Origin of the sequence: uncultured Alteromonas sp. (assembly GCF_963976965.1) — a bacterium.
Taxonomy (GTDB): Bacteria; Pseudomonadota; Gammaproteobacteria; order Enterobacterales; family Alteromonadaceae; genus Alteromonas; species Alteromonas naphthalenivorans.
On sequence record NZ_CAXBMP010000031.1, the window covers coordinates 1 to 47,133 of the forward strand.

Below are 47,133 nucleotides of genomic sequence, written 5' to 3' on the forward strand. Positions count from 1 at the left end.
TGACACTCTTAATGAGTGCCCACACAGATTGTCTTGTTATAAATTGTTAAAGAACTATCGTGCAAAAATCATAATGCGAAGCATTCTGTTTTTGCGCAAGGAGGACTAACACTACATATAGTTGCTTAGACTTCCTCACCTCACCCGAACGGCCATTGCCTTTTCGATGAGCGCTTCTCTTCGAAGCGGATGCGCATTCTACGCGTTTCGTTTTCAGTGTCAACGTTTTTCGTAAATTTCTTTTCGAACCGTTGTTAACTCCAAAGAGTTAATGAAAACTGCTTTTCCAGTGTTGTTACCAACTCCTTGAAGCGAGGCGCGCATTCTACGCGTTTCGGTTTTCATGTCAACACTTTCAGAAAATTAATTTCAAAAGCATTTCGTTGTAAACCTCGCCAGCACTGCCTTTCAAGCTGTAGTGACTTGCTTGGCCAGTGTAAGTTATTTTACTTTCCTGTCGAAGCGGATGCGCATTCTAGAGATTTCTGAGGCAAGGTCAACCTCTTTTTAATAATTCATAAAAAAAGCGACCTAGAAGGTCGCTTTTTAGTCGTTTGGTATATTAATACAACTAACTCATCACTATTAATGACTGAGAGGCGTGTTTTTACACTTTATTAGACGACTCTTCGTCTTGCTGCCCTTCGCTACTATCAACAGTATCGGTCGTACTATTAGCATCAGCATCAAAGTCTGCATCTTCTTCTTGCTCACCTACTACGTCGTTCAACGTAACTTTATCGACGGTTCTAAATGTATTGATTGGGCCAGCAAGCGCGTAAAGAGAAAACACAATAAAGAGTACTAAAGCAGGCTCTGTTGCTACCACCACAAATATAAGTAGCACAATAAGCAGCCCTACGAAAGGAACCTTCCCATGCCAATTCAATTCTTTGAAAGAATTGTATTTGAAGTTACTCACCATTAGTAGGCCAGCGAAACCAGTAACTAATGCCACTACAATTCCGTAGTCTGTACCTACAGCATCATATTCAACGCCTACCCAGACTAAGCCAGCAACTACTGCTGCTGCAGCTGGGCTAGCCAAGCCTTGGAAGAAGCGTTTATCGGCAATACCAACCTGCGTATTAAATCGTGCTAAACGTAAAGCGGCACCTGCCACATAAACAAAGGCTGCTAACCAACCGAATTTACCGAGCTCAGTTAAGCCCCAGTTGTATGCGACTAACGCTGGCGCCATACCAAATGAAACCATATCGGCCATTGAGTCATATTCAGCACCGAAATCGCTTTGCGTATTCGTCATACGCGCAACCCGGCCATCTAATCCATCAAAAACCATAGCAACAAATATAGCTACAGCTGCTGCTTCAAATCTTCCTGTCATCGAAGACACTACTGCAAAAAAGCCTGAAAATAGACCTGCAGTGGTTAGTAGATTGGGAAGAAGATAAATCCCTTTTCGCTTTTGTTCAGACATAAGTCCTCATATATACATAAATAACTAATTCAATTATTTCATAGTTCATTGCTGGCGCATAGATAACATTCTTAGTCAGTCTTTAACCGCAACTGATATGTAGGTATTTAACCATATACGTAACGTCGCTCCCCGTTTAGTTATCATATACGCATCATGTTGAAGTTCACGATGTCTACTCTGCCTGTAAAAAGTAGAGCTAAATATCGTACGAACTACACCTTTATATATTTAAAGAAGGTCTAGTTATAATGCGTTTACTTAATGTATCAATACTTACCGCGGGCTTTATTGGTTTAACCCTATTGCCACTTTCCGCTGCTGAAGCAGGTTCTAACAAATGGCATAATTCCGACTACTCAGGGTGCAGCTCAAATAATAGCTCATCTAACAACGATTTATGCGAATCTGCTTTAGGCGAGAATATCTATGACCTCGTTGATGATGGCGTACAATCAGGAACAGATCCTCTCAATAGCACCATTTCGGTTAACGGGGTAAACATTTCTGTCTCCGCTTGGTCCGACACCTACGGTAAAAACGATGACCTTGTTGTAGATGCGAAGTTAGAAAAAATCTCTGACTACTATGGGTACGGTGTAACAAATGATGATTGGGAAACTTACTATAACCCTGATCACGCTATAGACAATGTAAATAAAGTAAACGGTAACGTCACAGACTTCGATTTCGTTTTGTTGTCATTCGACCAGGCCGTTTCAGTAACAGGCGCAAGCTTTTCCTGGCTATACAGCAACAGCGACTCACAAGTATCTGTGGCCGCACTTGATTCCATTTCAGGTTTAACCTCAGGCAGTCAAACCTGGAGCGATATTGTTGCAGATGCACTGACAACTGCCTCTTATGATATAGAAAATTGTGACTATGTAGAACATAGGGCAGATTTCGATATTTCAGACACTTCCCAGTATTGGTTAATCGGTGCTTATAATACAGTTTTTGAAAATATCGGAGGTTATATTGGAAATGATGCCTTTAAGCTTTCATCAGTTGGATTTTCTGTAGCAAATGATAGTCCACCGGCCCCCTCAGCTGAAGTGAGTGAGCCAACCACGTTAGGCTTATTGCTCGCAGGTGTTTTTCTTGTTGCTTGGCGTAGAAAACAGCTTTGAATGGCGCTTACGTAAGAAGTGCTACTTTAGTTTAAAACTGACAGGTATTACCTGTCAGTTTTTTTTACTACCATTAAAACAACATCATAAAATTACAACAAAATCAACAATATAATAAATGGCACACTAAATGCTTACTAATTATCATTATGGTGAATATTAGTGGTAATGAAACATATGAAAGGCTTAACAAGTTTTGCGTTTAGCGTAGCTGTATTATTGACCGGAAACGTTCTGGCTGATGATAGTCTCAGTGAAGCAACCTATTCTCTTTTTGAAAATGGAATTACTCAAACTTTAACTCCATCTGCCTCACATGGTTCTTTGATTAACATTGACGGAACAGATGTTTATGTCGGTATTACAGCATGGTCGGACACAGGGAACTTAAGCAGTTCTTCGTCTAAAGATACAAAATTAGACCAAGGCGACATCAAAGGCTGGAGCTCTTACGGCAACGTCGGTTATGGCATCTTGAATGGCGATTATTCGTGGGGTGGAGATAGTCATTCGGCTGATAATTACAATGATGACGGTAAAGATGATTTCGATATGTTTTTACTGAGTTTTAGTGAAGACGTGACTCTTCAGGGATCATCATTTTCTTGGGTAAATGGAAATAATGGAACCAAAGAGGTGACTGTTGCGGGGTTAAGTGACATTAATTCGTTTAGCGATAGCGTAGAGTCAACATGGGCTAGTGTTTCAAGTTCTATTGTTGCGGGTACACTCGGTCACTTTGGTATAGGCAGTAGAGACAGTTCAACAAATTTGTATGAATCTAAATTTACGACGTTAACGAATTCTGCAAAATACTGGTTAGTCGGTGCATATAATACTGTTTTTGATGATAGTTCAAGCACTTATCACGGAGTAGGCTTTAAGCTTTCTTCACTTGACCTAGCGATTCAAAAATCTACAACGCCTCCACCGGCTCCAACACCGGTTAGCGAGCCAGGTGCACTTGCGCTGATGAGTATAGGACTTGGCCTTTTAGCTTACCGCCGTAAGCGTCGCGTTTAATTGTTTTAATACGCAGGGAAAACACGTATCTTTATAAGGTGGCTTAGGCCACCTTTTTTTATGCTATTTTTAAGCTTGTAGCTGGGTAATATTTTAAGGTAATTATGGATTTGGTTAATAATAAAAAAGGTTTTTTCAAGCGAGCACTTGTCACGGCTATCGCGACCTCAATTTTTGCTTTCAATAGTTTCGCAACAACTTCTGAAGATTATGAAAAAGCACTCTCAGCTTTTAACGAGACAGCTTACGATGAAGCCTATATACACCTAAAAAACAGCTTACAAAAAGATCCCGAAAACCTTGCTGCAAAAATGTTGATGGGTGAAATTTTACTTATTAACGGTTATTTAAACGCAGCTGAATTGGAATTTGTAGAGGCGCTAGAAATGGGCGCCGATATAAATTTATTGGCTGAGTTGCTGGGCAACACTTGGCTGTTCATGAACAAGTATCAAAGCATCGTCGATTTCACCGATGTGGACAAGTTATCTGGTGACGCTGAGCGGGAGTGGTTACTGATAAGAGCTACCGCGTGCGTTCGATTAGAAGATAGTGAATGTGCGCTTAAAGATTACAATACGATTGTGGCCTCTTCACCTAATTTTGTGCCAGCGATAAACGGGCTAGCCTCTATTGCTTTGCAAAACGAAGAGTTAGTTGAAGCCAACCAACTTATACAGAACGCGATTTCCATCGAGCCAGAAAACGCTATTTCATGGAGATTAAAAGGACAATTAGCTTACCGTCAAGGCGATAAAGATGCCGCTACTGCCAATTTACAAAAAGCGCTCACGTTTAACCGAAACGACCCTATTGCGCTTCGTAATTTAGTTGATCTTTATTTAGAAGCGAAAGACTACGATACGGCAAAATTGTTTGTTGATGAGATTATTGAAGATACACCAAACGATCCTTTAGCTATCCTGTTGAACAGCTGGTTGCAAAGTAGAGATAACAAAGAGGCCATTGATAATAAAAAGCTAAAAGAGCTAAATGACTTTATGGCGCAACTGGATCCAGAGTTAATTACCTCTCAACCTATGTTGCTTTATATCAGTGGTTTAACTAATTTTTTCAATAACAACATGGAAACTGCGGCTAAAGATTTTTCCGCTTATCTGCAAAAAGAGCCCGAAGATTTGCAAGCAGTACTAATGCTCAGTCAAGTTTATATGGCTACCCAGCAAGACAAACAAGCACTGCTACTTCTAGAACGCTATCAAGAACCTTTAATGGAAAACCCCGACTCTGCACTTATGTTGGGTGATCTTTTCATTCGTCAAAAAAAGTCATTTAAAGCTGAACGACTGCTTCGAAATTTGGAAGAAAAATATCCTGATGAAGGAAAACTTCAACTATTCAAAATTAAGTTGATGGCGGCTAGAGGCAAACAAGAGCAAGCCTTGTCTATTCTTCAAGAGAACCTACCAAAATACACACAAAATGCCGGTTTCCTATTTACTTATTCGTTAATGAATTTGCAAGCAGAGCGTTTTGAACCAGCCCTTGAAGGGGCTAACTTGCTAAACAAGCTATTCCCTGATGAAGCCGAGGTTTATAATTTAAAAGCCGGTATTCTTATTAGGCAGGGGCAACTAGAAGCGGCAAAAGAAAATATCGAAAAAGCACTCGAGCAAAACCCCACCCTCTTTCCTGCAAAGTTTAATTTAGCAGCTACAGAAAGTCGGTTGGGTAATGTTGATGAATCAAACGTGCTGGTAGAAGAGTTACTTATCCTATCGCCACAGCACAGTGAAACCCTAATGTTGAAAGCGTTCAACATGACTAAACAGGGCTATGTAGAACCAGCGAAACAGATTTATCTCGATGTACTTACCTTAGACCCATCGAATGTGGGTTCAAGAGAAAGACTGTCATCCTTGTATCAACAGCAAGGTGATACAAAAAATGCGTTGTATCACTTAGATCTATTGTTAAAGGATAACTTCGATAACGCAGAGTACTTACTTCGAAAAGCATCGCTACTCATAAACTCAAAGCAGCTTACTGAAGCAGAAAAAACGCTCAATATTGTTCGAAACTTTATTAACGACAACCCAAGAGATTTAGTAACGTATTCCGATTTGATACGCTCGCTAGGCAACAATGACCTGTCGCTCAACGCGATGGAGCGGGCATACAGTATTTCGCCAGAGAATAGCTCTATTTCTCTACGGTACGCCAGTTTACTGCTCGACTTACAAAACAATACTAAAGCTAAATCACTATTAAATGGCATGCCAAAAGCAAAAGAGCAAACTCCAATTTATTGGTATTTGATTGGCCGTTTAGAAGCTAATTTGAACAAAGACAATGCAGCAGTCGATGCTTACCTCAAGGCTCTGGATGTTAATCCAAGCTTTTCTCAAGCTTTCGTAGCCATTTATAATTACGCATTGAACGAAGAGTTTGTAGATACCTTTCTATCTAAATCTAGAGAATTAATAGCAGAAAATGACGCTAATTTATTAGCGAAAAACTTACTAGCGCAATATTTGTTTTTCATTCGAAATTTTGAAGAATCTACCGCACTATACAAAGAGTTAGTCGAGAACCCAAATACACTTAATCCAGCTGAGGCTTACAACCGTTTGGCTATTATGGCCGTTGAGGACTCATTAGAAACAGCCCATGCACACGCTAATACAGCCTTCGAACTACAGCCTAATTCAGCCAAAATACTTGATACCTTTGGTCATATAAAAGCATTGCGAGGCGAATATGAAACCAGCCTCAAACTATTACGCGACGCCTTTGCACGTGATGCCAATGATCCTAACATTCGCTATCACTTGGGTTACACATTGGCTAAATTAGGCAGAATTGAAGAAGCAAAAGAAGAATTAACCTTTGCGGTAAATGTGAAACGACCTTTCTTTAAACGTCCTGAAGCACAAAGCCTGCTTGATAGTCTCTAGCTACCTTCATTAACCTTTTCTCACGTTTAAAAAAGCCACACTATCTATCAAGATGTGTGGCTTTGTTTTATCTACACAGTCACTACTGCGGCATAGCTAATCAATCACTGGTTTGAAATCACTAGCTTTTCGTTATCCACACCTATTCTGATAACAGAATCTGGCACCAAATCACCAGAAAGTAACTTTTGTGCTAGCGGGTTTTCTATATGAACTTGAATTGCCCGTTTGAGTGGCCGAGCACCATATACTGGGTCGAACCCGGCATCAGCAAGTTTATCCATAGCTGCACCCGATAAATTAAGCTTATAACCTTTTTCTACTAACCTGGCACGTAGTGCTGCCAGTTGAATTTTGGCAATAGATTTAATTTCGTCTTTGCCAAGAGGATGGAATACCACAATGTCATCAACTCGGTTGATGAACTCAGGGCGGAAATGTTGCCCTACCACCGACATGACTGACGCTTTCATTTCTTCGTACTGACTTTCTTCATGCTGATTTTGAATGATGTCAGAACCTAAGTTAGACGTCATGATCACCACAGTATTTTTAAAATCTACGGTGCGGCCTTGTCCATCGGTCAAACGGCCATCGTCTAACACTTGTAGCAAGATATTAAAAACATCAGGATGCGCTTTCTCTACTTCGTCGAGCAAAATAACAGAGTAAGGTTTTCTGCGTACCGCTTCGGTCAAATAGCCGCCTTCTTCGTATCCAACATAACCAGGGGGAGCCCCAACTAATCGAGCAACCGAGTGACGCTCCATAAATTCCGACATATCAATACGCACCATGGCGTCTTCGGTGTCGAACATGAAACCGGCTAGTGCTTTACATAGTTCAGTTTTACCAACCCCTGTTGGGCCTAAAAATAAGAATGAGCCGATAGGACGGTTAGGATCCGCAAGACCAGCTCGAGAACGTCTGATGGCATTAGACACAGCCTCAACCGCTTCCCCCTGCCCTACTACACGTTTGTGTAATACATCTTCCATCTTAAGTAATTTATCACGCTCGCCTTCTAGCATTTTAGCGACAGGTATACCTGTCCATCGGGACAATACATCGGCAATTTCAACTTCGGTGACCTTATTTTTCACCAACTTAGTTTCTCGGGTTTCATTCTCAGATGCCCGCTCAAGTTTTGCTTCTAACTCGGGAATTCTGCCGTACTGAAGCTCAGACATACGATTTAAATCTGATGCTCTGCGCGCAATCTCTAAATCGAGCTTCGCTTGTTCAAGTGCCGACTTAATAGTTTGGGTACCTTGCATGGCTTCTTTCTCATCAAGCCATACTTTTTCAAAGTCATTGTATTTAGTTTCAGCCTGCTCACGTTCAAGCTCAATCATTTCTAAACGTTTATGGCTGGCATCATCAGTTTCTTTCGCAAGCGCTTGCTCTTCCAGCTTCAGTTGAATAATACGGCGCTCTAACCTGTCCATATCCTCAGGCTTTGAATCAATTTGAATGCGAATACTCGATGCTGCTTCATCAATTAAATCAATCGCTTTATCGGGGAGTTGTCTGTCGCTAATATAGCGATGAGACAAGCTGGCCGCCGCTACAATGGCAGGGTCGGTAATATCTACTGAATGGTGAAGTTCATACCGTTCTTTCAACCCCCGCAAGATAGCAATGGTGTCTTCTACGCTAGGTTCATCTACCACTACCTTTTGGAATCGGCGTTCAAGAGCGGCGTCTTTTTCGATATATTGGCGGTATTCATCAAGGGTTGTGGCGCCGACACAGTGCAATTCACCGCGGGCTAGCGCGGGTTTTAACATATTCCCCGCATCCATAGCACCATCGCCTTTTCCGGCGCCAACCATGGTATGCAGTTCGTCGACGAATAAAATAACGCGGCCTTCTTCTTTAGCTAATTCATTGAGAACCGCTTTAAGGCGCTCTTCAAATTCTCCACGGTATTTTGCGCCTGCCACCAGTGCGCCCATATCTAGAGAAAGTACACGCTTATTCTTGAGCCCTTCTGGTACTTCACCGTTAATAATACGCTGTGCTAAACCTTCAACAATCGCAGTTTTACCGACTCCAGGCTCACCAATCAACACGGGGTTATTCTTGGTTCTGCGTTGCAAAACTTGCACTGCACGACGAATTTCGTCATCGCGACCAATAACGGGGTCGAGTTTGCCTTGTTCTGCGCGCTCGGTTAAATCGGTGGTAAATTTTTCCAGTGCTTGACGCACGTCTTCAGCATTAGGATCGTTTACGGTTTGCCCGCCACGCATAGAATCAATGGCATTTTCAACGTTATCTTTGGTAATGTTAAGCTGCTTTAGAATTTCGCCTAACCGGCCGTTGTCTTGAATAGCGGCAAGTACGAAAATTTCAGAGGTAATATATTCATCTTTACGCTGCTGAGCGATTTTGTCGCACAGGTTAAGCAATATGCCACTTTGTTTACTTAGCTGTACATCACCGCCAATGCCATCAACACTAGCAATGCGGTCAACCGCTTCACTTAACGCCGAGCGAAGTGCATTCACATTTACATTTGCTTGGTCAAGTACGGGTCGTACCGAACCACCTTGCTGATTTAGCAAAGCCGTCATTAAATGTACAGGTTCGATGTATTGATGGTCGCGCCCAAGCGCTAAAGATTGAGCATCCGAAATGGCAAGTTGGAACTTATTGGTGAATCTGTCTAATCGCATAGCTAAACCCTAATAATGTCAAAATACCCTATACATTAGTTATGGGAGCTTATTGAATGAGATTCAAGAGAAACGATTAAAGTTTCGTAAACCTTTGATTTAGCGCAAACCTATTACACTTACCATTCTACCGGTAGATGTCTTGCCTTGATGCGTGGCCCTGCGGTGGGAGTAAAACTGTTTTTCATTGCAGTAGGTGCAAAGCTGACTATTAATGACGGTACCCACATTGAGCGATGCTAGCTGCTGGGTCGCAATGGCGGGTAAATCCAATTTAAACTTAGTGGGTATATCACCTTGGCATAATGCTGACGGATAATCTGCGAAGCGTTGTGCTAACGACGCATCTACTTCATAGCATTGCTGACAAATAGCGGGCCCGATCCAAGCCATTAACTCTGAAGCTTGGCTTGAAAAGTGGTTTACTGTGCGTCTAATAATTTCAGACTCAAGCCCTTTCCATCCGGCATGCACGGCGGCTACTTCCTTACCCGCATTATCACAAATAAGGATAGGTACGCAGTCAGCTGTCATTACCGCACAAAAATGCGTAGTACTTGTGGTATACGCTGCATCGCCTTCTGTCTCGCTAGAAGGCAACGTAACAACATGGTTACCATGAACTTGGTTTAACCACGTAATAGCATTGGCATAGGGCAAACCGGCACGATTTAATGCCACGGCTTTTTTGTCATCACCCACATGGTCACCAATATTGCACTGGGCATACTCCCCACGACTGGCACCTGGGTTATCGAGGTCACAGCCACTACCATCGCGGGTAGTGGTGTAAGCAACCACGTTATTAGGGCTATTCCATTGGGGCGTTATCATACCGAGTTCCGAGATGCAGTAACCATTATTCGTGATTCAGACATACCAGTTACACTGACTAAATCATATCCTCAGGATTTTCTTTAGAGTCTAAGCGTACCGCCGCTAATAAGTCTTGCATATCTTGCGGCAGTGGCGCTTGCCATGTCATCCACTCTTCCGTTTCTGGATGATATAAAGAAAGTTGCGCTGCGTGTAAAGCCTGACGCTGGAAACCCCGTAACGTGTTAACAAAGTCATCAGATGCACCTTTCGGTAAGCGAGGTCTGCCACTGTAGGTAGGGTCGCCTAGTAACGGATGCTTAATGTGGGCCATATGCACACGAATTTGGTGGGTCCTGCCTGTTTCCAGCTTTAAACGCAAATGCGTATAAGCACGAAACTTCTCGATAACACGAAAGTGAGTTACTGCAGGTTTACCATTTTCACGCACGGCCATATGTGTACGCTTAGTTGCATGGCGGCCAATAGGCTCATCCACTACACCACCCGCTACCATAGTACCCATTGCAACGGCTTCATACTCTCGGCTCATCACCCGCGTTTGAAGCTGGTCTACTAGGTGGGTTTGTGCTGGTAAGGTTTTCGCTACTACCATCAAGCCAGTTGTGTCTTTATCTAAACGGTGCACTATACCGGCACGAGGCACTTTATCGATGTCAGGAACATGATTAAGCAATGCGTTAAGCACGGTGCCACTTGGATTGCCCGCACCAGGATGAACCACTAAGTCAGCAGATTTGTTAATGACTAAAATATGTTCATCTTCATAAACAATATCCAATGCAATATCTTGCGCTTGGCTCGTGACCTGTATTTCTATTTCAGCACTAACAGTCACCACTTCATCCATTTGCATTTTATGGCGTGGTACTGTGATAACCTGTCCATCAACGGACACATTTCCGCCTTTGATCCAAGTTTTTAGCTTAGAACGTGAATATTCAGGGAACAAATCAGCTAAAACCTGATCTAACCGAAGACCAAAGTGCTCAGCCCCTGTGGTTGCTTCTAATTGTAATGTGTTGTCCGACTCTGTCATAACACCGATTATTAAGTGTAAAAAGGGTATTATAACAAGCTTTCAATCGGTACACTGCGTTGTTTACGAATTTGTATGGTTTTTATCATCGCGAGTACGTTAGAATAAGTGAACATGAGCTTAGACAGCGAAGTAATCAATACTGTTTAGCAGGAAAAAAGAACTATTATGAAATCAATTCGATTACTAGCACCTGTGTTATTAGGTGCAATGGTATCTGTCGCAGGCTGTAGTAGCTCCTCCGACGAAGAAGAAAAAGCCGTAATGGCTAATATGGGTGCGCAACAGCTGTATAACAGAGCCAAGCAAAGCATGGAAGTGGGTAACTTCAGTGCTGCAGCCCAGACATTAGGCGCATTAGACTCTCGCTATCCATTTGGTCCGCTTTCGCACCAAGTACAATTGGACCTTATCTACAGTTACTACAAATCCGGTAAAAGTGATGAGACGTTGGCCACTATCGATAGGTTTATTCGTCTTAATCCAAACCACTCAGATGTTGATTATGCCTACTATATGCGCGGCCTAACCAACATGGAGTCTGACAGTAACCTGTTTCAAGATTTAATGAACATTGATAGGACTGACCGAGATCCTTCGAAATCTCGTCAGGCTTTTGAAGATTTCAGACGCTTAATGCAGCAATACCCTGACAGTAAATATGCTGCAGACGCTCGCAAGCGCATGCTTCATATTAAAGACAGGCTTGCACGATACGAAATTGCTATTGCCCGCTTCTATATGCGCAGACACGCTTATGTTGCAGCAGCTAACCGTGGTAGATATGTTATCGAGCACTTCCCTGAAAGTACGCAAATTCAGCAAGCGCTTGAAATCATGGTGTCTAGTTACGAGCAATTAGGCTTGGATGATTTGCGTGGAAACGCAATGAAGACATTAAAGCTAAACTTCCCTGAAAGTGATTTTATTAGCTAATGACGCGAATAACTATATCAAAAAAGCGCAGTTCATAATGAACTGCGCTTTTTTTTGATTTTAAACTTTTACAAAGGAAATATTTGGATGCTGCTATTGCGAAAGGTTAGCGAAAGAAAAGATGACTAAACGGATTAAGAAGGCGCGCTATACCTGAAGTAAAATGCAAAGGCTGATCGACAATAGTAAAAACCAAGCAACCTTGGGTGTTATCTGACCGAGGTGTGTGAGTGTTTTGGCCATCCATAAAGATAAAATCGCCGGAGTCGTAGTTGTTAAGCCCGTCACTGAATTCGCCGTTAATGACTAACGTATATTCGGTGCCTCGGTGAGTATGTTCAGGAACACTTCCACCTTTACCCATGTAAATAAAGTTAGCTACACCTTGGCTACCTAAATCTACTGGTGCTTGCCACAGCTTACCTACCAAGCTAGACCAACCACCTGTCTTCTCTTTATACCGCTGAAGTGTTCGTGGCAAGACAAAGTTTCTACCATCAAGCTCAATAGAATCATTAGCAGCCATGCTGACTTCTGTGTTTGTGTTCTGCTTTCTGGGCGATTGTTTCTGTTGTGAACCGGTATCGGCTTCAACAGATGACGGCGATTGGGTAATTTGCGCAATCATCGCGCTATAATCGGCTTTAAGATCAACTTGCTTAAAACCATTATCTTCTAGTAATGAACCAGCAAGGCGCTCGGTTTCTTGCTCCACAAACCGCTGACATGTGCTACACATATCACAATGTGCGGAAACCATCAGCGAAACGGCCGGCGATAAATCCCCGTCCACAAATGAAACAAGTTGTTGAGCACTTGGGTGGAACCTAATCATTACTCTGCAACATACCTTTTAGTCTTTGAAGTGCCAAACGGGTTCTTGATTTAACCGTACCCAAAGGAATATCTAATTCATCAGCGACTTCTTGCTGTGATTTACCATCAATATAGATTGCTTCGATCACTGCTTTTTGTTTTACAGGAAGCGATTCAAACAAATAACCGATTTGTTCTAATGTAACTTGTTCATCAAGAGGTGCTTCGTTTAAGTCTGCAGTTTGTTCACACAATACTGGCCATAAATCATCAGAACACACATCTTCTTTTCGGTTTTGAAGCTTACGAAGCATATCAAAACGAATGTTTCGAGCAATAGTGAAAATCCACGTAGATGGCGAACCTTTTTCCGCATTAAACAAATGCGCTTTTTGCCACACGTTCGACATAGTGTCTTGAACTAGCTCCATGGCAAGGGCTTCGTTACCCATCTGCTTTAAAGCGTATGAACGAAGTCTTGGAGCAAAGTAATTAAAAACTCGCGCAAAAGATGCTTTACAACGCTTTTGGGCAACTTCTACTAGGTAATCTGACATCTCAACCGCGCATTCTTTCGGTTTAATCGTACTCTTACTTTGTTCTAAAGGAATTCCAACTAACATAAGGTTTCGTCCGTTTATCCGATTCGATTAATATATTTTACAAACAAACGATGAAAGAAGTTCGAAAAAATCGCCAAATCCACATTACAATTGTTTAATGGAATTTAAGAAGTTTTCTCTTAATTCGTTTTATCGAATTAAAGCACAAAGATAGTTAAGTAAGTTCTTGTCGCCACCCTCTTTAAGAAACTGCTGCTTTTGTCCACCATCAACAGGTAACAATTCAAGCCACCGTCTTAACACCCATATAGGGTCGTCAAACTGGGTTTCTTCGTAGAGTGATGCTATCTCCGTATACTTCGCAAAAATTTCTTTCAAACGCTCATTTATAGGCGCTAATTGCTGAGGTGATATTTCGCAGTTCCAAGGCGATACAGAACGACAATGGCCTGTACGTAACCCATCTGATTCAACTGCTACATCAGTTACCTCAACTAACTCTAATCCAGCAACCTTTATGCCAAGCAAGCCGTCATCGAGTAAATCGAAGTCGACAACCTTAGCGTAGGTACCAATCGGATAAATATGTTCATTACGGGATTTATCACCAGATGCGTTTAGCATACACATCACAAACCCTTTATTTTCAGCGCATGCCTGCTTAACCATGCGCGTGTACCTTGGCTCGAAAATACGTAACGCCATGCGTCCTTCTGGAAGCAAGTGGGCAGATAACGGAAATAGTGGAATCGATGTCTTACTCATAAACTCTTAACTCTTTTGGTCATAAGCAATTACGCCACTGTGAACAAATTGGATCGCTAGGGAAAAAATTTCACACTTTAGTCTAGGGGCAATGATCCTACGCGCCGCTTTATTTGTAGAATGACTATATTAAGAAAACGTTAACTAACTCGGTTACGCTTGGAATAATAGAACGATAATCAAAATAGCGTGTATAGTAGTTACAAACATACTTTAACGAGTATTAGCAATAGTAACAAAGAGTTACATAGCTGTTTTACGTTAGCAAATTAACAAAGTGAAGAAGTGATGACTGTATTAGATAGATTCTCAACCATGTACGCCGATATATGCCAAATCACTCTAGATGACTTAGCCGATATATATGCTTCCAACGTTACATTTGTTGACCCTATCACTACCCACCATGGCCTAGATGATGTTCAGAAGTATTTTGCAAACTTGCTCGAGCAAGCCGAGCGTTGTCAGTTTGACATATCGATGATTGCGCCAGTGAGTAGTAACAGTGTGACTCATATTGTTAACTGGACGATGAACCTCAAACTTAAACAAAGTGACAAGCTGATAACCGTAGATGGGAACACCCAACTAACGGTAAAGGATGACATTATTGTTTATCACAAAGATTATTATGATTTAGGGGAAATGGTATATGAACACATTCCTCTGTTAGGCTTCTTTGTGAAGAAAATTAAAAAGAGGTTAGCGAAATGAAGACATTACTCATTACAGGCGCCACCTCGGGTATTGGCAAAGCATTAGCACTTCATGCAGCAGAAAAAGGCTATCAGGTAATTGCATGCGGAAGAAACCAAGGTGTTCTAGATGAACTGGCCTCGAAACCAAATATTAAGCCGCTCAAATTTGATGTCACTTCTCTTGAAGATGCAAAACAGGCGCTACACAACGTAAAGTGCGATGTTGCTATTTTAAATGCAGGCACCTGCGAATATGTAGATATTGATGAATTCGAGTCAGATATGTTTAGACGCGTTTTCGAGACCAACTTTTTTGGGGTAGTTCACTGTGTAGAGGCGCTAATTCCTTCATTAAAGAGAGGAAATAAGCTAGTCATCGTGGATAGTATGGCTCGCCTTCTCCCGTTTACCCGTTCTCAGGCTTATGGGGCGAGCAAGGCAGCCCTTCACTATTTTACGAAAAGCTTAGAGGTAGATTTACACGACCGCGGTATAAAGGTTCAAGCGGTATCACCAGGCTTTGTCGAAACCCCTCTTACTGACAAAAATGACTTTGATATGCCAATGAAAATTACGGCCACTGAAGCGGCGGAGTCTATGCTCAAAGGTATTGAAACCGACAAGCAAACCGTTTTTTTCCCCCGCATGTTTGGCCTCATACTTCGGTTTATGCATATTTTACCGGTTGGATTACAAAAAAAATTATCACTATCAATGCGAGAAAAGCAGTAGAGCACAATAACAATGACAAAAAATGTAGCGATTATTGGGACAGGCATTTCAGGCCTGACTTGCGGGTATTTGTTAAATGAAACGGCTGATATAACGGTTTATGAGGCCAATGATTACATTGGAGGGCACACCGCCACTAAGAAAATCAATGATGATGGCATTGAACGAAATATCGATACCGGTTTCATTGTATTTAATGATTGGACCTACCCTAGATTTATAAAGCTGATGAAGCAACTTGATGTTGCATACCAACCTACCGAGATGAGCTTTTCTGTTACCAGTAAGAAAGCTAACATCGAGTACAATGGTAATACGATTAACAGCCTATTTGCACAGCGTAGAAATATACTACGCCCGAGGTTTTGGCGCATTGTACGCGACATTCTGAAGTTTAATAAAGCTTGTAAAGCTTTTGTCGCCGAGAAGAGAGACACTTCTTCAATGACACTTCAAGATGTTATTAACGAGCTAAAGTTAAGTGATGACTTTGCGCGCTACTATATTTTGCCCATGTGCGCCGCTATTTGGTCTGCAAGTCTCGCCCAAACTAGGCAGTTCCCGCTGACTTTCTTTCTTCAGTTTTTTAACAACCACGGTTTACTCAATATAAGTGACAGGCCACAGTGGTATACCATTAAAGGTGGCTCTAGCACTTATATCCCTCCGTTAATCGCCAGTTTTCAAGACAAGATAAAGCTATCATGTGGCGTTACTAATGTTAAGAAAGTGGGTGATACGTGGCAGGTTACTGACACATCTGGCGCTCAAGCCATATTTGATCACGTTATTTTTGCTTGTCATAGCGACCAAGCATTGGCCATGCTAGATACCCCCACCGACGCTCAGCAAGCTGTGTTGGGCGCCATTGGCTTTGCTGAAAACGATGTCCTCATGCACAAAGATACAAACCAACTTCCTAAGCGCAAGCTTGCATGGGCAAGTTGGAATTACCGCTTAAAAGACGATGCTGACGAGGAAGAAAGACCGGCTTCGGTGACTTACGATATGAATATTCTCCAGCGATTAGACGCAGCTAATACCTACTGCGTCACCCTTAATAACACGGATGAAATTGATACAAGCGCGGTATTGGGTAGCTATCAATATGCGCATCCTCAATTTAGTGAAGTTATGGTGAACGCACAACAGCGCCGAAGCCAAATATGTGGTGTGGATAATCTGCATTTTTGCGGCGCCTACTGGTATAACGGCTTCCATGAAGATGGTGTGCACAGCGCATTAGATGTATGCGAGCGATTTGGAGTTAACCTTTGATGGATAGCGCTATTTATGAAGGAAAGGTGTATCACGAGCGCTTTTCACCTACCCAACATAAGTTCGACTATCATATTTATTTGTTCTGGATAAAATTAAACGAAGTCGATGCATTGCCAGCAGCCTTGAAACACTTCTCTGTTAATTCAAAAGCGAGAGTGCGCTTCAAACGTGAAGATTACTTAGGTGATAGCAACACGCCATTAGACCAAAGCGTACTAGAAAAAATGAACAGTTTAAGTGAGGATACCTTAAGCGGTGATGTATATATGCTTGGGCAGCTTCGTATGTGGGGAATGTATTTCAGCCCAGTTAATTTTTACTATTTAAAGGGTAAAGACGATGCCTTTACCCATGTATTAGCAGAAGTCAGCAATACCCCTTGGAATGAGCGGCATTACTATTTGGTAGATTTAGCCGTGCAAGCAGATACACCAAAAGCGTTCCACGTATCGCCGTTTAACCCCATGGACATGACGTACAAATGGCGAATAACACAACCTAGCCAACGCCTATCATTAACGATGGACTGTGTTCGAGGCGAAAAAGAGTTCAATGCTGGAATTAATTTAACACGGCTTTCATTAGATAATGCGAATCTAAGTCGGGTTATGAAACGTATACCTAGTATGACCATTAGAACAATGATTGGCATATATTGGCAGGCGTTAAAGTTACTTATAAAGCGTACGCCACTTTATAACCACCCTAAGAAAAGTCAGGAATAATAACAACATGTCTTCCGGTGAATCTGTATTTAGTACCCCTTCAGAAGCGTCTCTTTTAGACAAGGTTTGTAGGCGCACATTTTTAAAGTGTTTAGAGAAACTTCCACATGGTTCACTTACCATTATGGAAAATGGCAGCACAATTGCTTCAATGGGTAACCCCAATGACGATTTACACGCTACGATTAATTTCAAAGACGTAAAGGCGTATCGCCAGTTATTATTGGGCGGTAGCGTGGGTGCAGGTGAAGCCTATATGGATGGCCTGTGGGAAAGCGATAATGTAACGGCAGTTGTACAAATATTTGCGCGTAACCTATCTACCCTTGATGCTTGGGAAAACAAGTTCAAGTGGATTTCCATGCCGATTCTGAAAATTCAGCACTTTGCCCGCCGTAATACTCAAGATCAAGCCAAGAAAAACATTGAAGCCCATTACGATTTGGGTAATAAACTTTACACTCGTTTTCTTGATAACACCATGATGTATTCATCGGCTATTTATCCTGATGTGAATGCCAGTTTAGAAGAAGCGCAAAATCACAAACTTAAAACAATTTGTGACAAGCTTCAGTTAACCGAAAGTGACCATCTTTTAGAAATAGGCACTGGCTGGGGTGGTTTAGCGGTATATGCAGCCAAGCATTGTGGTTGTAAAGTGACCACCACAACTATCTCTGAAGAACAGTATGCGTGGGCAGAGCAGTGGATTGAGCGCGCACAAGTGTCTGATAAAGTCACCTTGTTGAAAAAAGATTATCGCCTGCTAGAAGGTAAGTACGACAAGCTGGTTTCAATTGAAATGATTGAAGCTGTAGGAAAAGATTACTTAGGTAACTTTTTTGAGAAGTGTTCATCGCTGCTTAAAGACGATGGGCTAATGTTGCTACAATCCATCACCATTGATGATAGACGTTACGAAAGTTACGCCAGCAGTGTGGACTTCATTCAAAAATACATTTTCCCTGGTGGATTCCTTCCCTCACAGTATCAGTTAAACGCTCATTTAAAGCGCTATAGCGACATGATGATTAGAGACCTGCATGATATCGGATTAGATTACGCTCAAACCCTTAATCATTGGTACGAAGCCTTTATTAGCGCCAAAGAAGCATTACTCAACGATGGTTATGATGAACGTTTTATGCGTATGTGGATTTACTATTTAAAATACTGTGAAGGCGGTTTTTTAGAAAGAACCATTAGTACGGTGCAATTGGTAATATCTAAGCCACATCACAGGGAGGCACTGCAACGTTAGTTGCCTATAAAAAACAACGTTAGTTGACTATAAAAACCCACGTTAATTGCCTATAAAAGACAACTTCAAACTAAAAGGGCGAATCATTGATTCGCCCTTTTTGATTTTGTATTTTGCTTAGCAACCTATTCATCAACCACTGATATAGGTTGAGAAGTCATTGGTTTACCTTGATTGATATTAATCTCTACCCGTCTGTTCCGTGCTCTATCCGCCGGTGTTGTTGCATCTTCCACCATGGGGTCGGTATCGGCCTTGCCGACTACAGACATTCTGCTTTCATCGAACCCCGGCGCTGTTCGCATGGCTTCAGCTACGGCTACGGCACGCTGAGACGATAAATCCCAATTAGAACGATAGAGTTCATTAGCAATGTGTTGTCCGTCACTATGCCCTGAGATTTCTATTTCCCCTGGAACGTCTGCTAATAACACACCAATTTTGCGTAAAATAGGCTGAAATTGAGGTTGTAAAAATGCAGAACCGGCAGAAAATGAACCGTTCTCTCTAATGCGAATAGTCAACTGCTGACCTAAAGATTCCAATTCTACTGCGCCATCGAGAATTTGCTTTTGTAACTGCTGCGCTACTTTTTTCATTAACTCAGCAGTTTGTGTTTGATCTGAACTTTGCGACTCTGAGGACGACTGATCGGTGGCGGTTTGTTGTGACTGCCCCCCTCGCTGCTCACCCCTTTGCTTCTGCCTACCGCCGGATGAATCTTCGTCACCCGCTTGGAACTCTAGCATCTGCTGAGTCATTTCGATTGTTTGTTGCTGAATAGTGTCGATGGGCGACGGATCTGGACGACCAGGCCTAAACTCCATCGCAATAACACTCGTCCCTTTTGGGATGTCTTTCACTTCAATTTTGTTTTGCACACCAAAGGCAAACTTCATTGAGCCGGCGATTTGCTTGAACTTCAGTACATCCATTTCTGAAAATGAGAGCAAGAGTACAAAGAAGCACATGAGCAACGACATCAAATCAGCAAAGGTCCCCATCCATGCAGGAAGCCCTTCGGGAGGACATTTTGGGCACTCTTCTTCAGCCATTATTCGTCCTCAGCGCCCGTACCGCGTTTACTTGCCGCCAGATAATTTTTCAATATACCTTCGATAACACGCGGGTTTTGCCCATCGGCAATCCCTACAATGCCATCGAGCACTAACATTTGGTTAAGCTTTTCTTCTTGTGCGCGGTTTCCGAGCTTTACCGCCATGGGTAGGCAAATAATGTTGGCAAGAAATGCACCATACAAGGTGGTTAATAGTGCTACCGCCATTGCTGGCCCAATTGATTTAGGATCATCCATGTTAGAAAGCATGGCCACCAGACCAATCAGAGTTCCAATCATTCCCATTGCTGGTGCGATATCACCCATGCCTTTAAAAATGGTGGCACCAAACTCGTGTCGCTCGGTGGTCATAGAGATATCTTTCGCTAAGGTTTCTCTGACCACTTCTATGTCGTGACCATCAACTAACATGTCTACGCCTTTTTGCATAAACGGATTGTCTATTTCAGCTTCTTCTAATGCAAGAAAACCGCCTTTACGCGCTGCATCTGCCATCTCAACAATTTTTTCAATAAGATCTTCAGGCGTATCAATTTTGAACATGAATGCTTTGCCTGCAATTTTACCTGCACCAAAGAACTGCCCTAAAGTGTATTGGGATAAAATAACGAAAAGGGTGCCACCAAATACGATCAAGATAGACGGTACGTTGATGAACATGGCAATACTGCCACCCATAACCATGGCCATTACTACAAAGCCGATGGCGCCCAACATACCTATGACGGTTGCTAAATCCACTCACTCTTCCTCATTTTTTGCAGACGCTGCATACTATTACTCGTATTCTATCGGCATTGTATAGAATTTCTATAACAAGATTATCGCAAATTGCCTTAATTATTGTATACATAATGAGGTTAGTCGAACTTTAGGCGGTAGTTTTTAATACAAAGAGTTGCTTCACAAAACGTTATCATAGATAGCTGCAATAGGGCATATATTGACAAACCATTTGACCCTTTGGCTACCCTCAGTTAATGTGCGCGTAATCCAAAAAACGCCTAAAAATGAGTGCGATTGTGACGAAAGTGACGAAAAAGACAAATTCTCCCTCGTTTGAGGAAACCCTTACCGAATTAGATGCAATCGTTAATGAGATGGAAAACGGTGAGTTGCCATTAAACGTTGCACTAGAAAAATTCGAGCGAGGCATAGCCCTTTCCCGCGAAGGTCAGAAATCGTTAGAGCAAGCCGAGCAAAAAGTTAAAATTTTGCTTAATGAGCAAGGCGAAAGCGCATTACACCCTCTTCCTGAAGACGAGCAACCTTAAGCCTCGTGTCGCAACAAACAGGTATAGTATGAATTTCACTGCATTGCATCAGCAAGTTAAGCAGCAGACCGATACGTCGTTAAATACGCTTATTGATGACCTTCCCCACGACGCGCCGCGGCTTAAAGAAGCAATGCGTCACGCGTTGTTGGTGGGAGGAAAGCGTATGCGACCTTTACTGGTTCAAGTTATCGGCAACACCCTGGATGTGCCTAAAGGCGATCAAATGGCTATTAGTATGGCCATTGAGTGTGTGCATGCTTACTCGCTTGTACATGATGACTTGCCAGCCATGGACGATGACGATTTGCGTCGCGGCCAGCCGACTTGTCATATTGCATTCGATGAAGCCACCGCAATATTAGCCGGTGATGCATTGCAAGCGCTTGCTTTTAGCACGTTGGCAGATGCGCCTTTAAGTGATTTCGCAACCAATAAACGTGGCGAGTTACTTTCTGTGTTAGCCCGCGCCGCTGGCTATCGCGGTATGTGTGGCGGGCAAGCAATCGATTTAACCAGCACGGGTGAAGAAATAAGCCTTGAGCAGCTTAAGCGACTGCACAATTTGAAAACCGGCGCCCTACTTCGTGCATGTGTTGAAATGGTATCTATTGTTTCTCAAGACCTTGATAGCAACAGTAAAGCAGACTTATTAGCTTATGCCGACGATATTGGTCTTGCATTTCAAGTCCAAGATGACATTCTTGACGTAGAAGGTAATAGTGAGCAATTAGGAAAGCCAGCAGGCTCTGACATTGCTTTGGGTAAGAATACCTTTCCTGCCAAACTTGGCATTGAAGGTGCAAAACGAGAACTTGATAAGCTGCATCAGAATGCCCTTCAAGCCTTGGCTCGTTTACCCTACAATACAGACAGTTTAATTGCGTTTAGCGAACTATTGGTAAAACGAGACCATTAGTTCTGCAACCATGTTGAAAAAGATAATAAATAATGAGTTTAGACCTCCAACATTACCCCACGCTTGCTATTGCGCAAACGCCGGATAAGTTAAGACAGTTACCGCAAGAGAAATTGCGTGAGTTGTCAGATGAATTACGAGAATATTTACTAAATAGTGTAAGCCAAACCAGTGGACATTTTGCGTCGGGCTTAGGCACGGTCGAGCTTACTGTGGCCTTACATTATATTTATAACACGCCTATCGACAGATTGATTTGGGATGTGGGTCATCAGGCCTACCCCCATAAAATTCTTACGGGTCGCGCTAAGCAAATGTCGACGATTCGACAAAAAGACGGCTTACACCCCTTCCCTTGGCCTCCTGAGAGCGACTACGACACTTTTGCTGTAGGCCATTCGTCTACGTCTATCAGTGCTGCACTTGGCATGGCGGTTGCCGCCGAGCAAGAAGGCAAAAACCGTAAAGTGGTTGCCGTAATTGGTGATGGTGCGATTACCGCGGGCATGGCATTTGAAGCGATGAACCATGCTGGTGACATCAATAAAGATATGGTTGTGGTGTTAAACGACAACGAAATGTCTATTTCTGAAAACGTAGGTGCGCTTAATAGTCACCTAGCTCGCTTATTAACGGGTAATGTTTTCAACTCTATTCGCGATGGCTCTAAAAAACTATTAAGCAATGTACCGCCTATCAAAGAATTCGCTAGTCGCGCAGAAGAGCACCTTAAAGGTATGGTAGTGCCCGGCACAATCTTTGAAGAGCTTGGCTTTAATTACATAGGCCCTATTGATGGCCATGATGTAGATGCCGTTGTAGATACCTTGCGTAATATGCGCAAATTTAAAGGTCCGCAACTGCTTCACGTGGTCACTAAGAAAGGTAAAGGGTACGCCCTTGCTGAAAAAGACCCGATTAAATTCCACGCGGTGCCTAAATTTAACCCTGCCGATAACGCGTTGCCAAAAGCGAAGCCTTCAGCGCCAACTTTTTCTGCTATTTTTGGCGATTGGTTGTGCGATATAGCAGCGCAAGATCCTAAATTGATGGCGGTAACGCCTGCCATGCGTGAAGGTTCAGGCATGGTCGCGTTTTCGCAGCAATACCCTGATCAGTATTTCGATGTAGCCATTGCAGAACAACATGCGGTTACCTTTGCTGCGGGCTTAGCCAAAGACGGGTGTAACCCAGTAGTTGCGATTTATTCGACCTTTTTACAGCGTGCCTACGATCAGCTTATTCACGATGTGGCGTTGCAAGACTTGCCTGTTTTATTTGCCGTTGACCGAGCCGGTATTGTGGGGGCTGATGGCCCCACCCACCAAGGTGCGTTTGATATTGCCTTTTTACGCTGCATACCAAATATGATTGTGATGGCACCATCTGATGAAAATGAATGCAGACAAATGCTTTATACAGGTCATAAAGCACAAAAACCTGCGGCGGTACGCTACCCTCGCGGTGCTGGAATGGGCATTACCCCTGACACCGCAATGACCGAGTTACCTATTGGTAAATCGAAGGTTAGCCGCGCTATTACCGGCAAGCCATCGAAAAAAGCAGCCATATTGAATTTCGGCACACTCTTACCTAATGCATTGGCAGCTGCCGAAGCTATTGATGCTACGGTTATTGATATGCGCTTTGTTAAGCCGCTCGACGGCCAGGCTATTGAGAAAGCGGCGGCAGAACACGATTTGCTTATTACCTTAGAAGATGGCTGTATAGCCGGCGGAGCAGGCTCTGGTGTGCTTGAGTACTTGCAACAGCAAGGTATTATGAAACCTGTTCGTACATTAGGGCTTCCAGACAGCTTTGTTTTACAAGGTACGCAACAGGAAATGTACAAAGAGCATGGACTAGATATCGAAGGTATTACCTCCACACTTAGAAGCTTACTGAGCTAGCTGTTTGCTTTCACTCTCGCTCAATAGCCTTTAAAAACAAAAAGCCCGCAGTTGCGGGCTTTTTAATATGTACAAATTTTGCGTATTATTGCACGAACTTATCTTCGTCCAATTTAAAACAAGGTGGTAAATGCCGGCCACATCATCATCATAATATGTAAACACGCACACGCCATAGCCCCAGCCACTATATCATCAAGCATAATGCCTGTACCGCCGTGTAAGCGCTTATCGATAGGCCCTATTGGCCAAGGTTTTAAAATATCGAATATGCGAAACAGCACAAATCCTGCTAGCAAAGACGGTGCAGTAATAGGTACAAATAAGAAGGTAATAAACATACCTGCCACTTCGTCCCACACAATAGAACCGTGATCATGCACCTGCATATCATCAGCGGTTTTTCCGCACAGATAAATACCAAAAATTGAGGCGAAAACAGTGAAAGCGATAAATACCATCACAGGCATGTTGGCCGACAATATAAGTAGTGGTATTGCTACCGCAGAACCAAAGGTTCCAGGCATAAACGGGATAAGTCCGCTACCAAACCCAAGCGCTAAAAAGTGCACTGGATTTTTCATGCTAATTCTAGCGCGATATTCTTTTTGCATAAAATGCTCTATTAGCTTCTAGAAAGTATGTTCGTAGCCATTTTCATTGGTTGGTGTAAACGGCTGATTGTCTTTTAGCAAAGACAACTGACCCGCTTGCCCAGTAAGCTGACCAATGCAAGTTGCTTTCACACTACTACCGCCCATCGAGGTTTCAAAGTTACCTCGCTGTTCTTCACCTACGGTAAAGATGAGCTCATAGTCGTCGCCTGCTGACAGTGCATATTCGATCGCTTGGGCATTATCTACGGCACTGGTTAACGCTCTCGATAAAGGAAGCTTATCAACATGTACGTTTGCACCACAGCCTGATGCTTTCAAAATGTGGCCTAAATCAGAGATTAAGCCATCAGACACATCAATACACGATGAAGCAATACGACGAAGTGCCGTACCCATTGCTACTCGAGGCGTAGGGTAATAATGACGATTAATAAGCACATCTCGCGCTTCACCGGCCACGTTAAGTTTATTTTGCAGAATATCCAAGCCAGCACCAGCATCGCCTAAGGTGCCTGTAACATAAACCCAATCACCGGGTTTTGCATTACTGCGGGTCAGTTCGGAACCGGGTGGTATAAACCCTTGCGCCGTAATGGTCATGGCCATCGGGCCCTTAACGGTATCGCCACCAATTAACTGCACAGAATAGTACTGCGTAAGCTCGTACAAACCATCTACGAACTCGCTAAGCCATTCATCATTCACTGTTGGCAACGACAGCGATAAGCTGATCCAAGCAGGTTCAGCGCCCATGGCGGCTAAATCGCTCAAATTCACCGCTACGGTTTTATACGCAACCGATTTTGCTGGCGCATCTTCTAAGAAGTGCACACCTGCAACCAAAGTATCTGTGGTAACGGCTAATTGTTGATTACTAGGAACGTTAGTTACGGCACAATCATCACCGATACCAATAACTACGTCTTTACGAGTGTGGCCGCCATCAGAGAAGTAACGGCCGATAAGATCAAATTCTTTCACGATAGTCTATTAAACCCTTGTGACATCCAATGCCACTGTACAAGGTTAATCGCGTTCGTCTTTACGCAACGAGCGAACCGCTTTATCAAGCGCACCATTAATGAATTTATGACTTTCTTCGGCCCCGAAAGACTTCGCAAGTTCAATCGCTTCATTAATAATTACGCGATAAGGCACATCCTTACGCTCTGTAAGTTCCAGTGTCGCAATGCGTAAAATAGCCTTTTCGATTGCATCTAGTTCTTCAGGCAAACGGCCCAGGTACGGCTTAATAGTCGTATCTAAGTGGCTAGCGCTGTGCGCCACACCGCGAAGCAGTGCCTGAAAATAAGCCATATCAACTTTCTTCATATCGTTACTGGTCGCAAGCGCCAGTTCAATTTGTTGAATATCGTTATGACTCATTTGCCATGAATAGATGCCTTGAAGGGCAAGTTCACGGGCTTTACGACGAGCTGAAACTTTCACTTAATTTTTTACCTTAAAGCTTTTCAACAGCATCGATAACGTTAACCATCTCAAGCGCACCTAAGGCTGCTTCAGCGCCTTTGTTGCCTGCTTTGGTTCCAGAACGTTCGATAGCCTGTTCAATAGAATCTGTAGTGATAACGCCAAAAGATACCGGTACACCGTATTCTAGCGATACTTGCGCTAGGCCTTTGTTACATTCGCCTGCAACAAAGTCAAAATGAGGTGTGCCGCCACGAATTACCGCACCTAGTGCAATAATGGCGTCAAAAGATTTTTTCTCAGCAAGTTTCTTAGCAACAATAGGCAACTCATAAGCACCTGGAACACGAACCACTGTGATATCGTCTTCATTCACTTCGCCGTGACGGTCTAATGTGTCTAATGCGCCTTCCAATAAGCTCTCAACAACAAAGCTATTAAAGCGTGCAACAACAATAGCAATCTTCTTACCGGTCGCTCTGATATTACCTTCAACTACTTGCATGATTTCATTCCTCGAGAAAAACGGCGCGAAGTATACCACAACTACGCCCAAACTAAATCGATTGTTTCTTTTACTCTGCTACTTAGTTCATTAGCCGCAGCCAAGTGATAAGGAGGGGGAGTGCCTGCCGTAAACCCTCCACCGCATGGATGCGGTGGCGGAGCGTACATGGATGTATTCACCGCGTGTTTGCGGCAGGCGCTCCCCCTCCTTTATAAACCGCTCAGTCGTGAACGTACTCAACCACTTCTAGGCCGTAACCTGACAGCGCATGATACTTAATAGGTTTACTTAGCAGGCGCATTTTTTGTACGCCAATAGAGGCTAAAATTTGGCTACCCACACCAATAGTACGTGACGAGCCTTGCCAATCAGCACCCGTTGGACGTTCGCCTCTATCTTCTGCGGCAAAGCGACGAACTTGCTGTTCAATTTGCTCATCTTTACCAAGCAATACCAGAACACCGCCTTCATCAGAAATTTTTTGCATTCCTTCAGATAACGTTAGTGAGCGATGAATACCTCGGGTAGAGCCCAACAAGTCACTGAAAGTGTTATGCAGGTGCACGCGAACCAGTGTTGGGTTTTCAGCGCTAACTTCCCCTTTCTTTAAAGCAAAGTGTAGCTGATTATCAATACTGTCTTTAAAAGTATGAAGCTCGAAATCACCATACTCTGTGGGTAGGTTGCACTGAGCAACCTTTTCGATGGTGGTTTCGTTTAAATTTCTGTACTCGATTAAATCGGCTATGGTGCCAATTTTAAGGTCATGTTTCTCGGCAAATTTCTCAAGCTCTGGACGACGTGCCATTGAGCCATCTTCATTTAGGATTTCAACGATAACACCCGCGGGTTCGAGCCCTGCTAAACGAGGTAAATCCACGCCCGCTTCAGTGTGGCCTGCGCGGTTTAATACCCCACCTTCTTTTGCAATTAGTGGAAAGATATGGCCTGGCTGCACAATGTCAGTCGCCTTTGCTTCTTTCGCGACCGCAGCTTTGATAGTTACTGCGCGATCGGCGGCTGATATACCTGTAGTTACGCCCGTTGCCGCTTCAATCGACACCGTAAAGTTGGTAGAAAACTGCGCTTCGTTCTTATCCACCATTAACGGTAAATTAAGACGACGACAACGCGCCTCTGTCATAGGAAGGCAAACTAAACCTCTGGCGTGCGTTACCATAAAGTTAATGGCTTCTGGCGTGACATGCTCTGCTGCCATAATAAGATCGCCTTCGTTTTCACGATCTTCATCATCCATCAAGATAACCATTTTACCTTGACGAATGTCTTCAATAATTTCTTTCGAGGTGTTAAATGCCATAGTTTTTATACTTCTTGTAGGGTTACTTTCTCAAAAATCCGTTCTCAGCCAAAAACGCCATATCAATGTCTTTTGATATCGGTGACGCTGCTTTATCACCCATCATTAAGCGTTCAAGGTAACGTGCTATTACATCTACTTCTAAATTTACAGCGGTGCCTACTTCGTAATGTCCCATCACCGTTTCTTTCAGCGTATGAGGAATTATCCAAAGCATAAACTCAGCACCGTTGACTTCATTCACTGTAAGGCTCACACCATCAACAGTGATGCTGCCCTTATGAGCAATGTACTTGGCTAAAGATGTAGGTGCTTTTACCCAAAATTCAACATAGTCGGTGTGTTTTATAATTTTACTGATCTCGCCCACGCCATCGACGTGACCTGAAACAATGTGTCCGCCCAGTCTGTCAGTGGGTCGCATTGCCTTTTCAAGGTTCACAGTAGAGCCCGTGCCGTAATGGGCAAACCCGGTAAGTTTTATGGTTTCAGCCGATACATCAGCGCAATAATAATCGCTACCCATATCAGTTACGGTAAGGCATACCCCGTTGGTAGCAATACTATCACCAAGCGCTACATCGGCCATATCCAGTGTAGTTGATGAAACCGTTAACCGTATGTCACTACCTCGGTTATCGAGTTTGGTAATCTTGCCTAAAGCTTGAATAATTCCAGTAAACATAATGTTCCTATAAGGCTATTGAGGCGTGTTAAGGGTGTTAAGAAGGTAACGAAGCTTAATATCGTTACCTATTTGTCGACTTTCAATCAGCGACAATTCAATAGCTTGATTCAATTCGGTAAAGGTGGGTAAAGATACCATACTCACCCCTTTGTCTCCCAATAGCTTAGGTGCTTGATAACAGATGAGTTCATCTACTTCACCAGCTATCAGTAAGGCGCCAGCTAAACCCGGTCCTGCCTCTACCCACACTTCATTAAACTGCATGTCGCCTAACTGCAGCATCAATTTACTGATATCCACTTTACCGTTCATCGCATCAACGGTTAGGTGTTGGCGGTTGTCAGTATCGGCGCTATTTTGGGTAGATACCACGAAGGTGGGATGACCATCGTTCATGCACCTGTAGTCTCTTGAAAGATCATCGGCACTATTCACAATTATCCGCACTGGCTGGCGAATAGCCTCCAATGGGTAATGTGCAAACTTCGCTTCGTCTGGTCTGACTAATAGACTAGGATTATCGGCTTTTACCGTTCCCGATCCTGTTAACACCGCGCAGCTTTGTGCACGGTAATGCTGTACATCTCGTCTAGCTTCTGGCCCAGTTATCCATTGACTATTACCATTTTGAAGCGCAATTTTTCCATCCACACTTATGCCTAATTTCACTCGCACATAAGGTTTGCCAGTTAACATGCGCTTGATAAAGCCTGGGTTCAAAGCGGCAGATTCTGCCGACATAATATCGGATGACACCTCAATGCCCGCATCTTGTAACATGCGAATACCATTACCGCTGACATTGGGGTTAGGATCAGTCATGGCAATAACTACTCGCGAGACTTGTGCTTTTATCAGTGCTTCTGCGCAGGGGGGCGTTCGTCCATAATGACTACATGGCTCTAGTGTCACATAGGCTGTAGCGCCTTTTGCTTTTTTCCCTGCTTCACGAAGGGCATGAATTTCTGCGTGAGGGGTGCCGGCTTGGACATGAAAGCCTTGGCCAATAGAGTCATTGTTATTATTAACAATGACACAACCAACACGGGGATTAGGAGAAGTTGTAAATTGGCCTTTTTGCGCCAATCGAATGGCTTTGGCCATCCAATAATAGTCAATTTCAACGGCCTTACCCGGCAAGTCACTGGAAGAGCTACTATTGTGGTCTTTGCCTACGTCGGTATTTGAGCCGCTATTTATATGAGCATGGGTAGTATTAATTGACACTGCAAATCCCGTGGTTAATCCCCTAGTCTGGCTATTTCCTCACCAAACTCTCGGATATCTTCAAAGGAACGATAAACAGATGCAAACCGCACATAAGCGACCTTATCTAGCTCTTTTAGCGCTTTCATGATTAGGTTGCCTAACAGTTCACTCCCCACTTCTCGTTCGCCGGTTGCCCGAAGCTCTGACTTAAGTGACAAGATACACTGCTCAACTTTTTCTGTACTCACTGGGCGTTTTTCTAGCGCGCGCTGTAAGCCTGCACGAAGCTTATCTTCGTTGAAAGGCTCTCGTGAACCATCACGTTTAATAACACGCGGCATTACGAGTTCGGCACTTTCGAAGGTCGTAAAACGTTCATGACACATTGCGCATTCACGACGCCGGCGCACCTGATGCCCCTCTGCCACTAGGCGAGAGTCAATCACTTTTGTTTCTTGTGCTGAACAAAAGGGGCAAAACATGAGCGATCCTTAACTTACTATTTACTACGCGTTAGCCTGTGTTTGTAGAGACTAACGCGTGGTAACTTTTCTTATCTAGGTTGCTTACGCGTAAACAGGGAACTGTTCACAAAGTGCAACCACTTCACTTTTAACACGGTCAATAACGCTGTCATCACCCATATTATCTAGCACATCACAAATCCATGTAGCGACTTGTTTGGCTTGTTCTTCTTTAAAGCCACGACGAGTAATAGCTGGGCTACCGATACGCAATCCACTTGTAACAAACGGTGAGCGAGGATCGTTAGGAACCGAGTTCTTGTTAACGGTAATGTTAGCCGCACCAAGGGCAGCATCAGCATCTTTACCCGTAATATCTTTATCGATAAGATCTAACAGGAACAAATGGTTTTCAGTACCATTAGATACAATTTTGTATCCGCGTTCTTGCATTACCGCCACCATCGCTTTTGCGTTCGCAACAACCTGTGTTTGGTATTCTTTAAAATCTGGCTGAAGTGCTTCTTTAAACGCTACTGCTTTTGCTGCAATAACATGGCACAAAGGACCACCTTGGTTGCCCGGGAATACTGAGCTTTGAAGCTTTTTATAAATCGCTTCGTCACCACAGGCAGACAAAATTAGTCCACTTCGTGGGCCCGCTAAGGTTTTATGTGTGGTTGTAGTGACTACGTGTGCGTGCGGCAGAGGATTTGGGTAAACACCCGCTGCAATCAAACCTGCTACGTGCGCCATATCAACTAACAAGAAAGCGCCAACACTATCGGCGATTTCACGGAATTTTGCCCAATCAACAACACCTGAGTAAGCTGAGAAACCACCAATAATCATTTTTGGTTTATGTTCTTCTGCTAACGCAGCAACCTGTTCGTAATCGATTTCACCGGTTTCGTGGTTCAAACCATACTGAACGGCATTGTAGGTTTTGCCCGAAAAGTTCACATGAGAACCATGAGTAAGGTGACCACCTTCAGAAAGGCTCATACCAAGCACAGTATCGCCAGCATCAAGCAATGCCATAAATACCGCTGAGTTAGCTTGTGAACCTGAGTGAGGCTGCACGTTAGCGTAATCTGCACCGAAAAGCTCTTTTGCACGGTCGATAGCAAGTTGCTCAACCACATCTACGTGCTCACAACCGCCGTAATAACGCTTGCCAGGATAGCCTTCAGCATACTTGTTAGTAAGTTGAGAGCCCTGTGCTTCCATAACCCGCGGGCTACAGTAGTTTTCAGAGGCGATAAGTTCGATATGCTGTTCCTGACGGACAACCTCTTTAGCCATTGCATCGGCTAGTTCTGGATCAAAGTCAGCGATATTCATTTCGCGAGGTAACATGAGGGCTCCTTAACGGCGTTAATTTATGGCTTGTTCGTGGCTTATTCTAGTCATTTTCAAGGGCTTGTATACCGCTTTATGACCAATTTAATTTAAATGGCGCAGGTTTAACGAATTCCCTGCGCTGTGACGTGATCAGACCTGTTTTTCTAGCGCCTTCACGCGGTCATATAAACTGCCAATTTTTTGCAGTCTTATGGTATTTCGCTTCCATTCTCGGTTAGACGTGGCTGGCTGACCTGAAGAATAAACCCCTGGTTCCGTGATATCTTGAACAATCATGGAGTAGCCGGTTATTTGCACTTTGTCGCAAATAGAAATATGGCCGTTTACGCCAACACCACCGCCGATAACAACGTACTTTCCTATATGGCAACTGCCCGCAATACCGGTTGCACCGCAAATACACGAATGATCGCCAATAATGCAGTTGTGACCTATTTGTACTTGGTTATCAATAATCACATTTTTACCTAGCACAGTATCTTCCATGGCACCGCGGTCGATAGTACTACTTGCACCAATTTGACTGTCGTCGCCAATTTGTACAGACCCCGTTTGCGGAATAGGAAGCCATACGCCTTTATCATTCGCGTAACCAAAGCCTGCAGCACCGATAACCGTTTGGCTATGTACTGCTACACGTTTTCCTAAAACAACATCGTGGTAAATAGTAACGTTAGGGTGAATTACACAACCTTCCCCTATTTGCGTACCTCTACGAATAACCGTATTCGCACCAATAGTTACCCTATCGCCTATCACCACGTTATCTTCAATAATCACATTGTGACCTAACGACACATCACTACCAATATTTGCCGACGACGCAATAACGGCGGTGTCGGCAATACCACTTGCTACTACGGGTGTGGTATCAAATAGCTGGGCAATGCGTGCAAACGCTGCATGAGGATTGTCTACCACAAGCGCTGGGCACGGGGCCGTGTCTTTCAAACTGCTGTGTAGAATAACCGCACCGGCAGAGGTATCGCTTAACTGTGATTTATATTTCGGATTAGTAAGAAATGAGATTTGATGGCTGGCAGCGCCTGCCAGCGTTCCTACCGCAGAGATAACGACACTGCCGTCTCCCTCTACAACACCGCCTACATGGCTGGCAAGTTCCGATAGGCTGTAAGGGCGTTTGTTCATTGCAGTCATACAGTGAATACCTATTTTTTCATTAAAGCGTATGCTAGCGAAGTTTACCTCAATTTGTTAAAGGTGACCGCCGTATTATTCGTACTTTTCGCCTTCTTTTTACTTCAATTGAACAAAATACCATCAAGCATGAGGTTGTATGGCGGTTCACACTGGCACAGACTATCCTGTTACGAGTACAATGATGCTTTATTTTCTGGCAAGGACACAGCATGGCTCAATACGTTTACAGTATGCATCGCGTGGGGAAAATTGTTCCACCGAATCGTCAAATTCTTAAAAATATCTCTCTTAGTTTTTTCCCTGGTGCCAAAATTGGCGTATTGGGTTTAAATGGATCTGGTAAATCTACGCTGCTTCGCATTATGGCCGGACTAGACACCGAAATTGAAGGTGAAGCACGCCCTCAACCAGGTCTTAAAATAGGTTATCTACCTCAGGAGCCTCAACTAGACGAATCAAAAGATGTACGCGGAAACGTGGAAGAAGCGTTAGCCGACGTTAAACACGCGCTAACTCGCTTAGACGAAGTGTATGCTGCTTACGCAGAAGCTGATGCCGATTTCGACGCCCTTGCAAAAGAGCAAGGTGAACTTGAAGCGATTATTCAGTCGAAAGACGGACATAACTTAGAGAATACCTTAAACCGTGCTGCCGAAGCGCTTCGTCTTCCAGCATGGGATGCAGACGTTAGCAAGTTATCAGGTGGTGAGCGCCGCCGTGTTGCCTTATGTCGCTTGTTACTCGAAAAGCCAGAAATGCTTCTTCTCGACGAGCCAACCAACCACTTGGATGCTGAATCGGTTGCTTGGTTAGAACGCTTCCTTCACGATTATGAAGGCACAGTGGTAGCGATTACCCATGATAGATACTTCCTAGATAATGTTGCAGGCTGGATATTAGAACTAGACCGTGGTGAAGGTATTCCATGGGAAGGTAACTATTCCTCTTGGTTGGAACAAAAAGATCAGCGTTTACAGCAAGAAGAACGCAGCGAAAATGCACGCCAAAAGAGTATTAGACAAGAACTCGAATGGGTTCGCTCTAATCCAAAAGGTCGCCACGCAAAAAGCAAAGCGCGTATGGCTCGCTTTGAGGAGATGTCTACGGGCGATTACCAAAAACGTAACGAGACTAACGAACTCTTCATTCCACCTGGTGAGCGTTTAGGTGACAAGGTTATTGAAGTTGAACACCTCAATAAGTCCTACGGTGAACGTGTACTTATTGATGACTTGTCGTTTAAAGTTCCTAAAGGGGCTATTGTAGGTATTGTCGGGCCAAACGGTGCGGGTAAATCTACCCTATTTAGAATGCTTACCGGTGCAGAGCAACCGGATTCAGGCGATATCAGCCTAGGGGATTCTGTAAAGATTTCCAGCGTTGAGCAGTTCCGTGACCACATGAATGAAAACACCACGGTGTTTAAAGAAATTTCGGAAGAACAAGATATCATTCGTATTGGTAACTTCGAAATCAATAGCCGCGCGTATTGCAGCCGCTTTAACTTTAAAGGCAACGATCAGCAAAAATTCATAAAAGACTTATCGGGTGGTGAACGAAATCGTGTGCATTTAGCCAAGCTATTAAAAGCAGGCGGTAACGTACTGTTACTCGATGAACCAACTAATGACTTGGATGTTGAAACCTTACGAGCACTCGAGAATGCGTTATTGGAATTCCCGGGCTGCGCCATGGTTATTTCCCATGACAGATGGTTCCTAGATAGAGTGGCAACCCACATCATGGATTACCGCGACGAAGGTAACATTAATTTCTTTGAGGGTAACTACTCTGATTACGAAACCTGGCTTAAAGCTGAATTCGGTCAAGATGCGGTTGAACCTCACAGACTTAAATACAAGCGCATGACCAAATAGCGTTACAAAACGGGCTTATATAAGCCCGTTTTTTTGTGCCGTAAAGACTTGCTTTACACTCCTACACTTATTGCTAGTTGCCATGTGTACTAACATCACTAATACTGAGTGAATGAAAGATTTTCAAGCTTGAGGAAGTTATGTCAGACAAACGCTTATTTACACGTATTCCATTGGCCGTAAAAGGAACACTTGCCCATCATAATAAGCGCATTGATGTCATTATTATTGATGTCTCTCTTCAAGGCGTAAAATTAAGCGCAAACGAAGATGCACTTAACGAATTACCTTTCGACAGTCATGACCCTTACACGGCCACATTCAGAGCGAATGAAGACAGCCCGGTTATCACCCTGCATATAGAGCAACTGTATCGGCAGAATGATAACCGCAAAGATTCGGTTTCTTTGGGCTGCAAAGTTTCTCAAATGGATGTAGACAGCATAAGCGCACTTAGGCGCTTAATACTGCTTAACAGCCAAGAGGCTGATTTAAATGAAAAGGAATTAAACGCGTTAATTGAAGCGGTTTATTCTAACGCGTCTAACGCGTCGCTAAGTTGAGAGACTGGAATAACTTTCATACCATTTATTGCCTGTTTAGGCGCATTCGCCTTTGGCACAATCGCACGTTTGAAGCCATGTTTAGCGGCTTCAATAATGCGCTCAGTGCCATTGGGAACAGGCCTGATTTCTCCGGCTAGCCCCACTTCTCCAAATACAATGAGATCTTTGGGCAACGAACGATTTCGAAAACTCGATACCATTGCTAACAGTAACGCTAAGTCAGCACTGGTTTCGCTCACTTTCACGCCGCCTACCACATTCACGAAGACGTCTTGGTCGTTCATTTGCACATTACCGTGACGATGCAATACTGCTAGCAACATCGACAATCGGTTTTGGTCAAGCCCCACCGCAATTCGCCTTGGGTTAGACATTTGTGAGTAGTCCACCAAAGCCTGTATTTCTACCAATAGTGGCCGCGTGCCTTCCCAAATGACCATCACGCTCGACCCAGGGGTTTCATTTTCGCCACGGCTTAGAAAAATAGCCGAAGGATTGTTCACCTCTTTTAGGCCTTTTTCTGTCATCGCAAATACGCCTAATTCATTTACAGCGCCGAAACGATTTTTATGGCTACGCAACGTACGGTAGCGCCCATCACTCTCCCCTTCCAGCATCATTGAACTGTCAATACAGTGAACTACTATAAAGAGTAAAAAATGTATGTATGAGTGAGTGATTAAGTGACAGACCTCAATTCTAATGGGTTCTCAGCATAATAAAGATGGAGAAATTCACATACAAATTCTAACATACAAAATTAGAGGTTTAAAAATGGGACAGAGAAATTAGTACTGCACATACAAATTTTTGCAATCGATTAAGTATTCTCATTGTCTATTTGTGACAACTAAATATAGATTGCACGTAGATGTTACTTATTATTAATAGTTCAGTTTAAGTAGCAGGTGTTGTGAATTAACGATTTTCTTGAGATCATGCTTATTCTTATTCGGCAATTTATTTAGCGGCTTGGTCAAGAGATAAAGATCAAATTGAAGCGCAGTTTGCGTGCTTTATTTATCGCTTCTCCCGCCGTGCTCCCTAAGCTTCAATTAGAAATTAGCCTAGCGAAAAAATATAACAAACTGAGAGCCTTTTGATGCCAACTAAAACTTCGTTTATGTGCAGTGAGTGCGGAGATACTTTCGCAAGGTGGTCTGGCCAATGCCCATCTTGCAAGGAATGGAACACACTTGTAGAGTTTAAAGAGAGTAAAATTAAAAAAACAGCCAATGTAAGTAAACGATCTGGTGGTTATGCAGGCTCGACCTCTGCAAGCGCGAAAATTGATGATGTGCAATCACAAAAATACAAACGGATAATAACCGGAATCGGTGAGTTCGATAGAGTAACAGGTGGCGGAGTTACGATTGGCTCAGTAAATTTACTATCTGGCGACCCTGGTGCAGGAAAAACTACGTTGTTAACCAAGGTAACAGGAGAGATATCCAAACAAATGCCTTGTTTATACGTCACTGCAGAGGAAGCGAGCGCAGCCTTTAAAGAGCGCTTAAAAAGTCGCCTTAAAGTAGAGTATAATAATGATAACTTTTCATTGATGTCTGAATTTGATGTGGATGAAATCATCGCTGAAGCACAACGATTGAAAGTAAAATTTTTAGTAATTGATTCAATTCAAGCTTTACAATGTGACTCCTATACAGGCACCGCAGGGAACGTTTCTCAAGTAAAGGGATGCGCCCAGGATTTAAATCGCTTTGCTAAATCGCATGACATTACAATGATTGTCGTCAGTCATGTTACCAAGAATAGCGAGACGGCAGGGCCAGCCCAACTTAAGCACATTGTTGATTCCGTTTTGCACATAGAAACTAACGATGGCAGTGTGCGTACCATTCGCCCTTCCAAAAACCGCTTCGGAGATGTGGATACAATCGCACTGTTCAACATGACAGAGACGGGTATGCAATCAATGGATAACCCATCAAAAATATTTCTATCCAGTTTAATAGAAAACGCGGCTGGGTCTGCCGTATGCTGTGTGCGGGATGGAAATAGAAACTTGCTATTAGAGCTTCAGTCTTTGGTAACAGACAGTGAAAACGAGTTCACTCAACGAGTATGCGTTGGTGTTAACAGTAATCGTTTGAAAATGATTACTGCCATTTTAAAAAAACACGGAAAACAAGGGCTCCGGCACGATATTTATATTAGTTTAGTTGGTGGATTGAAACTAGCCGAGACAGACACCTCGGCAGATGTCGCTTTAGCGGCATCCTTAGTCAGTTCACTTAACGACAAGCCTCTGCCAAAAGATATGTTGTGGCTAGGAGAAATGAGTTTAAGTGGTGAAGTAAGGCCCGTCAATGGGGGAGTTCAAAGGGCGCAAGAGGCAATTAAACATGGTTTTAAACATATCGTAATACCTCAAGCTAATTACCATCCCAAAATGGAAAGTGACGGCGTCAAGATTACTAAAGTAAGATCTATTTTAGATGTGGTTAATTTGGTGCTTAATTTTAGTTAATAGCTGACATTGAGGTTTACGGTAAAAGAACAGGCCGAGCTCTGTCAAAAATGAATTCGTCAGCCACTTGATGATTTAATGTGAACGCAATAAACAGATATAAAATTATTATTAAACTTGCGGTTTAACACAACTTTTGCACTATTGCAGCTCTACGTCAGTTTAAATGTAAAATAGTCCGTCTAACTTGATTACATACCATTCTGTTTTATCAGAAATATCTAGTCATAAGTTTAAATGGGCTGAATGTAGAATCCGCGGATTATAACTTAAGTTTGCCGACTTTAATCATTACAATGATACTTCTATTGAACCGCAGTGGGCCTTGACTGTAATGCGGGAAGGGAAACAACAATTGTGTACAACTCAAACTCTGAGCTTTTGTTTATCAATCTTTCTTACTTACGTGCATTGTTGTTAGATAAAGATAACGTAATTTTACCAATGGTATAAGGCTGAATCATCGCGTTTCGCTTTGCAGCGAATTATAATACGTAGCTAATTCAGGGCTCGCATCTTTACAAAGCGCAACGACTGCATCTAACCATATAAAATATTCGCGAATTCTATTATCATCCCAATGCTGCGGAATGGCTGCTGCGTTAGAGCAAATGTCAGCAAGTTTAACTAATTTGATTGACCTGGGAGCGTTTTTCAATTTTTTAAGTATATGTATTCGACGCTGTTCAAGCGTTAATGATTTATCATCCGTTAGCGCAGCAACAAGTCGGGTAATTCGGCTACCAAATTCTTGTAAGAGGACATTCTTATTAACGTCTGTATCTTCAATCACATCATGAAGAATACCGACAATTAGGATATCTTCATCATAAACATTAGCTAGATTTAGCAGTAGATATTGCACATCAATTAAATGGTTAACGTAAGGACTATTATCGCTTTTTCTTCGCTGGGAACTATGTGCAATCGCAGCAATTTGATGTGCCTTGATTAACCGAGGTGATATAATCTTCCTCGCCGAAATATTCTCTACAATACTTGCGATTTCGTTATCAACATTGATAGCCGTAGTAGAGTATTTATCATATTCAAGTTCGCATTCATCTTGCTCCCCCTCATCATAATATCTGCCAATACAAGCGAACTCTCGCAAGGTTTTACTATTCAGGTTACTTAAATCAAGTGTGCTATGCAGATAACTATTAACCGCTGTTGGTAACTCTCTGATATCAGCATTGCCCTGCACTGAGGGAAAAAAACGGTAAAACGACAATGCTCTATGTGAGTAAAAAACGTTTTCTGCTATTAACGTTTTCATACTTTCATTCATAAACCATCCACCATTGAAGCTGTATTTATGACCAGTATAGGGTTTAAGGTTTAATCTGTATATAGATTGATATACATGAATCTTGGTACACGAAAGCCATATTAATTGACGTAGAATACTACAACTAAATCTCATTCAGCGAAAATTGAACATATTCAAAATTATGGAATTTTCTAAACAAACTTTCTTTAAAAATCTAGAGTAGTTGCTACTCACCTCCATTACTATTCTAACTGAGTTGATTTAGTAAACTGTGGTCTAAGCGCTTGAATACTTTATGTTCTAAAGATTTTTTTTTAAAAAAGTACACCCTCAGTTATAGTGTACGTAAGATATAAGTTCGTTATACGAGCTAGTAATAATTTCAAAAAACGTAGGAGACAACGCAAGTGAAAATAATTGATGATGTAATTTCAAGGATTGAGGAACTAGATCGCTCTAGTTCAGGTGTGTTTTTAGCACATGCGTTGGCATCAGCATGCCACGATCATTATAAAGTCAGTCTGCTCGATGCATCAGTTAAGCTGGATCAGACTAGCATGAGATTAGTTAGTAACTTAATGTTAATGGTACATGAGCCCGATTTTAGTAATGCAGATCAGAGCAACGCAATGGCTTACTTAAGAGAAAATGGATATTTAGATTAAGATGTTTGAAGCAACTTTTTTTATGTTTTTAGTATAGATCAAGTAGGGATCAATATGGGCGACATGGTCGACTCCAGACAAGGAGCAGACGATCAGGTTTCTTAAATCTAACTGCTGCTTTGTGCCAATTGCAGTCATTGGGCACCTTTGATTGTTACTTCGGCTATACGCCCAAAGCGGACTAAACAAATTAATGAATCGAACGGCAAAAATACTGACTGACACGACGGACGGCTTCGAGCGATCACCAGCTATTCCGCAGAGCAGAACTTAGACGTCTATACACTTATTTTGCTATTATTGCGGTATCAATGTGAATGCATGCATGTTGTACAAATGAAAATTTTCGAAGAAAGGTTAGTTGAAACTGTCGTTGACCGTGTCTGTGACGTATGCAAGGTTAGTTTCTAGCACCTGAACTTTGAGTAAACTGGCCAAGAACCGAGTTTGTAGCTTGGCACTGAGAGTATTGCTTCAAACACTTACGGTCAAGTACGATTTGCAGTGAGACGCACTTAGGCAGCGCTCAACTCAATCCATTGATTGGTTAATTGCTAACTGAAGCTCCGCAACTTGATCAGCAAACTCACCGTCCTTCAAGCCATCCAAGCGTTCTTTTGTGTAATCCCAATTGAGAAATTTTTCGACGGCGTCTTTTGACAAAGGGTAATAGACTTTGTCACTCATTGCCCATCCCCTTAAACTGTTCAGTATACGAATAAACCCCTCATCAGTTTTAGTGTATTCTTGAGCCCAGTCGATGGCTTGATCATCTTCAGTTATGTTTAGCCAACCATATAGGTAATTCGAAATGTCAGGCAGACTTGGTATCAGTTCTTTTGTCGCTTGATTGCTAACGCGCTCTTTCAAGATATCGATGGCTTCATCTAAAATCTCTTCTGAAATTTCCCATTGGTCCGGGCTAACTGCATCACTACCGACTTTCCCGTGGAGAAAAAGTTGGCTTCTAAAGAACTTACCAACCAACCAATTTATGGCCGCCCCCTCACTTGCTATCAGTCGGATAGTCTCAGCTTGTTTATCTAAATTCAGGTCGTTCAATCGATTAAGGCAACTCTTGACAACCTTGTTCGCAATTCCATCAAGCGAAAGGGAAAATGCACGATGTTCACCATCTTCTGCCATTGCGCTATCCATCATTCCGGAAAGTGCTTTAACAATCCCAACAAGCTGATCTTCATCCAACACTGATATGCATTCGTCGTCTAGTCGGTTCAGCACATGTTCGAACCACGTTTTCCCTGAGCTACGACGCTTCATCACTTCTTCGGTAAGGCGTATAGTCAACTGGGCGACATTTGTCCGTGCCAACTCCAATAGGTCAGTAAAATCTTCGTCTGGCATAACTGTCTTTGGACCAGTGAGCGCAAAATAAAAACGATAATGCAATGGGCTACCGAGCCTTTTGAGCGTGATAGCTTCGGAAACGGCGGCCGAATTCATCTCGTTAAAAACTCGTTTTTCTGGTTCTTCCACATCAGCCACACCCGGAATGAAACGTCGTAAACTCCAGATCGAACGGACAGATACAGGATCCTTCGAGGGCAAGAGCGTAATTAATTGCTCACCCATTTGTTTTTTTTCATCACTTGAGACCGTTGCATCTCCAGTTACTAATACAGAGCGCACTGACAGATACACCTCAAGCCATTGATATAGTTTGTAATTGGTAGTTTTGATCAAATGTAGGCGACAAAAGTCTGGGAAATATACATCGTCTTTGACCTGTGGGAAGACAAAGCGAATACTGTTCAAAGCAAGTTTGACTTCACGTGGTGTAGATAGCCCCATCCCTTCTCTGTCAACAGCTGTGCTCAAATCGTTTAGTAGCTCACCTTCAGCATCAGCCTCCATGACTTCGGCATAGATGGCTTTTGCTTCATTCCGAAATTGGGTGCGAAGATCAAATGGCTCTGGAAGCGGAATATTGAAGGTGAGTTGCACGATTTTCTGGAGAAAAAGGTCTCCATCTGCAACTTTGAGACCGGTCTTTAGCGCCTGAGCCAATACTTCACGATCGTAACACATCAGGTAAGCAACTCTTGGAAAGTCTGCAACGGAACGAACTAACCGAACGACTTCAACTGCTTGCTCAGGTTCAAGGCGATCCAGATCATCCAGAATGACAACAAACCCAACATTCAACGCTTTGATTTTGTTTACTATTTTTTGCTTTAGTTCTGATGGTGTTGGTCCACTCGGAATAAACTTCTCAGTCGCAATTGCAGCGCCTTCTAGTCCTTTTCCAGCTAACTGAAACCCAGGGATAAAGAGTCCGGCAACATTTGCAACTGATGCTATCCTACGGGCTGTTTTGGGACCGTAGTCTCTTAAAAGTTGGCCGACTTCAGCCACATTTTTTTGCGCTGCACTCCCTTGCTCGCCATCAGCCTCAGCTAATTGTTCTTCTTTGGTCTTCAGTATTGCAGTCATCGGTTCCAGCAGTGACGTGACCATCGATGAGGTATCTCCATTCAACCAAGGCGCGATTGTAATGGTATAGATATCTTTGTCTTGTGCTGCAACAAGTTCAGTACGTAGAAAGTTCAAAAGTGAAGTTTTTCCCGAACCCCAACGGCCTTCCAAGCCGATGACCATGCCATCGCCCTTAGATGCTTCAACGATTGATGGAGCAAGTCGCTTTGCCATGCCAACAAAACCGAATTGATCCTCAGCTTCATTTTCCAGAGCTCGGTCTGAATCCAAAGCTGTCGTCATTCTGTTTTCCAATCCAAAATATAAATTCTTACAATAAGAAGTGAGTGCACTTAGACTAAACGACATCCCTGATCTATTCAATAAATGTAAAACGGCTCTACGAGCAGATAGAACAAGGAAGTTTCTGGCCGATGTCGTTTATATTTTTTACTTTGTTGCAATGCCAACGAAATCGTTCGTCCTTGAATTCTATGCTGGCAAGTGTGGCAAAAATAGTCGTAATTAATGACTGCCTGAATGATCAGTTTGGGCATATAGCTGAAATTACAATTAAAGGTGCTCAATGACGGATTTTGGCACAACCAAGCCCAAGTGATTTCAACTCGACACCCTGTTTATGAGAGAACTTGCCAAAGGATACACAATCATTTGGCAATCTAGCTACGCATCAATACTTTCAGATACCTCAAGCGCATCATCAACTTCTATACCTAAATATCTGACTGTGCTCTCAAGTTTTCGATGCCCAAGCAATAACTGACAAGCTCTTAAGTTCTTCGTCTTTTTATAAATTAGTGATGGCTTTGTTCGCCGCATCGTATGCGTACCATATTGTGTTTTGTCCAATCCAATTGAATCAACCCAATTATCAACAATTCTGCCATATTGCCTGGTAGAAATATGGTCTGAAGGCTTGGCTCTCGATTTGAATAAATAATCGTTTGGACTTAGGTTTTGTGTCGCAATCAATTCTGAAATAGATTTTCTGGTATTTTCAGTTATCTCAAACTGAACGGGTTGCTGTGTTTTCTTCTGAACAACAATTGCCCGAGATTGGATAATATTGCCGTGACAAACATCTCTGACCCGCAACGCGACGAGATCGCAACCACGTAATTTACTGTCTATTGCCAGGTTAAAAAGTGCTAGGTCTCTTGTCTTGTTGGATAGTTCTAACCGTATTCGAATAGACCAAATTTGTTGAAGTTTGAGCGGAAGCTTTTGTCCAATAAGTTTATTCTTGTTCCAGGGTTCTTTGGGAACATAAATGGTTAAGGCATACATGATGGTTCTCCTATTTAACGGAGATATGAGTATGGTACTTAAATATTAGTTTTGCAGATTAAGCCTGGCTTCGGCCATCAGCAGACCTAAATGCACACCGGCTTCACACCCAAAAGCGGACTAAACAACTTATGTGGTCGAAAGGCATAGATACTGAGGAATCTGACAACCAATTGATTGATGCGTAATTTAATTATCTTCCTAAACGGGTAAATAATTATGTTTAATTATCAGCCAAAATGACAGTTTAAGAATTTTTAAGAAGATTTAAATGCCATTTAATTAACAAACTTATGATGATAGGCCTTGAATTTTTACATAAACACAAGGCCAAATATGATTTCCTTACCACGCGATAGCTTGATAAACGCAGCACTAATATTCGTTTGCCTGTTTACTTCTGTATCCAGCAACAACGCCATAGCACAAACACCAACGTCCGCATTTTGGCGAAATGCCACTGTTTATTTTATGCTCACTGATCGCTTCAAAAATGGTGAGCCGGAGAATGATTTAAGTTACAACCGCACTACCGAACCCGCTTTATTGCGCGGTTTTGAGGGGGGAGACATACAAGGCATCATTGATAAAATAGAAGATGGCTACTTCACTGATCTTGGTGTTGATGCTATTTGGATGACACCCGTCATTGAACAAATCCACGGCTATGACGACTCCTCAGGTATTACTTATTCTTATCATGGGTATTGGCCAAAGGACTGGACCGCAGTCGATGCCAATTTTGGAACCGAGGCTCAGCTCGCGCAAATGATAAAAACAGCACACGCACACAATATCCGAGTATTAATTGATGTGATAATCAATCATACCGGTCCAGCAACGCAAATGGATGTCTCTTGGCCTGACGAATGGGTGCGTACTCGCCCAATCTGTAATTGGAGTAGTTATATACAAAATACTCAGTGTGCCATAGCCACATCATTGCCAGATATAAAGACCGAGAGTGAAGTGCCTGTTGAGTTACCTGATTTCTTACTCGACAAGTGGCAAACAGAAGGCCGTTTAGAGCAAGAGTTAGCCGAATTGGAGCAATTTTTCGCTCGAACTGGTTATCCTCGTGCTCCCAAATATTATATTGTGAAATGGTTAACAGACTGGGTTAGAGAATATGGTGTCGATGGATTTCGAGTGGACACAGCTAAACATGTAGAAGCCGAAATTTGGACCATACTTAAAAAAGAAAGTGAAATCGCTTTTGCTCAGTACCAAGCTAAACACCCACAACAACTCGCTGACTCTCAGCCGTTTTATATGGTCGGTGAAGTAATGAATTGGGGAATACTCGGATTTAAGAATGCGGTTGAGTCAACACTGGCCTACGATTATGGTGATAAACGAGTTAACTTTTTTGATTATGGTTTTGATGGACTCATCAACATTGGATTTGTTGAACATGTCCAACAAGATATTGAAAAATTATACAGTCGCTATTCTGCCTACCTCAATGAAGGCCCCATGCAAGGCAAAGGTATGCTCAACTATATTGGCTCTCATGATGATCAGGATTCATTTGATCGCGCCAGAAAACATAATTATACCACTGCCTTTAAATTGATGATGGCGCCCGGTGGCGTGCAAATCTATTACGGTGACGAATTGGCTAGACCTATGCTTGTTGAAGGAAGCTACGGTGATGTGGGTATGCGCGCAAATATGAACTGGAATGATCTGTCACAGCTAGAAACCCAAGCGCTACTCGCTCATTGGCAAAAACTAGGCAAGTTTCGTCAACAATTCCCCGCAGTAGGGGCCGGGGTGCATCAGATGTTAAATGCCAGTCCTTATGTGTTTAAACGCGAGTTGTCTGAAGCGCAGACTGTCGTAATTGCTCAAGGTTTAGCTCCGGGTATTAAGTCCATTAAGTTAAACAGTGTTTTTGCAGAGGGTGTGGTCTTAAAAGATTATTATTCAGGGCTAAGCGCGCCGGTCAAAAATAACCGTGTTGAAATCAACACTCCATACGCTTATTTGTTACTTGCACCTGATAAGCATTAATTATTATGCATCAAGACAAACCACAGCTTTTGCAACAACGGCTGAATGACATAGCACAAGTATTACGCAAGCATCCACTGGGTTTGGGTTTACTAGGCTTGGGCTCTAGTGGTAAACAATCGGACAGAATGGATATTTATTCGGATTTAGATTTTTTTGCACTGGTCGCTGAGGGGAGCAAACAAGCATTTATTGAAGACCTAAGCTGGCTTGGGGCAATTCAACCCATAGCCTTTTGCTTTCGTAACACGTATGACGGCTACAAATTGCTATTTGACGATGGTGTTTTTTGCGAGTTTGCGATATTTGAGCCAGCGGAATTAGTGCGTATACCATTCGAGGAAGGATTATTCATTTGGAGAGATCCTAATATTACCGAGCAATTGGCCGTTCCAAATAGAACTGCACCAGATTTTTCAGACAACATCGAATATTTGCTTGGTGAATTACTGACTAATTTATATGTTGGAATGAGTCGTTATCGACGCGGAGAAAGACTATCAGCTATGCGGTTTATTCAAGTTTATGCCCTTGACCGACTGGTAAACCTGTTAGACTTACAATTGTCTGCGACTCAGTTAGCTTGTCGTGATAAGTTTTGCATCGACAGACGCGCTGAGCAGCGCCATCCTAGTTATACAGCATTATTAGAAAAGTGTTTGCTTGGCAGTGACAAACTGCCCGAAGTAGCAGCGACACTGCTGGCGTTTACGGCGCAACATTACACTATTAATGCCGCACTTAAACAGCAAATTGAAAACTTGTTAAACACTGAAAATTTGCTTGTCAGCGCATACCATAGTGGATAGTGTATTTTAATTATTACCAACCAAAAACGTGATTTTAGATGAACTTACAGATTGACCGATTTCGCTTAGACGTCAATTCCCGAACTTTGTCATCTGCATCTGAGAGCCACGCCATTCGACCAAAAACACTGGCCTTGTTGCTTTTTATGATAGAGCGCCAAGGCCAAATTGTCAGCAAAGAGCAACTTCTAAGTCACATTTGGGATGATGTCACGGTCAATGAAGGTGTGATTTTCCAATCCATCCGCGAAATCAGACAAATGTTTGCTGAGCTTATAGTGATCCAGAATCATCCGCGCAAGGGCTATCAATGGGTAGCAGAGGTTGTACCAATAGCGGACAAATTAGGACTACAAAAAACAGAGTCTGTAAAAATACCAAACACCCACGCCGTTGCTAATTCACGCAAGCGTAGACAACGTAACAGATGGTTACTTGCCTTAATTCTCCTGTGTGCGCTGCTTTGGCTCGGTATAACTTCAAAAAACAGTCGTCCTGAGGTGGTTATTCTACCGATACAAAATTATGTTGATCATAACGACTTGGGCTGGCTGGCAACACATGGAGCAATAAAAATAGCTGACATTTTTTCAAATGTCTCACCCAATACATCTGTTATTGCCTCGTCTGAGCTTGCCCACCAGACAAATGAGAATAATGTTCTGAACACCACAGGGAACTGGCAACTTTCAACCTCGGTATATGGTGATGTTTACGATTATAAAGTGGTGTATTCATTAATTAGCAAACAGCAACAGTACGCAGGAGTCATTTTCGCTCATTCAATTGATCAAGCGATGCAATTACTGGTTGATGTGGGGTTGATGGATATTAATCAAGCGAGTCCCGATGTCACTACTTTGGGAGCAAATGTAATACAAAATACGGCATTTGCTAG

41 protein-coding genes and 1 pseudogene are annotated in these 47,133 nt (G+C 42.8%); 19 read left to right on the forward strand and 23 right to left on the reverse strand.

The window, feature by feature from the left end; translation table 11 throughout:
- Positions 1-607: 607 nt before the first annotated feature.
- Complete coding sequence (gene pssA, locus AAC006_RS17785) at positions 608-1,441, reverse strand: CDP-diacylglycerol--serine O-phosphatidyltransferase (RefSeq protein ID WP_013783389.1); 834 nt, start codon at positions 1,439-1,441, stop codon at positions 608-610.
- A 251-nt stretch (positions 1,442-1,692) separates the two neighbouring features.
- Here pssA and xdp1 (AAC006_RS17790) point away from each other — a divergent pair, with 251 nt between their 5' ends.
- The 3 genes from xdp1 (AAC006_RS17790) (at position 1,693) to prsT (ending at position 6,515) form a co-directional block, all read left to right on the forward strand.
- Positions 1,693-2,574 carry an exosortase-dependent surface protein XDP1 gene (xdp1, locus tag AAC006_RS17790; protein ID WP_013783388.1) on the forward strand — a complete coding sequence of 294 codons (882 nt, stop codon included), beginning with the start codon at positions 1,693-1,695 and terminating at the stop codon, positions 2,572-2,574.
- Between the two features lie 168 nt (positions 2,575-2,742).
- The gene (gene xdp1 / locus AAC006_RS17795) at positions 2,743-3,597 is read left to right on the forward strand and encodes an exosortase-dependent surface protein XDP1 (protein ID WP_049791745.1); all 855 of its coding nucleotides are present in this window, start codon (positions 2,743-2,745) and stop codon (positions 3,595-3,597) included.
- Positions 3,598-3,701: 104 nt separating this feature from the next.
- Complete coding sequence (gene prsT / locus AAC006_RS17800; protein ID WP_013783386.1) at positions 3,702-6,515, forward strand: XrtA/PEP-CTERM system TPR-repeat protein PrsT; 2,814 nt, start codon at positions 3,702-3,704, stop codon at positions 6,513-6,515.
- 104 nt (positions 6,516-6,619) lie between these two features.
- Here prsT and clpB read toward each other — a convergent pair whose 3' ends face one another.
- The 3 genes from clpB to rluD form a co-directional block, all read right to left on the reverse strand.
- Positions 6,620-9,196: an ATP-dependent chaperone ClpB gene (clpB, locus tag AAC006_RS17805; RefSeq protein WP_013783385.1), complete on the reverse strand. Its 2,577-nt coding sequence runs from the start codon at positions 9,194-9,196 to the stop codon at positions 6,620-6,622.
- 99 nt (positions 9,197-9,295) lie between these two features.
- On the reverse strand, positions 9,296-10,030 hold the full coding sequence (gene pgeF / locus AAC006_RS17810) for a peptidoglycan editing factor PgeF (RefSeq protein ID WP_013783384.1): 735 nt from the start codon (positions 10,028-10,030) through the stop codon (positions 9,296-9,298).
- A 58-nt stretch (positions 10,031-10,088) separates the two neighbouring features.
- Positions 10,089-11,072, reverse strand: coding sequence for a 23S rRNA pseudouridine(1911/1915/1917) synthase RluD (gene rluD, locus AAC006_RS17815; RefSeq protein ID WP_339892059.1), 984 nt, complete (start codon positions 11,070-11,072; stop codon positions 10,089-10,091).
- 168 nt (positions 11,073-11,240) lie between these two features.
- On the opposite strand from rluD, the gene AAC006_RS17820 reads away from it, so the two are divergent.
- Positions 11,241-12,008 carry an outer membrane protein assembly factor BamD gene (locus AAC006_RS17820; protein WP_013783382.1) on the forward strand — a complete coding sequence of 256 codons (768 nt, stop codon included), beginning with the start codon at positions 11,241-11,243 and terminating at the stop codon, positions 12,006-12,008.
- A gap of 106 nt (positions 12,009-12,114) precedes the next feature.
- On the opposite strand, the gene AAC006_RS17825 is transcribed toward AAC006_RS17820, so the two are convergent.
- From AAC006_RS17825 to AAC006_RS17835, 3 genes are all read right to left on the reverse strand, one after another.
- Complete coding sequence (locus tag AAC006_RS17825) at positions 12,115-12,843, reverse strand: ChrR family anti-sigma-E factor (RefSeq protein ID WP_013783381.1); 729 nt, start codon at positions 12,841-12,843, stop codon at positions 12,115-12,117.
- Positions 12,836-13,447, reverse strand: a complete 612-nt coding sequence (locus AAC006_RS17830) for a sigma-70 family RNA polymerase sigma factor (RefSeq protein WP_013783380.1) — start codon at positions 13,445-13,447, stop codon at positions 12,836-12,838. The genes AAC006_RS17825 and AAC006_RS17830 overlap by 8 nt, the downstream gene beginning before the upstream one ends.
- Before the next feature lie 129 nt (positions 13,448-13,576).
- A complete protein-coding gene (locus tag AAC006_RS17835; protein ID WP_013783379.1) occupies positions 13,577-14,152 on the reverse strand; it encodes an LON peptidase substrate-binding domain-containing protein in 576 nt (191 codons plus the stop codon).
- A 288-nt stretch (positions 14,153-14,440) separates the two neighbouring features.
- On the opposite strand from AAC006_RS17835, the gene AAC006_RS17840 reads away from it, so the two are divergent.
- From AAC006_RS17840 to AAC006_RS17860, 5 genes are read left to right on the forward strand one after another with little or no spacing between them, the layout of a single operon-like run.
- The gene (locus AAC006_RS17840) at positions 14,441-14,866 is read left to right on the forward strand and encodes a nuclear transport factor 2 family protein (RefSeq protein WP_208806043.1); all 426 of its coding nucleotides are present in this window, start codon (positions 14,441-14,443) and stop codon (positions 14,864-14,866) included.
- Positions 14,863-15,582, forward strand: coding sequence for an SDR family NAD(P)-dependent oxidoreductase (locus AAC006_RS17845; protein WP_013783377.1), 720 nt, complete (start codon positions 14,863-14,865; stop codon positions 15,580-15,582). The genes AAC006_RS17840 and AAC006_RS17845 overlap by 4 nt, the downstream gene beginning before the upstream one ends.
- A 12-nt stretch (positions 15,583-15,594) precedes the next feature.
- Complete coding sequence (locus AAC006_RS17850) at positions 15,595-16,860, forward strand: FAD-dependent oxidoreductase (RefSeq protein WP_013783376.1); 1,266 nt, start codon at positions 15,595-15,597, stop codon at positions 16,858-16,860.
- Positions 16,857-17,588 carry a DUF1365 domain-containing protein gene (locus AAC006_RS17855; protein ID WP_148259075.1) on the forward strand — a complete coding sequence of 244 codons (732 nt, stop codon included), beginning with the start codon at positions 16,857-16,859 and terminating at the stop codon, positions 17,586-17,588. Before AAC006_RS17850 ends, AAC006_RS17855 begins: the two co-directional genes overlap by 4 nt.
- A 7-nt stretch (positions 17,589-17,595) precedes the next feature.
- The gene (locus AAC006_RS17860; RefSeq protein WP_013783374.1) at positions 17,596-18,849 is read left to right on the forward strand and encodes a cyclopropane-fatty-acyl-phospholipid synthase family protein; all 1,254 of its coding nucleotides are present in this window, start codon (positions 17,596-17,598) and stop codon (positions 18,847-18,849) included.
- A 125-nt stretch (positions 18,850-18,974) separates the two neighbouring features.
- Here AAC006_RS17860 and AAC006_RS17865 read toward each other — a convergent pair whose 3' ends face one another.
- Both AAC006_RS17865 and pomA read right to left on the reverse strand, forming a co-directional pair.
- The gene (locus AAC006_RS17865; protein WP_013783373.1) at positions 18,975-19,904 is read right to left on the reverse strand and encodes a flagellar motor protein MotB; all 930 of its coding nucleotides are present in this window, start codon (positions 19,902-19,904) and stop codon (positions 18,975-18,977) included.
- Positions 19,904-20,668 (reverse strand): flagellar motor protein PomA, encoded by a 765-nt coding sequence (gene pomA, locus AAC006_RS17870; RefSeq protein ID WP_013783372.1) that lies wholly within the window; start codon positions 20,666-20,668, stop codon positions 19,904-19,906. The genes AAC006_RS17865 and pomA overlap by 1 nt, the downstream gene beginning before the upstream one ends.
- Before the next feature lie 290 nt (positions 20,669-20,958).
- Between pomA and xseB the strand changes: the two genes are divergently transcribed.
- Genes xseB through dxs form a run of 3 tightly spaced genes read left to right on the forward strand, consistent with a single transcriptional unit; the run spans position 20,959 to position 24,030 of the window.
- Complete coding sequence (gene xseB, locus AAC006_RS17875; protein WP_083820182.1) at positions 20,959-21,201, forward strand: exodeoxyribonuclease VII small subunit; 243 nt, start codon at positions 20,959-20,961, stop codon at positions 21,199-21,201.
- A 28-nt stretch (positions 21,202-21,229) separates the two neighbouring features.
- Positions 21,230-22,120: a (2E,6E)-farnesyl diphosphate synthase gene (gene ispA, locus AAC006_RS17880; protein ID WP_013783370.1), complete on the forward strand. Its 891-nt coding sequence runs from the start codon at positions 21,230-21,232 to the stop codon at positions 22,118-22,120.
- Positions 22,121-22,152: 32 nt separating this feature from the next.
- Positions 22,153-24,030, forward strand: coding sequence for a 1-deoxy-D-xylulose-5-phosphate synthase (gene dxs / locus AAC006_RS17885; RefSeq protein ID WP_013783369.1), 1,878 nt, complete (start codon positions 22,153-22,155; stop codon positions 24,028-24,030).
- Between the two features lie 113 nt (positions 24,031-24,143).
- On the opposite strand, the gene AAC006_RS17890 is transcribed toward dxs, so the two are convergent.
- From AAC006_RS17890 to lpxD, 10 genes are all read right to left on the reverse strand, one after another.
- Entirely contained in the window at positions 24,144-24,644 is a 501-nt protein-coding gene (locus tag AAC006_RS17890; RefSeq protein ID WP_013783368.1) for a phosphatidylglycerophosphatase A, read from the reverse strand.
- A gap of 18 nt (positions 24,645-24,662) precedes the next feature.
- Complete coding sequence (thiL, locus tag AAC006_RS17895) at positions 24,663-25,628, reverse strand: thiamine-phosphate kinase (protein WP_013783367.1); 966 nt, start codon at positions 25,626-25,628, stop codon at positions 24,663-24,665.
- A gap of 45 nt (positions 25,629-25,673) precedes the next feature.
- On the reverse strand, positions 25,674-26,096 hold the full coding sequence (gene nusB, locus AAC006_RS17900; RefSeq protein ID WP_013783366.1) for a transcription antitermination factor NusB: 423 nt from the start codon (positions 26,094-26,096) through the stop codon (positions 25,674-25,676).
- Between the two features lie 13 nt (positions 26,097-26,109).
- A complete protein-coding gene (gene ribE / locus AAC006_RS17905; RefSeq protein ID WP_013783365.1) occupies positions 26,110-26,583 on the reverse strand; it encodes a 6,7-dimethyl-8-ribityllumazine synthase in 474 nt (157 codons plus the stop codon).
- Positions 26,584-26,806: 223 nt separating this feature from the next.
- Positions 26,807-27,907 carry a bifunctional 3,4-dihydroxy-2-butanone-4-phosphate synthase/GTP cyclohydrolase II gene (gene ribBA, locus AAC006_RS17910; protein ID WP_126873461.1) on the reverse strand — a complete coding sequence of 367 codons (1,101 nt, stop codon included), beginning with the start codon at positions 27,905-27,907 and terminating at the stop codon, positions 26,807-26,809.
- Between the two features lie 22 nt (positions 27,908-27,929).
- Positions 27,930-28,592 (reverse strand): riboflavin synthase, encoded by a 663-nt coding sequence (locus AAC006_RS17915; protein ID WP_013783363.1) that lies wholly within the window; start codon positions 28,590-28,592, stop codon positions 27,930-27,932.
- 15 nt (positions 28,593-28,607) lie between these two features.
- On the reverse strand, positions 28,608-29,735 hold the full coding sequence (gene ribD, locus AAC006_RS17920; protein ID WP_338455991.1) for a bifunctional diaminohydroxyphosphoribosylaminopyrimidine deaminase/5-amino-6-(5-phosphoribosylamino)uracil reductase RibD: 1,128 nt from the start codon (positions 29,733-29,735) through the stop codon (positions 28,608-28,610).
- A 101-nt stretch (positions 29,736-29,836) separates the two neighbouring features.
- Positions 29,837-30,286 (reverse strand): transcriptional regulator NrdR, encoded by a 450-nt coding sequence (gene nrdR, locus AAC006_RS17925; RefSeq protein WP_013783361.1) that lies wholly within the window; start codon positions 30,284-30,286, stop codon positions 29,837-29,839.
- An 84-nt stretch (positions 30,287-30,370) separates the two neighbouring features.
- A complete protein-coding gene (gene glyA, locus AAC006_RS17930) occupies positions 30,371-31,627 on the reverse strand; it encodes a serine hydroxymethyltransferase (protein ID WP_013783360.1) in 1,257 nt (418 codons plus the stop codon).
- Between the two features lie 135 nt (positions 31,628-31,762).
- On the reverse strand, positions 31,763-32,791 hold the full coding sequence (lpxD, locus tag AAC006_RS17935; RefSeq protein ID WP_013783359.1) for a UDP-3-O-(3-hydroxymyristoyl)glucosamine N-acyltransferase: 1,029 nt from the start codon (positions 32,789-32,791) through the stop codon (positions 31,763-31,765).
- A 212-nt stretch (positions 32,792-33,003) separates the two neighbouring features.
- Here lpxD and ettA point away from each other — a divergent pair, with 212 nt between their 5' ends.
- Positions 33,004-34,671, forward strand: coding sequence for an energy-dependent translational throttle protein EttA (gene ettA / locus AAC006_RS17940; RefSeq protein WP_339892064.1), 1,668 nt, complete (start codon positions 33,004-33,006; stop codon positions 34,669-34,671).
- 140 nt (positions 34,672-34,811) lie between these two features.
- A complete protein-coding gene (locus AAC006_RS17945; RefSeq protein WP_013783357.1) occupies positions 34,812-35,234 on the forward strand; it encodes a PilZ domain-containing protein in 423 nt (140 codons plus the stop codon).
- Here AAC006_RS17945 and AAC006_RS17950 read toward each other — a convergent pair.
- Positions 35,201-35,884: pseudogene (locus tag AAC006_RS17950) on the reverse strand (magnesium chelatase domain-containing protein); the annotation flags it as partial. The gene AAC006_RS17945 and the pseudogene AAC006_RS17950 sit on opposite strands and share 34 nt — an antisense overlap.
- Positions 35,885-36,339: 455 nt before the next feature.
- On the opposite strand from AAC006_RS17950, the gene radA reads away from it, so the two are divergent.
- The gene (gene radA, locus AAC006_RS17955) at positions 36,340-37,728 is read left to right on the forward strand and encodes a DNA repair protein RadA (RefSeq protein ID WP_338456666.1); all 1,389 of its coding nucleotides are present in this window, start codon (positions 36,340-36,342) and stop codon (positions 37,726-37,728) included.
- A gap of 460 nt (positions 37,729-38,188) precedes the next feature.
- Here radA and AAC006_RS17960 read toward each other — a convergent pair whose 3' ends face one another.
- Positions 38,189-39,019 (reverse strand): HD domain-containing protein, encoded by an 831-nt coding sequence (locus AAC006_RS17960; RefSeq protein WP_338456667.1) that lies wholly within the window; start codon positions 39,017-39,019, stop codon positions 38,189-38,191.
- Between the two features lie 389 nt (positions 39,020-39,408).
- On the opposite strand from AAC006_RS17960, the gene AAC006_RS17965 reads away from it, so the two are divergent.
- Complete coding sequence (locus AAC006_RS17965; protein ID WP_338456668.1) at positions 39,409-39,666, forward strand: hypothetical protein; 258 nt, start codon at positions 39,409-39,411, stop codon at positions 39,664-39,666.
- A gap of 531 nt (positions 39,667-40,197) precedes the next feature.
- Here the strand turns inward: AAC006_RS17965 and AAC006_RS17970 are convergent.
- Complete coding sequence (locus AAC006_RS17970) at positions 40,198-42,405, reverse strand: P-loop NTPase fold protein (RefSeq protein WP_339892067.1); 2,208 nt, start codon at positions 42,403-42,405, stop codon at positions 40,198-40,200.
- 381 nt (positions 42,406-42,786) lie between these two features.
- Positions 42,787-43,410, reverse strand: a complete 624-nt coding sequence (locus tag AAC006_RS17975; RefSeq protein WP_339892069.1) for a tyrosine-type recombinase/integrase — start codon at positions 43,408-43,410, stop codon at positions 42,787-42,789.
- A 336-nt stretch (positions 43,411-43,746) separates the two neighbouring features.
- Between AAC006_RS17975 and AAC006_RS17980 the strand changes: the two genes are divergently transcribed.
- The 3 genes from AAC006_RS17980 to AAC006_RS17990 form a co-directional block, all read left to right on the forward strand.
- A complete protein-coding gene (locus tag AAC006_RS17980) occupies positions 43,747-45,426 on the forward strand; it encodes an alpha-amylase family glycosyl hydrolase (protein ID WP_339892071.1) in 1,680 nt (559 codons plus the stop codon).
- Between the two features lie 5 nt (positions 45,427-45,431).
- On the forward strand, positions 45,432-46,235 hold the full coding sequence (locus tag AAC006_RS17985) for a hypothetical protein (RefSeq protein ID WP_339892072.1): 804 nt from the start codon (positions 45,432-45,434) through the stop codon (positions 46,233-46,235).
- 38 nt (positions 46,236-46,273) lie between these two features.
- A partial coding sequence (locus AAC006_RS17990) for a winged helix-turn-helix domain-containing protein (protein ID WP_339892074.1) occupies positions 46,274-47,133 on the forward strand: 860 nt, incomplete at its 3' end.

What these genes read in the sequence shown, in the direction of transcription:
- AAC006_RS17980 (WP_339892071.1), top strand. Translation starts at nt 43,747, where the DNA reads ATGATTTCCTTACCACGCGATAGCTTGATAAACGCAGCACTAATATTC.
- AAC006_RS17830 (WP_013783380.1), bottom strand. Translation starts at nt 13,447, where the DNA reads ATGTTAGTTGGAATTCCTTTAGAACAAAGTAAGAGTACGATTAAACCG.
- xdp1 (WP_049791745.1), top strand. Translation starts at nt 2,743, where the DNA reads ATGAAACATATGAAAGGCTTAACAAGTTTTGCGTTTAGCGTAGCTGTA.
- clpB (WP_013783385.1), bottom strand. Translation starts at nt 9,196, where the DNA reads ATGCGATTAGACAGATTCACCAATAAGTTCCAACTTGCCATTTCGGAT.
- AAC006_RS17825 (WP_013783381.1), bottom strand. Translation starts at nt 12,843, where the DNA reads ATGATTAGGTTCCACCCAAGTGCTCAACAACTTGTTTCATTTGTGGAC.
- pgeF (WP_013783384.1), bottom strand. Translation starts at nt 10,030, where the DNA reads ATGATAACGCCCCAATGGAATAGCCCTAATAACGTGGTTGCTTACACC.
- ribBA (WP_126873461.1), bottom strand. Translation starts at nt 27,907, where the DNA reads ATGGCATTTAACACCTCGAAAGAAATTATTGAAGACATTCGTCAAGGT.
- lpxD (WP_013783359.1), bottom strand. Translation starts at nt 32,791, where the DNA reads ATGACTGCAATGAACAAACGCCCTTACAGCCTATCGGAACTTGCCAGC.
- AAC006_RS17840 (WP_208806043.1), top strand. Translation starts at nt 14,441, where the DNA reads ATGACTGTATTAGATAGATTCTCAACCATGTACGCCGATATATGCCAA.
- AAC006_RS17890 (WP_013783368.1), bottom strand. Translation starts at nt 24,644, where the DNA reads ATGCAAAAAGAATATCGCGCTAGAATTAGCATGAAAAATCCAGTGCAC.
- ribE (WP_013783365.1), bottom strand. Translation starts at nt 26,583, where the DNA reads ATGCAAGTAGTTGAAGGTAATATCAGAGCGACCGGTAAGAAGATTGCT.
- rluD (WP_339892059.1), bottom strand. Translation starts at nt 11,072, where the DNA reads ATGACAGAGTCGGACAACACATTACAATTAGAAGCAACCACAGGGGCT.
- AAC006_RS17860 (WP_013783374.1), top strand. Translation starts at nt 17,596, where the DNA reads ATGTCTTCCGGTGAATCTGTATTTAGTACCCCTTCAGAAGCGTCTCTT.
- AAC006_RS17850 (WP_013783376.1), top strand. Translation starts at nt 15,595, where the DNA reads ATGACAAAAAATGTAGCGATTATTGGGACAGGCATTTCAGGCCTGACT.
- pssA (WP_013783389.1), bottom strand. Translation starts at nt 1,441, where the DNA reads ATGTCTGAACAAAAGCGAAAAGGGATTTATCTTCTTCCCAATCTACTA.
- glyA (WP_013783360.1), bottom strand. Translation starts at nt 31,627, where the DNA reads ATGTTACCTCGCGAAATGAATATCGCTGACTTTGATCCAGAACTAGCC.
- AAC006_RS17945 (WP_013783357.1), top strand. Translation starts at nt 34,812, where the DNA reads ATGTCAGACAAACGCTTATTTACACGTATTCCATTGGCCGTAAAAGGA.
- dxs (WP_013783369.1), top strand. Translation starts at nt 22,153, where the DNA reads ATGAGTTTAGACCTCCAACATTACCCCACGCTTGCTATTGCGCAAACG.
- ispA (WP_013783370.1), top strand. Translation starts at nt 21,230, where the DNA reads ATGAATTTCACTGCATTGCATCAGCAAGTTAAGCAGCAGACCGATACG.
- AAC006_RS17915 (WP_013783363.1), bottom strand. Translation starts at nt 28,592, where the DNA reads ATGTTTACTGGAATTATTCAAGCTTTAGGCAAGATTACCAAACTCGAT.
- nrdR (WP_013783361.1), bottom strand. Translation starts at nt 30,286, where the DNA reads ATGTTTTGCCCCTTTTGTTCAGCACAAGAAACAAAAGTGATTGACTCT.
- AAC006_RS17835 (WP_013783379.1), bottom strand. Translation starts at nt 14,152, where the DNA reads ATGAGTAAGACATCGATTCCACTATTTCCGTTATCTGCCCACTTGCTT.
- AAC006_RS17820 (WP_013783382.1), top strand. Translation starts at nt 11,241, where the DNA reads ATGAAATCAATTCGATTACTAGCACCTGTGTTATTAGGTGCAATGGTA.
- ettA (WP_339892064.1), top strand. Translation starts at nt 33,004, where the DNA reads ATGGCTCAATACGTTTACAGTATGCATCGCGTGGGGAAAATTGTTCCA.
- radA (WP_338456666.1), top strand. Translation starts at nt 36,340, where the DNA reads ATGCCAACTAAAACTTCGTTTATGTGCAGTGAGTGCGGAGATACTTTC.
- AAC006_RS17865 (WP_013783373.1), bottom strand. Translation starts at nt 19,904, where the DNA reads ATGGCTGAAGAAGAGTGCCCAAAATGTCCTCCCGAAGGGCTTCCTGCA.
- AAC006_RS17845 (WP_013783377.1), top strand. Translation starts at nt 14,863, where the DNA reads ATGAAGACATTACTCATTACAGGCGCCACCTCGGGTATTGGCAAAGCA.
- AAC006_RS17985 (WP_339892072.1), top strand. Translation starts at nt 45,432, where the DNA reads ATGCATCAAGACAAACCACAGCTTTTGCAACAACGGCTGAATGACATA.
- AAC006_RS17960 (WP_338456667.1), bottom strand. Translation starts at nt 39,019, where the DNA reads ATGAATGAAAGTATGAAAACGTTAATAGCAGAAAACGTTTTTTACTCA.
- prsT (WP_013783386.1), top strand. Translation starts at nt 3,702, where the DNA reads ATGGATTTGGTTAATAATAAAAAAGGTTTTTTCAAGCGAGCACTTGTC.
- xdp1 (WP_013783388.1), top strand. Translation starts at nt 1,693, where the DNA reads ATGCGTTTACTTAATGTATCAATACTTACCGCGGGCTTTATTGGTTTA.
- AAC006_RS17975 (WP_339892069.1), bottom strand. Translation starts at nt 43,410, where the DNA reads ATGTATGCCTTAACCATTTATGTTCCCAAAGAACCCTGGAACAAGAAT.
- AAC006_RS17970 (WP_339892067.1), bottom strand. Translation starts at nt 42,405, where the DNA reads ATGACGACAGCTTTGGATTCAGACCGAGCTCTGGAAAATGAAGCTGAG.